This is a genomic window from Nocardia nova (assembly GCF_002933465.1).
Classification (GTDB): Bacteria; Actinomycetota; Actinomycetes; order Mycobacteriales; family Mycobacteriaceae; genus Nocardia; species Nocardia nova_B.
The window spans coordinates 1-47,087 of sequence record NZ_PSZE01000041.1 but is presented as its reverse complement, the minus strand read 5'-3'; the positions used below and the strand labels follow the sequence as shown (position 1 = coordinate 47,087).

Below are 47,087 nucleotides of genomic sequence, written 5' to 3'. Positions count from 1 at the left end.
GCGGCAGCGTCAGATGTGTATAAGAGACAGGGTGTCGAGGTAGTCGGCGGTGGCGGTGGCCACGGGCACTGCGGTGGGATCGGGCAGTGAGGCGGCGGTGTCGCGCAAGGCTTGGCGTGCGGCGAGTTCTCTTGGGCCGGTGGGCACCCAGAGCAGGACGGGGGTGATGATGCCGGTGGAGCGGGCGAGCTCTGCGTAGCCGAGGAGTTTGGCGGCGACGCGGGTGAGGCTGGTGGTGGCGAGGTCGTATTCGAGGAAGAAGTCCAGGCGGGCCTCGTGGCGGGTGTAGCGACCGTAGCTGTCGGGGCGTGCCAGGTCTCCCCAGAGGCGGCGGCAGCGCGATTCCGACCACCACGCAGCCACGGTGGCGTCGTGGTCGGCGGCGGTGATGGCGAGGGTGGTGAACCAGTCGTTGACGCCGAGAGTGTGGGTCAAATGCAGGCTGTGGGCGATGTCGAGGCGGCGGCGAGGGCGGTAGCCCAGCTCGCGGACCTCGGCGCCGGCTTCGGCGGCGAGCACGCCGGCGCCGTCGGGGGCCAGCACCCAATGCCACGGTGCGCTACCGGAGGTGGTGAACGGGCGGAACCGGTCCACGACGCGTTCGCGGTGCAGGGCCGCCAGGCGGCGGCGGGCAAGGTTGCGGGTGGGGAAGGCCAATGCGGCTAGCTGGTTGGTCGTCAGCACGCGATGCTCGTGCACCATCCGCAGGATCCAGCGATCGCGGTCGGTTAACCGAGCCACCAAGCGCAGCGAATCGGCCAGTGGCAGCCCGGTCTGGACGGTGCGCGGTGCGCGCAGATCTGCTTGCCGGTCGGGGCGCGTGATCAACATGAGAGACGGAAACCTTTCGGACACAAAGGGGGACTCATCCCGGCCGCGCGGGCGACCGCCCGTGACTTGACTGGCCGGTGAGCGACTACAGACGGGGATCGTCGAGACTGGAGGAGGACGTGGCGTCGTCACCGGTGGTCGACGATTTCGACGGATCGTCGGTGGAGTGGTGGCCGGGCCGGGTGGTGTGCCCGGCGCGTGCGGCGGCGGCGATCTGGCGGGCGCGGCCGGGCGTGGGTGGGGGCAGTGGCTCGGTGGTGAGGGTGAACGGCCGGGCTTGTTGGCCGTGGACGAGCAGGCGCGCGGCGGCGTGGAAGGCGTCGAGGTGGGTGAGGTCGTGTTCGGACAGCCAGGGTGTGGTGTGGCGGGCGAGTTCGCGGGCGTCGTCGGGGGAGACGGCGAAGATGATTTTGTTGCGGGCGTTGGCGGAGATGCCGTCGCGCAGATCGCGGGGGAGTTGGGCGAGGTTCTGGTGGGCGAGCAGCAGCGACAGGTGCAGGCCGCGGGCTTCGGCGAGCATGTCCTCCACCGGTGTGGACAGGTTGAGGAAGTTGTGGGCTTCATCGAGGACCAGGGCGGCGTCGGCGCGGTCGTTGGCTGGCTGGCGGGCGCGGGCGGTGGCGGCTTGCCAGGTCCGCGCGACCAACAAGGATCCGACCAGTCGGCTGGTCTCCTCCCCGAGCGACCCTTTGGGTAGGCGGGCGAGGCAGATGCCGCCGTGGTCGAGCACGTCGGCGAACTCGACGGTGGAGGGGCCGGCGGCGATCGCGGCCCGCACGAACGGCCGCAACAGGAACGCGCGCAGCTTGTTTAAGAGTGGCCCGATGACTTGCGCGCGTGCGGCGTCGGACAGTTGCTCGTAGCCTTCCCAGAATCCGCGCAGGACGGGGTCGCTGGTGGTGCGGGTGACGCGGGCGCGGAAGGCGGGTTCGGTGAGCAGGCGCGGCAGGTCTTCGAGGGTGGCGGTGCCGGGCTGGGCGCACAGGGTGAGCAGGCTGGCGCGCATGACATCGTCGGTGCGCGGCCCCCACCATTGGGCGAACACGCGCCGGAAAATGGTCACCAGGTTGTCCACGGCGAGATCCAATCCCGCATGGCCGGTGTGGCGGATGTCGAGAGGGTTGATGCACGGGGGCGGGGCGGGGGAGTCGGCGTCGAAGAGCACGACTCGGTCGGCGTAGCGGCGTGGGAGCCGTGACAGGACGTCGGTGACGAGATCGCCTTTGGGGTCGATGACGATCAGGCCGCGTTCGGCGTCGGCGTCGGCAAGGATCGTTCGGGCCAGCAGGGTCGATTTGCCGACCCCGGTGGGGCCGAGGATGTGCAGATGGTGGCGGGCGTCGGCGATGCGAACCGCGACGGGGCGGCGGCTGGCGGTGTCGGCGAGGCCGAGGGGTTTGGTGTGCTCGCCGCTGGTCGGAATCTCCGGCGCCGGCGCCAGAGCGCGAGCGCCGGCGCGTTGCAGACCGGGCAAGCCCTCCTCGGTGGGCAAGTGCGCGAAGGTGGCCAGCTCGGGCACCGACAGCACATCACCACGCCCGAGCCGCCGCTCACCCAATGCGAGGGCGAGGCGCCAGCAGCGCCGCCGCTGGTAGTAGTTGTGATCGGCGCATGCCCCGAACACCGTCGCCAGCGCGTCGGCGCGGCCCCGCGCCACCCGCCGCGCCTCGGCCGCACCCGCCTGTTCGTCGACGGGGACCGATGCCGCGTAGCGGATGAGGGTTTCCCAGTGCGGGCCACGCGCTTTCGTCGCGGCGGCTCGCGCCGCAGAGGCGAATTCCATCGCGGTCTGCTGGTCCGACGGTGGCTTGCTTTCGCGCGAGGAGCGAGAGTTGCCGGGGGTGAGGATGTCGAGCAACTCCCGCGCCAGCCCAATCGCCAGGCCACCGCGTGTGCGGTCGGAGCGTGTAGCGCGGGCGACGCGGCGGCCGGTGACCGGGCGAGCAAGGACCTGCACGCACGCGCCCTGACCAGGACCGAGATCATCGGCGGCGGTGATCAGATCGCGGACGAGGTCGCCAGCGTGGTCGGTGCGGATCGGAAGTGCTTCGCGACGCCCCAGCCGCAACTGCCCACCGGCCAGCACCCTTCGCGTCCCGGCAGGGCGAGGCAGGGGCGGCTCGGTGCAATCCTGGGTGTCGGTGTGCGCGCCGGGCCACGCCGAGGCGATCGCCCGCTCCACCAGACCCGGAGGGACACTGCCGGGGACCCAGAACCGGATCGCAGCCCCGTCTTCGGGTGTGATCGTGTATTCCAATCCCAGATGCGGCTGCCCGAACATGGTGCGCCGCCAGGCGGGCCGTAGTTGCCCTGTCAGGTGCAACCAGACCGCGGTCGCGGCCTTCGAGTCGACCTGCGGCGGAGTCATCACGGTGATCAGGCGAGCCCCCGCACCCAGCCGGCGCCGCCGCACACCTGCCAGCACCCGCACCACCATGAGCACCCCCGCCACTGCGGTGATCGCCGGGATAGCCAGGGGGGACACGAGTGCGTGGGCAAGATCGTGCAGCGCCTCGCCGGGGGCGAGAAGCAATCGGGTCAGCCACCCGTGTGTGGTGACCGGAGTGCTCATGCGGCGTCCCGGTACTGCTCGAAGGTTTCCTGGCCGATCACCGGCAGCGGTGATGTAGGCTCGGGGGCGCGGCGGAAACCGTTGCGGTCCATTGTGTTTCGTGCGTCGTCGCGTTTTTGCAGGACGATGACGTCTTCGTGGGCGATCAGATGCATCGGCAGTCCCGCGCGGCGTTGTTTGACGATGAAGTCGCGCTGGAAGAACGAGCTGCGGGCCACAAGCTCCCCGTCGGACAGGCGCCCCAGCAGCGCGACGCACCGCTCGACGGGGGTGAGCCCGGCCAGGGTGCCGCAGGTGATCAGATGAGCGGGCAGGTTGACCAGCTCGGCATGCTGGCGCCACGGCCGTGCGGTGATCACCACATGCCCACCGGGAGCCAGGAACTCCGCGGCCCCGGTGAGGATGCGGGTGAATCCGGACAGCAGCCGGCCCAGGCCGACGTTGGCGAGGTTGCCGCGGTCGAGGACCGACCCGTAGCGGTGGTCGGTCTTGTGGACGCCTTCCCCGGCGCGCACACGGACATGGCCGTGGGTGGAGTCGCCGTAGGGCGGGGAGGTGATCACCAGATCCACCCGGCCCCGCAACCGTTCGGGCAGCAAGGTGGGCAGTTTGCGAGCATCGCCTTGGTGGACGGCGGCGTCGAGCCCGATCCCGGCATCGCGGGCCAAGGCCAGGTTGGTGCGGGCCAGCTCGGCCCACCGCGCCTCGTACTCGACCCCTACCACGCGGCGGCCCAAGTGCAGGGATTCGACGAGGGTGGTGCCGATCCCGCACATCGGATCCAGCACCAAATCGCCGGGCCGGGTGTATGCCTGCACGGCATGGGCCACGATGGCGGGCAGCATCTTGGCCGGGTGTTTCACGCTGTCGGGGTGATACCGGCCGCGCACGCGCTGGGCGGCGGGCGCGATCTGGCCGGTCGCCCACACCGACACAGAAGATCCGTGTCCGGTCGTGGCGGCGGTTCGGGTGGTCGGGTCGAGAGTCATTCGTTTGTCCTTTGCGAGAGAGGTCAAGGCGGCGGGTACGAGCGGCAGGTCGCGCTGTCCAGAGGGCAGATCAGCGCTCGAAGGCGGGGGCGGGCTCGGGCCGCAGGAACAAGAGGAGATCGGTGTGTGCGACCGCGTGCCTGGCGGGGGCGATGTGCGCGTCAGGGCCGGTGACTGTGTCGCCGTGCAGGGGCGCGGCGATGATGTGCTGGAGGTAGAGCAGATCGGCGGCTTGGGCGGCGGCGACGATCGCGCCGGCCGGATCCGAGAGGACGCCGTCGTCGCTGTGATGGCAGCGGCTGAGCACGACCAGTAGTCCGCCCTCACTCAACTGGGCATCGGCCAACTCCACGACCCGGTCCGCAGCAGCCACCGGATCCGAATTCAGGACGAGCAAACTCGCCAACACAAGCTCGTTCGCCCCCTCTGAGCCGGAAACCCCGGACTCGATCCGCGCGGTCCGGTCGAGCCTGTCGACCGCGGTGAGCGCGGCGGCAGTGTCGGGCGCCATCACCGTCAGCGGTCCGCGCCGCGCAGGCGCGGGCCAGTCCACCAGCAGCACTCGGTCGCCAGGGGCGCAGAACTCGGTCACAGCGCGTGACACGATCGGAGCCGGCCACCGATCATCGGGATCGATCGGATCGGTGCCCGCCGCCCACAGGGTCGAGGGCACCGCCCGAGTCGCTGTGGCGCGTGGGAACCCGGTGCGAGGAAATGGCTGCGAAGATTGCGCGGTCATACGGAGCGCTCCTAACTGGGCGAAGAAATTCTGTGTCTACTTAATAAATTCCACGCAGACCCCAGTTTTTGGACATCGTCCAGCCGGAAAAGTACCGGCAAGCACTAATTGAGCCTGATTTGCGAGCGCTGTAGTAGGCACGCCGAATTCATGCGGCGACCACTGTCGAGTAATTTCTGAATAATTTTTCTACCGGTCGATCGAGGGGCGGCTCGGCGCCCTCCGAAACATCTCCAGAACACCTCCGCGCAATCACAATGCCTGGTAGATGCGTCTGTTGCTCGGTGGTGTCGACCAGATGCCACCCGGTTCGCGGCGCAGCGTGTGTGGCCGCGCGGGGATGTTCCGGAGGGTGTTTGGAGGCCGTGCGGAGGTTGTTTCGAGGTGGTTTGGAGGTGGTTTGGAGAGTCGGTTCTGCTGTCCTTTCCGGGACGACATTGTTCGTTGTTCATCGAGCAAGGGAGTTCCTGGTGACGAATTCAAAACACATCAATTTCCGGTGCCGGAAAGTAGCCACTGAAAGGACGCCGCTGGAGGTGGTGTCCTCGGCGTTCGACCGCATCGCCGGAGAGCCGGTGGCCGCGGGCCCGCCCCCGCCACGCGGAGTCGCGGTCCGAACGTGGGGCGAGGTAGGTGAGCGATTACGGGACCCCGCGATGCCGGTCGACGCTGTCTGGAGCTGGCTGATCCAACGCGCCCGCCTGGAGTGGGGACAACCGGGGGGCCGTGCGGGCCTGGCGTGCGCCGGACTGGCGGTGCCGATGCTGGCCGGAATCACCGGCCGGTTCGCCGCACCCGGCAGCATCGACCGCGACGACGCGGAAGCCGAGATCATTGCCGGGTTCCTGCGGCAGGTACGGGAGATCGACCTGGAGCCGCCGCGACTGTGGTCCCGGCTGTGGTCGGTGACCGTGCATGTCGGACGATCCTGGGCACGACAGCAGGCGGTGGCACCACAGGCCATCGACCTCGACATCGATACAGCCGACGCGCGCCCGCCCATCACCCAGACCCCCCACGGCCACCCGGAACTGGTGCTGGCCGACGCGGTCGCCGAGGGAGTGATCACGGCCGAAGCGGCGGAATTGATCGCCGCAACTCGATGGGAGCGGCGCTCGATGACCTCGGTGGCCGAGCAGCTGCGCGGATCCCAGTCGCACTGGAAGGTCCGCAAACAACGCCAGCGCGCCGAAACCAAACTCTGCCCCTGGCTGGCCACGCGGATCGAGTCCCCGGATCCGGCACCGGACAGCACGGGTCATCAGACCGGTTCCTCCGCTCAGGTTCGATCCACCAGCAGCGGGCGCGGCCGGACCCGCACCGCACTGCAAGGCGGGCAGCAGGAGGTGCGGCGATGCGCATGAACCGATTCCCCACACCGTTTTCCACCGTCGAGACAGTGTGGCGTCATGGCCGAACTCGGCGGTGGCACCGCGCGGCGGCGTGTGTGGTGCTCGTCGCGCTGACGTTGCTGACGGTCGCGGCGGCAGGCCCGGCCTCGGCGCAGCCGGTCTCCCTGCTGGCGATCGCGTCCTCGCTGGATCAGGTGATCGACAACGCCCGCAACTGGCTGGTCGGTATCTCGAGTGCGGTGGCGACGGTCTGCCTGACCATCGCCGGCGTCCGGTACGTGATCGCCTCCGGGGACCCGGCCGAGGTCGAGAAATCCAAGTCCGCCCTGCGCGCGGCCTGCCTCGGCTACGCGCTGGCCATGCTGGCCCCGGTCATCGTCGCGGTCCTCAAATCCATCGTGGGAGCCTGACCAATGTCCGCCCCCACACGCCGACCCAAGGCCGCGGCGCCTCGGTGGCGAAGGATACGAGCCGCAACCGCGACGCTGACCCTGGCCGCAGGTCTGACAGCGACCGCCGTTGCGCAGGCGCAGCCACCGGTCACTCCGCCCTCGATCGTCCCGGCGCAGCCTCCGGTCACGATGTCACCCGCGCCCCGCTGGCACACCGAACCACCCACGACGACACCACCGTCCCCGTCGGCTCCCGTCTCGCCGGATCCGCAGACTCCGGTCAACCCGCAGCCTCGGCCCGACCCACGCACTCCGGTCGACCCGCCATCTCCGGTCTATCCGGGCACCGGGACTCTGCACGATTATCCGAGCGAGGGCGACTGCGGAGTCACCAATATCTCCGGGTGCGTCGCCGAGGCGGTCGACGGGTTCTTTCGCCGCCTGGTGACCTCGGCGTTGAACCCGCTGCTGAACCTGGTGTCGCACACCCTGCTCACCACCCCGGACCTGACCGCCCTGCCGCACGTGCGCCAGATGTGGGACTCCTCGTGGCAACTGGTGCTGGCCCTCTACGTGCTTGTGGTCATGGGTGCGGGGGTGCTGTTGATGGTGCGCGAGACCCTGCAAACCCGGTGGTCCTGGCGGGAGCTGGCGCCACGGCTGGTGATCGGATTCGTCGCCGGCGCGTTGAGCATGGCGCTGGCGGCCGGAGCGATCCGGTTCGCCAACGCCCTCGCGCAAGCGCTGTCGGGCAACGGGGTCGACGCCGACTCCGCCGCCGCGGCCTTGCGTCAGTTGACCGACAGCGGGCCGACGGGCGGGATCTTCATGCTGCTTCTCGGCGTCGCGCTCGTGGTGATCCTGGTCGTGCTGATGGTGGCCTACGTGGTGCGCATCGCGATCACGGTCTTGCTGGTCATCGCGGCACCGCTGGCACTGATGTGTCACGCCCTGCCCGGTTTCGAGTCGATCGCGCGCTGGTGGTGGCGCTCGTTCGGGGCATGCCTGGCGATCCAAGTGGTGCAGTCGCTGATCCTGGTCACCTCGCTGCGAGTGTTTCTGACTCCAGGCGACTGGTGGTTCTTCGGCCCGAATTCCCAGGGCATGGTCGACCAGATCATCGCGATCGCGTTGATGGGGATCCTGGTCAAAACCCCGTTCTGGCTGCTGTCGGTACTGCGGATCGGCCAAGGCCGCACCCTGGCCGGGTCGATCGTGCGCAGCTACATCACCTACAAAACCCTCGGCGCCCTCAAAGGCACCCGCACAGCGGCGACCTCCAAGCGGGCCGCGGCTAAGTCCGCTGTCGCGCGCCGCCCACCCCGACCGGCCGACCCCTACGCCCGCGTGCGCGCCACCCGCGACGGGCAGCTGATGCTTCCCTTCGAAGGCGTCCACCGCGTCAAACGCCAACCGAATCCGGCTGCCGGACAACCCACCTCGCGCTCCACACCCGCGCCGACCCGCACACCTCGGGGCAAACAGTTGGCGTTCGACTTCGATCTGCCCGCGACTTCGGATCCGTATCGGGGGATCCGTCCCGGACGGGGCGGGCAGTATCCGCTGCCGATCCCTGTAGCGAAGGTGCGCCGACCGACCCCGCCACCGGAGCCCACCACACCGGCAGTTGCGAAACGAGCACCCGCGGGCAGCACTCGGGGCAGGCAGCTGAGCTTCGACTTCGACCCGCCCGCTGCGCCGGACCCGTACGACCGTGTCCGGCCGCTGCGTAGCGGCCAGTACCCCTTACCCATCCCAGCGACCAGAGTGCGGCCCACCGCGAGACCGCCCACGCCCGTGGCACCGCCACTGTCGACACCGGGGCCGAAGCGGTCGGCGGGGCGGCAGTTGCATCTGCCGCTGCCCGATCTTCCCGTCCGCCGCCGCGTACCACGCACTCCCGGAAGGAGGCCATCATGACCACACCTGTGCGTATCCCCGCCGATGTCGAGCGCCGTGACCGGTTGATCGGACCGTTCACCGCCCGCCAGCTCGCCATCCTCGCCGCCACCGCCCTGCTGCTCTATCTGGCGTGGATGGCCACCCGCGCCGTCCTCGCGCCGCTGGCGTTCCTCGCCGTCGCGGCCCCGGTCGCGACCGTGGTCACGGTCGCGATATCGACCACCCGTGACGGTCTGCCGGGCGACCAGCTGCTGGTTGCCGCGATCGGTCACAAGTTGCGAGCCCGCCATCTTGTGCGCGACGCCGGTCGGACAGAACCGGTGCCGCGATGGGTCGCCGACCAGGCGATGCGGGGGCCCCGGCCACCGGTCCCGGCTACGTTGTCGACCGATGCCGTACGGCTGCCGCGCGCGGTCACCGGCAGTGTCACCGGGGTAGGGGTGGTGGACCTCGGCGCCGATGGGCTCGCGGTCGTCGCTGCGGCCGGCACCCTCAACCTCGCGTTGCGCACCCCGGCCGAACAGGACAGCCTCCTCGCACAGTTCAGCGGCTGGCTGCACACGCTGCGCCAACCCGTCCAGATCCTCATCCGCTCCGCACGACTCGACATCACCGCCCACCTGTCGGCCCTCGACGCCGCCACCGCCGACATGTCACCCCAGCTGGCCACCGTCGCCCGAGACCATGCCGACCACCTCGCCGACCTCGCGGCCACCGAAAACCTTATCCAGCACCAGGTACTCCTGATCTGGCGCGAACCGATCCGCACACCCGACGCCCCAGCCCTATCACCGCTGATCTCGCGCCAGCGACGCTTCCTCGGACGAGCCTCGGCTGCCGCGCGCCGCGCCGCGGAGTCCCGGCTGGTGCGCCGCCTCAGCGAGGCCACTGATCTGCTCGCTCCGCTCGGAGTCAGCGTGACCGCCCTCGACGAGATCCAAGCCACCGCGGTCCTGGACAGCTGCTGCAACCCAGGCAGCCTCGTAGCGTCCTCGGCCGACATCGCCGGCCCCGACGAGATCATCACCGCCGCCGGCGCCCAGCCCACCCGCGTCGGCGGCATCGTCCTCGCCGCCGAGGAGGACGACGAATCCGGGGCGGAGGCTTTGAGTTTCGGGCCCGAGTCGCTGTCGATCCGGGCCCGGCACCTCGAGGTCGGCTCCGATTGGGTGGCCACTGTGGCGGTGACCGGGTTCCCGCGCGAAGTCACCTCCGGGTGGTTGACACCGCTGCTGTCGCATCCCGGCCGGCTCGACATCGCCGTGCACATCGACCCGATCGACCCGGTCACCGCAGCCGGGCGGCTGCGTCGCCAGCTCGCGCGCCTGGAATCCTCGCGCCTGCACGACACCAGCCGGGGCCGGCCCCCCGACCCGCAAGTCGACGTCGCCGTCGAAGACGCCGCCGAACTGTCGGCCCGAGTGGCCCGCGCCGAGGCCCGCCTCTACAGGGTCGGTGTCTACCTGACCGTGCACGCCGACTCCGAGACCGAGCTGGCCGACGAGGTCGCCGCGGTGCGCGCCCTGGCCGCGAGCCTGCTGGTGGACACCTGCCCGTTGAGCTTCCGTGCCGCTCAAGGCTGGGTCACCACCCTGCCGATCGGACTGGACCTGATCCGAATACACCGCACCTTCGATACCACCGCCCTGGCCGCAGCGTTTCCCTTCGATTCCCCGCAGCTCCCGGTCACCGACCCGATCGCCGCCACGCAGCCGCGTGGGGTGCTCTACGGGCGCGACGCCGCCGCTGGGCTGGTGTTCGTCGACCGGTTCGCCCCCGAGGCCCACAACCACAACATGGTCGTGCTCGGCCGCAGCGGCGCCGGCAAGTCCTACCTCGCCAAAACCGAAATCCTACGCTCGCTCTACCGGGGCATCGAGCAAGTGATCATCGACCCCGAAGACGAATACCGGCGCCTGGCCGACGCTGTCGGCGGCACCCACATCCGCCTCGGCGCACCCGGGGTACGGCTCAACCCGTTCGACCTCGACATCCGCACCCGCCCCGACGGCCACCGCACCGCCCCCTCCGACGCGCTCACCCGCCGGAAACTGTTCCTGCACACCCTCAGCCAGGTCCTGCTGGGCGAGCAAACCCCTACCCAGCGGGCAATCCTCGACACCGCCCTGACGGCCACCTACACCGCCGCCGGCATCACCGACGACCCCGCCACCTGGACCCGGCCCGCCCCCACCATGAGCATGCTGCGCGATCAGCTGGCCGGGTTCGGCACCCCCACCGCGCACGAGCTGGCCGCAGGATTGCATCCCTTCGTCGACGAGGGCGCCTACGCCGGGCTGCTCGACGGCCCTACCACGACCGACCCCGATGGTGGACTGGTGGTGTTCTCGCTGCGGGACCTGCCTGATGAGCTCAAGACGATCGGCACCCTGCTGGCCTTGGACGCCACCTGGCGGCGCGTGTCCGACCCGGCCACACGACGGCCCCGCATGGTCACCGTCGACGAAGCGTGGCTGATCATGCGCCAACCCGCCGGGGCGCAGTTCCTGTACCGAGCCGCGAAAAGCTTCCGCAAACACTGGGCCGGGCTCACCGTCGCCACCCAGGACAGCGCCGACGTGCTGTCCACCGAACTCGGGCGCGCGATCGTCTCCAACGCCGCCACCCAGATCCTGCTACGCCAAGCCCCGCAAGCCATCGATGATGTCGCCGCCGCGTTCAAACTCTCCGATGGCGAGCAACAATTCCTGCTCACCGCCGCACGGGGCGCTGGTCTCCTCGCCGTCGGCGGCACGGACCGCGCCGTATTCGCCTCCCTGGCGTCACCGACCGAAAACGCCTTGATGACAACCGATCCCAGCGAACTCACCATTCTGGACGGCGGAGACGGCGGTGACATCGATATCGATTTCAGTTCCGGCTCTGGTGAGCCGCAGCTACGAGAAGGCGCCGTGGAAGAGGAAGAACCTTGCGTCACCGACGAGGTGACCGACGTCGATGTCGAGCGGGACGTCGCAACCGACGGGCAGCCGGGAGGTTAATTCCATTCGCGTCACTACCCGGGTCTGCCCGCCTGCGTGACGCTGCGCCCAGCGTAGTGCTGCCGGTTTCGGACGAGCAATACGGATCGAAAAGTATTAGCGGGCGCAAATTGACATAAATGCGATTCAGTTGATGTAGATAAATCCTACTACGCGCGTTGGACGTGAGATATGACAAATACTGTTCTAGGGACGATCACTACGATTCCTCTGCCTCAATTCGATGATGAACACGGATCGATTTATCCCTCTATCCATATCGCTGTATCGACTTTGGATAATTGCGGCAAGGTTGCCGACCGTTCGGCGAACAAATATCTCGGCTGGCGCTGCGGGAAGCGCATAAAATTGACCATTGTCGATGGTATTGTCAAAGTAACCGAAACGCGGCGCGGTAGGAATGCTATTGCGAAAGGTGACTATTTACGGATTCCGTCGGAAACGAGAACCTGTGCGCGGATCAATAGGGGCGATCGCCTACTCCTGATCGCAATCCGTGAGCCCCGGGCCCTTCTGATCTACCCGTCGGCCCAGGTGTTTGCAGCGATTCGGCCATCTATTTCCCTCGTCTGGCAAGACCGATGACGACCGACGAAATCGAAGCAGCAAGACTGCTGCTCGCTCGGCTTGGGCTCCGCGCTGAAGATCTCCTCGGCGACGTGGGGCCTCGCGGTGATCGTCCAACTCCGACCTTCGCGGACTACACGAGAAGTCTCCAATCTGCTTGTTCTGCAGGAACATTGCGGACCTACCTGCCCTACTGGCGCCGTATCGCAGACTTTTGGGGAGACCGGCCGATCACCGAGCCGTCTCCTCTGGAGATCAGAGAAATGATCGAACAGTGCAAGCGTGAGGCCATCGTTCGTCGGAACTCGCGAGGAGGTCGTTCAGCTGCGGAGCATATGGTGGGCGCACTACGTGCGATATTCGGTCAAGCACAAGCTGATGGCTATTTCACAATGGCGAACAACCCTGCTAATCATATCGTCAAGCCTCGACGGTTGCCGAGCAATCGACACGCTCTCTCCGATGATCTGCTTGCAGATATCGTCCGAGTAACTAAGACTACGGGCAACGATCCCGACCTCGACATATTGATCCTGCGTTTGCATATCGAAACCGCTTGCCGTCGCGGCGGCGCCCTGGCGTTGCGGCCATGTGATCTCGACGCGAGGCAATGTCTCATCAAGCTGCGAGAAAAAGGAGATACTGTCCGCTGGCAACCTGTATCTCCATCATTGATGCAAGCGCTACTCCGGCACGGCAATCGAGGTTCTGACCCTGACGCGCAACTGCTGCGGTACCGAAACGGAAAACCCATTACCGGTCGTCGCTACGACTATATATGGAAGAGGGTCGGCGAACACTTGCCATCGGCGGCAACTCAACAAGTCACCGCTCATTGGCTTCGCCACACCACTTTAACGTGGGTCGAACGGCACCGTGGATACGCGGTGGCACGGGCTTTCGCGGGTCACAACGATGGCGGGTCGGGCAACACCGGCACCACGCTCACCTATGTCCGTGCATCACTCCACGAGATAGCCGAAGCGCTCACCGCAATGACCGGCGAACCACATCCTTTGGTTGATAGAAGCAGTCCAAATACGAGACCACCGCTGGCTGCATAAGTCGGTGGCTCAGTGGTGTGGAGGCTCAGTCCACTCCGCGGGGGCAATGACAAACAAGGTCGACACAAGGCTCAGGTAACGCGTTGGTACCTACCTGGCCGAAGGGGATCAGATTGGTGCTTCTGAGCGCGAACCTCGACACCGCACTGAGCGCCAATGTCGACACCATCAGTTTGGATGTGCACGAAATCCGACAGCACCACGGCCGGTCGGCCCGCCCCGAGCCCGAGCTTCTCAACCAGCAGCGGAAGGTCGGTCGGGTACCGCTGGAGCGGGATTCGGTCATCAGGTGGTGTCGAGATTCGCGCTCATACGATCCGCCAGGCGCTGTCCGGTTTCGCGCCGAAGTGGTGCCAGATTTCGCGCTCAGAGCCAGATTGGGGACGTCAGACGTCAGCGTGGAACCGTCCTCCAGATGAGCGGCCGGAGTGACCATGGGCCCGGCGGCCCCATCATCCGCGGTCGAGCCTTCTGAACGGGCTGCATCGCTCCATAGCAGGACGGACTCACAGCGGTAGTGCGCAAACAGCAGCACTGGACGAACGAAGAGCTGCCGGCGATCACCTCCGTGCTCCGACAGGTTGGACAGCTTGAGCCTGCCAGGGCGAACTTGCCCAGAACTTGGCCTGGTCGATCAGCCATACCGCTTGAGCCGTCCCGACGAATTGCGGGAGGCTGTTGTGCCTGATCAGTCGTCACGAGGCCAACGGTGTCGTACCGTCTCGCTACGATCACTCAGGTGACCAGGAGCAGCAGCCGAGTGTCCCAGCGCGGGACGGTCTTTCCGATTGTCGAGGCGTACGGATACCACCACAGCAGCACGTCGCCCGAGGCCCGTAATACATGGGCGCAGGAGTATTGCCCGTTCGCCAAGATGCCCTGTGAGAAGAAGCGGCAGTATCACTATGGATATTGCTCCGTGACGTACGCCGCGGGGTGGGATAAGGGAAAGCGACGTACATACGCCGTGTGCGATCACCGTCTCGATGGCCCACCTGTTCAATGGGCTGTGACCGACTATTTCGGACAGCGAGAAGCAACGCTCGTCCCGGAAGTGACCATCACCGATTCGCCGAAACTCAATATCGACTACATGGCCTTCGTTGACGATCCTAGTGCGGACGGCGGAACCGATATTATCGCGATCGAAACGCAGGCGATTGACCTGCGAGGCGGCGGTGTCGGCCCTGCCTGGGAAGCATGGGAAGAAGGCGACGTCCCAAATTGGCGAGCGTATTTCACGAAGGAAGCGAAAGCAAAGAATCGTCGAGATACTGTCGATTACGGCGTCAATACTGGCAATGTGTACAAGCGGCTCGGGACGCAAGTTGCCGCCAAGGGTGAGATCCTAAAGCAGGTTCATATTCCGCTCTATGTGGTGATGCAGCAGATCATCTTCGAGCAGCTGCGCGCCCGGGTTAATTTCGAGCCAGTCGACGAGGGGGAGCCGTGGGACATCACCTTTGTCGGTTTCGATTACGATGCCGAACCTGATCAGACTGGCCAGCTTCCGATGAGTCTCAAGACCGTGGTCCGAACAAGCCTGGAAAATTACGTCACAGCAATGATGTCAAGTAGTGCGGGAGATTTGCTTCGACACGACGTCATAGCTCGCGCGAAAAGGAAGGCCAAGCCACCGGAACTTCAAGGGGATCTTTTGTCGGAGCTTGGCCTCGATATCCCCACTAACCCATAAGTTCTTCGTTCATCGCCAGCTGCCCAAAGTCGTCGCCCTCGTCTTCAATAATCGAATCATCGACGGCGAAGTCGATGCTTCCGGCATTAGCGCTGGCAGAGTTGGCGAAGTGAGAAGTGATCTCAAATCCCATGGCGCGTCGGCCGTTCTTGATCGCAACCGCTAGAGAACGGCCAGTCCCGCAGAAGGGGTCGAGGACCAGCCCGTTAGGCGGGCACGAACTCAGAATACGCGGCTCGATGAGCTTCACGGGGAAGGTGGCCGAATGCCCGTCTGAACCTGACGTGACGTTGACGGTTACGACGTCGCGCGCACCTTTTTCAACAGTGGAGATATCGTAGTAATACTTCGCCCGCCCCTCTTTGGGCCGCTTGACGAAGTGATAGAAATGCTCGTGGGCGAGGCGTAGGCGATCCTTCTCTGGACGAGGTGGGACATTACGCTTTTCCCAGATCAGATCGTTGCGAAGGATCCACCGCTTGTCCTGCATCGCGATGGCGAAGCGGGCCGGGATCATCAGGAGTTGCTTTTCTTGCCGGAATCCGCCCATAGGCGTCTTGCGGCGCATCCGCGGGTTGTTGCCCAATCCTTGCCTACCATCGAGCCGGATACTCGACCATCGGGCGAAGTACGTGTCCCCGATATTTATCCACATACTACCCTCGGGCTTCAAAGCATGAGCCCCGCGCTGAAAGATCTCGACCAAATTGCTGACGTACCATTCTGGCAGCGGCTCCATGCCGAGGCATCCGCCATGAAGGCGATACCAGTCATAAGTCGGCGCCTCCTCTTTGCTACCCCCCTCGGATACCCACTCGCTAAGGATATCCTCGTTATGGTCGATCCCATACGTCCGCAATCCCCAATAAGGCGGAGAGGTAATTATAAGATCAACCGACTCAGGCGGTAGTTTACCAAGGAGATCGTATGAATCACCCTCGTACACCTCGGCGGTCCGCTCCTTCGTAGGAGGGTTGATCTCATGAGTCGTCATCTCTGCCTTTTTCGAGAGTTATTTAGGCACCGATTATGCCCGGTGGCCTGAAATTATAAGCCCATAAATGGGTGTAGGCCAGTAGGCAAACGCTGCAAAATTTGGCAATTTTGGCCATTTCGCATATTAGCAGTCAGATGGGGGCTGGCTTCTTTCTCCTCTCGTGTCTTGTCTGACCGGTCTGGACACAGTACCGATCATCGCACAGCGGAACGACACCTCTCGGATCCTCCAAAGGAGCAGGTCGTGTCCCTGCGTGCTGATTGCCGCGCAGCTGAGCGTAGGCGACGGTGGCAGCCCTCGGTTGGTCGGCACCGTGGAACGGACTGCCTAGTGAACTGGTGACACATACACTCAGATCTGACCATTGCGACGTCTTGGGGGTTTCAATGCGGCGATCTGCGCGGGGAACGGACGTGACGAATGAGGCCGTCGCCGTCTTCCTAGACTTCGAGAACCTCGTGCTTGGCGCAGGCGGAAACGGGCAGGGCGACAAAGCGATCCCGTCGTCCGCGCTCAGGTGGCTCTGCCGCGGCTTCGGCAACGCATCGGTACGACGGGCGTATGCGGACTGGCGCGATGCGCGGTTTGGGCAGTATGAGCGGGCGTTGGCAGAGAACGGCATCGACCTGGTGCAGCTTGGTCGGTTCACGCCCGGCAGCCACAAAAACGCCGCGGATATCCGGTTGGCCGTGGACGCTATGGAGACCCTGATCGCTCATGCCGACATCGGGATCTTCGTCCTGGTGACCGGAGACAGTGACTTCACGCCACTGGTACAGAAACTTCGGGAGTTCGGAAAACACGTCATAGGCATTGGCACGAACGAGGCGACCACCAGCGCCCGGCTGGTGTCGGTGTGTAGTGAATACAAGTTCTGGGAGACGGTGATGCGTCAGGCGGAACCGAGCGCATCCGCCACCGGCGGTGCGAAGCCGCAAGGATCGACGAAGAACATAGACAAAGCCAAACAGCTTCTTGCCGAGGCGATCTCGCAGACCACGACCGATACCCCCACCGCCAGCGCCATCAAGAGCAAGATGCTCGCCCTTGACCCGACCTTCGATGAAAACCTCTATGGCTACACGAACTTTCGTGATTTCCTGTCCAAAGTGGGCGGCGCGAAGATCGTTGGGCGGTCCGGCGGGGACATTACGGTGTCGGTGCCGAGCGCGTAAGAATCACTACGGCGAGACCGCACGCAGTTCTAGAAGCTCTTTCACCTCGAGGACTCAGGGTGTGGCCGAACTGGCTGGCTCGGGAGGCTGGCGATTGGCCCATCAGGTACCGGCGACGGCATTCCGCATCGACCAAGCGCAGCACACCGTGATAGCAATACCACGTTGCCTGCGGCGAAGCATTGCCCAAGGAAGGGCGCCGCACTCCAGGCTCCAGTCGCCGCCGGCGCATACCGCCGCCTTGCCATGCCGAGTGCTGCCACACGCCTGCCGAATGCGGCACCTTCACATCTAACCCGGCGCGCTGCACCTGGACTGCCGCGCCACCGAGGAACAGGCACAGAATGTTCCGGACGAGCTGACGCGGAGCTCCGGCGCACTGATGCCCGCCTTGGGTGGGCTGAGCAACCGCAAAGGGAGGCAGAGCCCGAAACGACAGACGCACATCCAATCGGTGTTCTCCGGATTGAGGGGCGACGTGGGCCGTTGAATCCCACTGGATAGGGCCGCTTTAGCATGGAAGCTAGAACCTAGCCGTGAAACTAGGCAGGCGCCGCCCGTATGAAGGTAGCGCCTACCCAACAAACCACCACCTGGAAGGCGTCTATGCTCTCGGCCGACATCAGTAGCCGTGCCCTTCGGTTCTTTGAGAAGCGAGGTCACACGGTGGTGCCCTCGGCATCGCTGATCGCTGACGACCCCACCCTGCTGCTGATCAACGCTGGCATGGCACCCTTCAAACCGTACTTCTTGGGCGAGGCACCCCCACCGTATAAGCGGGCAACCAGCTTGCAGAAGTGCGTCCGCACCGTGGACATCGAGGAAGTTGGCCAGACCAGCCGTCATGGGTCGTTCTTCCAAATGTTCGGCAACTTCTCTTTTGGCGACTACTTCAAAGAGAAGGCCATCCCCTTCGCGTGGGAGTTCTTGACGAGCCCAGTCACTGATGGAGGGCTCGGGCTGCCCGAGGACAAGCTCTGGGTCACGGTCTACCTGGATGACGACGAGGCTGAGCAGATCTGGCGTCGCGACGTAGGCGTGCCTGCCGAGCGGATCCAACGCCTTGGCATGTCGGAGAACTTCTGGTCAATGGGCGTGCCTGGCCCCTGTGGCCCTTGCTCTGAAATTTGCTTCGATCGTGGCCCTGACTTTGGTCAGGACGGTGGCCCGGTTGCCAACGACGAGCGCTACTTGGAAATCTGGAACCTGGTGTTCATGCAGAGCATCCGGGGTGAGGGTCCGGCCAAGGAGGGCTATCCGATCCTCGGCGATTTGCCCTCAAAAAACATCGACACTGGCTTCGGGCTAGAGCGGATGGCGGCACTGCTGCAGGATGTGCCGACTATCTTCGATATCGACACCACCCGCCAGATCCTCGACTTGGCCGCCGAGCTGAGCGGTGCCAAATACGGTGCCAGCGTCAGGAATGACGTCTCGCTACGCGTCATCGCCGATCACATCCTGACTAGCGTCATGCTCATCGGCGATGGCGTTACACCGTCCAACGATGGCCGGGGTTACATCTTGCGGCGCATCCTGCGCCGGGCCGTGCGCATGATGCGCCTGCTCGGGTCCGAAGATCCCGTGGTGCACGAGCTGGTCGCTAAAACGATCCAAGTGATGAGCCCCATGTATCCCGAGCTGACCGGCGAGCGGGACCGAATCGACCGAATCGCGGTGGCCGAGGAAGGTGCCTTTGTTCAGACCTTGAAGGCGGGCACTGCAATCTTCGACCTGGCTGCCGAAGAGGTCCGCAAAAGCAACAACCTCGTTTTGCCCGGTGACAAAGCCTTCCAGCTGCACGACACGTACGGCTTCCCAATCGACCTCACCTTGGAGATGGCTGCCGAGGCGGGCCTGTCAGTGGACGAAACCGGCTTCCGTGCATTGATGCAGGAACAGCGGGCCCGTGCGAAGGCCGATGCTGTTCGCCGAAAGACCGGCGGGCACGGTGAGACCGGCGTCTACCGTGATCTGCTTGCTCTTGGTCCGACCGAGTTCACCGGTTACAGCGAACTCGAATCGGAGGCAGTCATCCGCGGCCTCATCCGGGAGGGCGAGCGGATCCCGGCGGCCGGCGAAGGCGACATCGTCGAAGTCGTGCTCGACCGCACGCCCCTGTACGCCGAATCCGGAGGTCAGGAAAGTGACGCGGGCCTGATCCTGGCTGATGGCGCTCAATTGGAGGTGCTCGATGTTCAGAAGGTCGCCCGCAAGCTGTGGGTGCACCAAGTACGTGTCTTGAGCGGTGAGGTGGCCGAAGGGCGGAACGTGCTCGCCAAGGTTGATCCCGAATGGCGGATCGGAGCTCGGCAGGCGCACTCAGGCACTCACATTGTCCACGCTGCTCTGCGTCAAGTGCTTGGGCCGACTGCTCTCCAGAGTGGTTCGTATAACAAGCCTGGCTACCTGCGTCTGGACTTTTCGTGGACAGGCGGCTTGTCGCCGGAAACTCGCAGCGAGATCGAGGAGGTCTCGAACCTCGCGGTGCGTCGCGACTTGCCGGTTGCTGTTGAGTTCATGACGCTTCCGAAAGCCCGTGAGCTAGGTGCTCTGGCACTGTTCGGTGAGACCTACGATGAGGAAGTTCGCGTCGTAGAAATTGGCGGTGCCTGGTCGCGCGAGCTGTGTGGTGGCACTCACGTTGCCCACTCCTCGCAAGTTGGCTCGCTGACGCTAATCAGTGAGTCGTCGGTGGGCTCAGGGCTGCGCCGAATTGAGGCGTACGTCGGCATGGAAGCCTTGCGCTTCTTGGCCAAGGAGCGCGCACTGGCCCTCAAGGTATCCGACATCTTGCAGGTGCCGACTAGTGAGATTGGTGACCGCGTCTCCGTGATACTGAAGCAGCTGCGCGATGCGGAGAAAGAGATTGCCCGCTTCCGTGCCATTCAGCTGCACCAGCTGGCGGAGGGGTTCGTCAAGGATGCGCAAATAATTGGTGATGTCACTGTGGTCACCGAGCATCTGCCGGAACCGGCGACCACGGAGGAACTGCGGAGCGTTGCCCTCGATATTCGGGATCATCTCAAGGACCGACCGGCCTCCGTTGTCGTGACCGCGCTTGCCAACGACAAGCCGATTGTTGTGGCTGCGGTGAATGAACAGGGTCGCGAGCGCGGGCTAAAGGCGGGAGATTTGGTGCGGACCGCTGCAAAGGTCCTCAAGGGTGGTGGTGGCGGCAAGCCAGACATCGCCCAAGGTGGCGGTACGGACCCGCTCGCCACCGACGACGCACTGAAAGAAGTCCGCCGCGTGATCGGACAGACGGTTACGGCGTAACTGCTGTCCGGCTCAGTCGGCCCTCAAGATGCACAAGCATCTGGGGGCCGACCTGATCCGGCGTGTTCAGAAGGACGTCGACGCCAGCGTCGCTGAGAACTGTCGTCCCACCAAATCCCCAGCCAGCACCAACTGTCAGCGCCCCGGCTGCCCGGCCCGCCTGCACATCGGTCGGAGTATCGCCGACGAAGAGGGCTCGCTGAGCTGGAATACCTAGCTGTGCACATGCCGCCAAGACACCGTCCGGGGCTGGTTTGGGCGGGGCATCTTCGTGCGCAATGAGAACGTCAATCAGCTCTGTCACCGCGGGCGGGAGCAGGTAGCTGAGCCGACTGCGCGCCTGTGCGGTGACGATGCCGAGCCCGATCCCAGCTTCCGCTAGTGCTGCCATACCCGACACCACCGCATCGAAGATGCGCAGTTCACCAACTGCAAGCGCCAACGCACTGTCGAAATGATCGCGATACGCCTGGCGTGCATCCGGGACGCCGAGCGAGAGGAGCGCGTCGACAGGCGGAAGCATGACGCAGGCTTCGAGCGCAGCCGGATCGACCGGCGCGGCAGTGGCCGCGGCGAGCACTCGAAGCGCTTCCTTCGTTGCCGCGCGGGTGTCGATAATGACGCCGTCCAGGTCGAACAGTGCTGCGTAGTCAGGTATTCGCCGATGCCGCATCAGCTGGCGCTCCTCTCCCGCTCGATCCCGAAGAGGGTCGCGGGCGTGAGTAATGACCGCAGTTCGATGCCGCGCCGTTCCAATCTCTCACGGCCCCCAAGCTCGCGATCCAGGACGCACACTGCAGCAATAACTGTCGCGCCGGCCTCGCCCAGGATCTCAGCTGCGTGAAGGATCTGCGTTCCACTACGAACGACGTCGTCCACCACCACAACTCGGCTGCCGTTGAGGTCGTTCGCCTCTATCTGACGACAGGTGCCGTACGTTTTGGGGGCCGGCCGATAAAAGCTGGTGCGGATCTTGGCGACGGCTGACAACGCGACCGCGAGCGGCACACCACCCAGCGCTACGCCGACCACGCAGTCGATGCGTCGTGGAAGCTCCCGAGCAAGCGCACCCGCAACGTCATGCAGCAGCACGGGGTCGGCGGCAAGTTCGTATTGATCGAAGTACTCATCAAGCACCTCACCCGATGACAGCGTGAACTTGCCGCGTTGGAGTGCGGCCGTACGGATTCGGGCAATGAGGCTGGTCGGCAACATCAGCCACGCCCATTCGATGGTGCTGTCGCGACCGACGGCACCCCAGAGCGTCGATGTTCGGTCAGCTCGGACAGCGCGTGGCTGAACGCGGCAGTGTCAGGAATTTCCTTGAGGAAGCCGAGCGGCCTGGTCGGTGTCTCGAACAACCATCGTTCCGATCTGAGGAAGGCCGATAGTCGCAGCGCGGTCGCACCGGCCAACCACACTGGTACCAGTCGGATATTGCCTGCGTACCAAATCGCTGCGGTCAGCTCGTGCAGCGTACCGACGCCGCCGCCCATAGCGACCACCACGTCGGCTTCATCGAGGAACTGGTGAATTCGATCGCCCATTTTGGGCAGTCGAAACGACTGGGAGACATAGGGGTTGAAGTCGCCCCAGTTCACGTCGGCCAGAGTGACAGCGAAAATCTCCCCACCTGCACTGGCTGCGCCACGAGCGGCATCCTCCATCAGGCCGTTGTAGCCGCCGTGCTGAAGTATGAACCCAGCCTCGGCCAGGCCGCGCCCGATGTCGTAGGCCAGCGCCTGTTCTGCCTCCGACGCCGGGACAACGCCCCCGAAAAAGGTGGCCTTCAAGGAGATTTCGCGCTTCATACTCATGGCAACTCCAGGTAGTAGCGGTAGGCGTCGATCGCTTCCTTCAGGTTGTCGACTGCTTCGGGTGCCACCATGTTTGCGATGGCGAACATGCGGTCTAATCCTTCAGTGAGAGATGCAACCGTAGGAATGGCGGGCGCAGAGATCAGCGCCATCAGGTGGTTCAAGCACTCCCGCCCAATCGGTGTCGTGCCGATTTCCTCTTTTAGCTGGTACCAGCCCCAAAAGGTGGACGTCGGAGCCAGCGCGGTTTTGATCAGGTTTTTCGCCGTGGTGTTGAACAGGAAGGATTCCGAGTACGCGATGAACTCCTGTCCGCGTGTGATCCGCTTTCGGATCAGATAGCCAATCACCAGGGCCTCGATCAGGAGATCCTCACACGATCGGGGCACGCCCATCGTGTCGGCTACGAACTGCCTGGTGTCGGCGTCCGGCTCGTACACCGCTTCGTAGTCGCGCGTGAAGATCGGCTGGCAGACCGTCTGCTCCTGCACGCGGCCGATACAGCTGGCGGGAGCGAGGTACAGATCGAGTTGTTGGAGATGACCCGCCCACCCGATGAGGTAGACGTAGCCCAAGCCGCCCATGTTGCCGACGATCGTGTCCAACCACCCGGGGAGGATGCCGCCGAGGTCGGCGGTGATCAGAGGATTAAGCACTGAGACGAATTCCTCGAACTGTGAATCTCGCACGCCGACAACGAAATCAACGTCGGACAGCCGATCGGCAGTACCGCGGGCCAGGGAACCACGCACGAGCAAGTGCGTCACCGCGTCGCTCCTGGTAAAGCTCTCGGTCGCGTGTTCAAGGAGCGCGAACTGCTCAGGACGGTTCGCCTCGGCGAGTTTGCTCAGAATAGGCAGATTCACGCTGCTCCCTCCGATCGCATGAGGCCCAGCAGCACCATCTTGTTGGTGCGCCACTCGCCGGCCGCATCGACTTCGCCGAGCGTGTCGTACAGCGAAGCGATCAAGTCGTAGATCAGTCCTTCGGGCAACGACCGCTCATAGAACAATCGCAGCAGGTAGTTCTCCGCTGCTCGCCTGTAGCCGAGGCGTGCCAACGAAAGTGCCTTCCGACGGTGACCCTGCAGCTCGGCCTCCGTTGCGAGGGGCAGCACGACGAGGTCTTCGCGGTCAAGCCACTCGTTCGCACTGAGTTCGGCCAGCCGATCGTCCGCGTAGCAGTCCAGCAGCAGGTGAAACCGATCCGGTCCGAGCAGGTTGCACGCGCCGTGTACGTGAGTCGGCGTCAGCCGCCAGATCCGTCCGGGGCGGAGCCAAGCCCGGACACCGCCGGTCACGAGGGTTGCCGAACTGTTGGTAACCAGCGGTATGTGAAGGCGTTGGCGCTCAGAGGCGTTCAGCTCGTTGTAATCGCGGTGCTCCCACAGGAACGAGTTCGGACGCAGACGAGCCAGGCGCACCCACATGTACCGCAACCCCAAGGACGCCAGGAGCTTTCGCGTCACCGGCATCTGCTGCAACAACGTGGTTTCGACTGGCGAGCAGTCCCTGATCCGAACATCGCTCGGTGAGCCGGATTCGTTGAGCAGCGACACAGTAGACCAGCCACCTGACTGGTGCTGCGAGTACTCGTCGACCCATAGTTGCTCGTCCGGGACTGTCAGTGCCTCATGTCGCAACCGTTCCAAGAGTGAGGAGTCGATCGTCTGAAGACAGGCAATCTGCCTGAGTAGCACCTGATTGTCGGCAACCGCGGTCGACAGCATGCAATCCCACCTTCCATCCCCTGAGCCTCGAACGGAACGAGACGAGCCCGAAGTACAACACAGCCGTACGACAAAAACGGCCCTCCTGGCTCCGCGACGAGCGACGGTGACCGCGCGAAGTGTTCCGGCAGAGTTCACCAGAGCGTACTGGTCAGCAAGAGCCTATGCGAAGCGAATTCCGCTACACAGCAGGATGTTTCAGGCGAAGATGGAACCCATGGCCACACAGAACATTGGCGCTGCTCGGCGCACGACGATGTACGGCAGCGGCGATCTCAGCGCTAGCAATCTCTTCTCGGGTCACTTCATCAACTTCGGGTACTGGACTGACGACGTCACGCCCGGTGATCTGACCCGAGACCGGCGAACCACCAGCCAGGCCGACATGTACCGAGAAGTCTTGCGCCGAGCGGATATCGGCGGACGGCACGCAGTGCTGGAGGTCGGCTGTGGCATCGGAGTCGGTGCGGCGCTCGCGCTACAGGAGTTCGGCCCGCAGCGGCTCATTGGGCTTGATCTCTCGGACGATCAGATTGCGCGGGCCGATCGGTGCAACGCGGACGTGCTGGCGGCGCACCCTGGCCGGCTGTCGTTCCAGCAAGGCTCGGCGTCCGCGATTCCCTTCCGGGATGAAATGTTCGACAGGTGCATCTCGGTTGAGGCAGCACAGCATTTCGAGGATCTGACAGGATTCGTCGCCGAGGTGAACCGAATTCTGAAGCCTGGTGGCAAGCTGTCCTTGGCGACGTTCTTCACCACTGCTGACGACTCCGCACAACGTTTGGCACCGCTGATCGAGACGATCCGCAACGGGGTTGACGTTGTGAGCCCGATCGGCTCCTTCACCGAGACACTCCGGACGACCGGCTTCGAACCGGTCGAGGTCGAGTCCATTGGCGAACATGTATGGCGGGGATTCGATGCCTGGATGCAGCACACGGGGTACGAGAATCACTGGTGTCGAAACTGGCTCCGGGGATATCAGGAGGGCCTCCTCGACTACTACATTGTGTCGGCGGCGAAGCCGAGACTCCGATGCGGGACACGATAAATTCCTGGCTGAAATAGATGCTCGGACAACGAACGTCGCAGTTGTAACGCCACAGGCATGTGCCTGCGCGGTGGACAGCCCTGCGTACGGCGAAGACGGCTTCGCTTCGGAGCTGTGCGCAGGTGTCGGTCCCACAGTGGGAATTACGCCGCGCGTTTCATTGTCGCGCGCTGCGGCGTATCCGTGCCGTCCATGAAACGCGGCGATCGTGATCCATGAGCGCAGACCGGCCGCGAAAACCTTGTGGGCAAGAACTTCTCGCCTGTCCAACACTCGGTCGTTCGGCTGCCCCTTGAACCTTAGTGAACTGTCGCTGCTATGGATTGGATAGCAGCGGGAGCCGCGAGGGGGTGTGGTTCGGCTGTCAGAACGGAAAGCGCTGCTGCGACCTCTTGGAGGTTGGCTTTGACATAGGTAGCGGTGGTCCCCCCGGTTTTGCCAGAGTGTCCGGCGTATTCCCGTGCGACGGCGTAGCTGAAGGTGCGTTCGACCCAGGTCAGGGTGGTGTGCCGCAGCCAGTGCGTGGTGATGCCTTGGGTGGCGACCCAGGGGAGTTCTTGACCGACACGGCGCCACAGGTGGTCGTAGCGTCGATGGGTGATGGGATTGCCGTTGCGGTATCGCAGGAGTTGCTCGGATTGACGGCTGTGCCGTTCGCGGCAATGGGCGACGAGATGGTTCATCAGCGTGGGGGAGACAGGTTGCCAGCGGTCGGTTCCGTCCTTTTCTCGGAGATAGATCAGGCATTGTTCGATGTCGAGGTCGTGCGGGCGTAGTGCGAGGGCACCGCTTCGGCGGCAGGCAGTTTCAAGGTGCAGGCGCAGGAGTAGAGAGTCCAGGTCGGGATCGTTGCCAGTTGTCGCGGCGGTGTGGCAAATTTCGGTGAGTTGGTCGGAGGGGACCGCGTAGCGGTGGGACTTGCGGCGTGCAGGGAACGTGAGCTGGCGGGCGGGGTTGTCGCTGGGGCGGATCCACCCTCTGTCTTCGGCGTGCCGGTATATGCAGCGGACGGTCGAGATGAAGTGTTCGACGGCGCTGGTGCCGCCTCGCGAGGCCCTATTGGTGCGTGCGGTGGCGCGAATGGTGTGGGCCATGGCCTCGAGTTCAGGTTTGGTGACCCGGTCCAATCTGCGGTCGCCCCAGTGCGCTTCGAGTCGGTTGAGATGGGTTCCGTAGGTGCGTCGCGTGCCTGCTTCGAGGGTCGCACGAACCACCGGGATGATCTCGGCGAATGTGGGCACGGTCGTGGCGGGCGTGACGAGGTCTGCGGGGGACAGGCCCATCTGGTTGAGCAGCAGTCGTGCGGCGGCGATGGTGTCGCTCGTAGCGACTGCCGCGTTCGGAACGGCCATTTGTCACCGATCCAGAAGGGTCAATTGCGCGGACAGGACTCTGCCAACCGCAGCGGGCGGATGCACCAGGAGTTGTTTGCGACTCCGGCGTCCCATCAGTAGAACGCGCTGGCCGATGAGAAGGCCGACTCGGCGGCGCTGCCGGAACGGGATGCGGAAATAGCCGCCGGTGGTGACACGGACGGGTCCGTCGTCGGCTGGGGCGACCAATAGGACGCCGTCCAGGGGTTGTACGTGTAGGTGTGTTCCCGGCATCCAGTTGAGCGCCGTCATCACACCCCGGTCCAGGACTCTGCCGGCCTCGCCGAGAGTCGATACGCCGTACAGAATGTCGTCGTAGCGGATCGGTTGTGGCTCCACAGGTTTTGGCAGCGGGCCGCGAATCAGCTGTTCCAGCGGCGCCTGCGGGGGAATCAGCGGGGGGATCACCGTTGCCCCCGATCGTTCCAGGTGCCCGGCCGGGCAGGCGCGTCTGTCGTCGATCCTGGCGGATCTGGCAAGAATTGTCGCTGCTGGGTGCGCATTCCCCTGGTCACCTCCGTGTGTTCGAGTGCGCTCGAACACACGGCACGCAAATCAGGCAGATTTACCGGGAATCTGTGCGCGAGGGGGGACTTGAACCCCCACGTCCGAGGACACTGGAACCTAAATCCAGCGCGTCTGCCAATTCCGCCACTCGCGCGTGATGGTACGACCGTCCAAACTCTACCGGCCCGAGCGCGGATCGCGAAGCCGCGCGGGGTGTCGTGTACCCATGGGTAACACGAACTGGGATTATAACGATTTGGCAACTCTCAATATGAGGAACCCTCAACTTTCTGACTTCCGAGTAACGCTGCCACCTGGGGCTTCAAACATGAGGGTGGGTCAGGTTTAGAGAATTCTTGTACGTTCGTACCGAAATACTCGACAGTAGGGGTGCGGGGGTCGGGGAACGTGAGGCTTTCCTCATGATTTTGTGCGAACCTGAGGCTTCGTCAGGCCCTCAGGGGTGAGGGACGCCTGTGCACGCAAGAGCGGGCCCCGCGGGGGTGAGCCGCCACGAGAAGGAAGTCGATACGTCTTGACGATCAACGAACGCACCGGGGCCGGAACGAACGCGAAGGTCGCTGGGGGAGCTTCGGATACGGGTATCAAGTCGTCGCTGCTGGATCGCCTGCTCGGTGGTGAGAAGTACGCGCTGGCCTTCGGTGGCCAGGGTGCGCAGTGGCTGCGGGAGCTGGAGGAGATCGGACGCGACAGCGCGCTCGAGCCCGAGTTGACCGCGCTCGTGCACGAGGCGGAGGCGCGGCTGGAACCGGTGGCCGCGCAGCTGCTGGTGGTCCGGCCCGTCGGCTTCGATCCGATCGCGTGGATGCTCGAGGACGAGCTCGCCGACGGCGAGGAAGGGGAGGAGTCGGCGGCGCCGTCCGCGCAGGCGCTGCGCTCCGCCGCGGTCTCGATGCCGGGTGTCTTCCTCGCGCAGGTCGCCGCGCTGCGGGCGCTGCGGATGCAGGGGCTGGATCCGGCCGAGCAGGCGCCGACCGGCATCATCGGTCACTCCCAGGGCCTGCTCGCCGCCGAGGCCGCGACCGCGCAGGGTGCTCGCGACGCGGAATTGCTCGCGCTGGCCCAATTGATCGGCGCGGCAGCCACACTGATCGCGCGCCGGCGCGGTCTCGTTCCGGTCGGCGACAAATCGCCGATGGTCGCGGTGTCCAATGTCGACCCCGACGAGCTGCGCGCGGTCGTCGCCGAGATGTCGGAAGGTGTGGACCCGAACGTCGCCGCGGTGGTGTCGATTCGTAACGGCCGCCGGCGTGCGGTGCTGTCGGGCACCGTGGCCCAGTTGGAGCGGGTGCGGCAGCGCTGCGCCGAGATCCACGCCGAGCAGAGCCGCGATCGCGATGCCAAGAAGCGCGGCGGCTCGGTGTTCGCCCCGGTCTTCGAGGATGTCCAGGTCGAGGTTGCTTTCCACCACCCCGCGCTGGCCGAAACCGTCGAGCTGGTGTCGGCCTGGGCCGCGCAGTGTGAGATCGACACCGAACTCGCCGCGCAGCTGGCCCGCAGCATTCTGGTCGACCCGGTGGACTGGGTGCAGATGGTCGACGACACCGTTTCCGATGGCGCGCAATGGATTCTGGATATCGGCCCGGGTGATCTGCTGAGCCGCCTGACCCAGGGGTCGCTCAAGGGCACCGGCGTGGGCATCGTCGCGGCCGCGACCCGGCCCGGTCAGCGCAGCCTCTTCACCCCGGGTGCGGCCCCGCAGGTCGCCCCGTCCTGGGACACGTTCGCGCCCAAGCCGATTCGTCTCCCCAACGGCCGTATCGTGGTCGAAACCGCCTTCACCCGCCTGACCGGCCGGTCGCCGATTCTGCTGGCCGGTATGACCCCGACCACCGTCGACGCGAAAATCGTTGCCGCCGCGGCGAATGCGGGTCACTGGGCGGAGCTGGCCGGTGGCGGCCAGGTGACCGAGCAGATCTTCGCCGATCGCGTCGCCGAGCTGAAGACCCTGCTGCAGCCCGGCCGGGCCGTGCAGTTCAACTCGCTGTTCCTCGACCCCTACCTGTGGAAGTTGCAGCTGGGCGGCAAGCGGCTGGTGCAGCGCTCCCGCACGGCCGGCGCCCCGTTCGACGGCGTGGTCGTGACCGCGGGCATCCCCGAACTCGACGAGGCCGTGGCGCTGATCGCCGAGCTGACCGAGGCCGGTATCACCCACGTCGCGTTCAAGCCCGGTACCGTCGCGCAGATCCGCGCGGTATTGCGCATCGCCGACGAGGTGCCGGACTACCCGGTGATCATGCACATCGAGGGTGGTCGCGCGGGTGGCCACCACTCCTGGGAGGACCTCGACGACCTGCTGCTCGAGACCTACGCCGAACTGCGCAGCCGCGCGAATGTCGTGGTCTGCGTCGGCGGCGGCATCGGCACGCCGGAGCGGGCCACCGAATACCTGACCGGCGAATGGTCGGTTTCCCACGGCTATCCGACAATGCCGCTGGACGGCGTGCTGGTCGGCACCGCGGCCATGGCCACCCTGGAGGCCACCACCGCGCCCGAGGTCAAGCAGCTGCTGGTCGACACCCCCGGAACCCCCGACTGGGTCGCCGCCGGGACCGCTACCGGCGGAATGGCTTCCGGCCGTAGCCAATTGGGCGCCGACATCCACGAGATCGATAACTCCGCCTCGCGGACCGGGCGTCTGCTCGACGAGGTCGCCGGCGACGCCGAGGCCGTGGCCGCGCGCCGCGACGAGATCATCGAGGCGCTCGACCGCACCGCGAAGCCGTACTTCGGTGATGTCGCCGGTATGACCTACCTGCGCTGGCTGGAGCGCTACGTCGAGCTCGCCGCGCTGCTGCCGGAACACCAGCGCGCCGGTCGCGACGGCTTCGACTGCGGCACCGACCTCGGCGACGCCATCGCCGACGCCACCCGCTCGGTCTGGGCAGATATCACCTGGCGAGATCGGTTCGCCGAGATGGTGCGTCGCGCCGAGGGCCGCCTCAACCCCGCCGACCGCGGTCGCATCCCGACCCTGTTCGACGACGACAGCGTCTTCGAACGGCCGGTGCATGTGATCTGCACGCTGAAGGAGCACTACCCGGCCGCCGCCGAGACCGTCCTGCACCCCGCCGATGTGCCGTTCTTCGTCTCGCTGTGCAAGACCCCTGGCAAGCCGGTCAACTTCGTGCCGGTCGTCGACGCCGACGTGCGCCGCTGGTGGCGCTCGGACTCGCTGTGGCAGGCCCACGACCCGCGCTACACCGCGGACCAGGTGTGCGTGATCCCCGGCACCGTCTCGGTCGCCGGCATCACCCGCGTCGACGAGCCGGTCGGTGAACTGCTCGACCGCTTCGAACAGGACACCGCCTACACGCTGATCCGCGGCGGCGTCACCCCCGCCGCCGTCGACGGCCGCCGCCGGGCCGACATCGGTTCCGGTGCCATCGACATCGTGCTGGCCGCACCGGACGTGCAGTGGGCCGGGCGTACCACTGCCAACCCGGTGCACCGGCTCGGCGATCTGCACGAGTGGACCGTCGACCCCCAGGGCGCGGTACACCGGCCGACCGGCGCCACCCTGGTTCCCGCGACCGGCCCGGACGCCGACAACGCCTACGTGGAACTGACAGTCCCGCTCTCGCCGGCGAACGAGGTTCGGATCCGGATCACGGTTCCCGCTTCGGTCTACAACGGTGGCGCGCCGGTGGTGACCGAAGCCGATGCCGAGACCGCGATGTCGGCCCTGCTGGCCGTGGCCGCCGGGCAGGCGCTGCCGGAGGTCAAGTCCGCCAACGGTATTCATGTCGCGCATGTGAATCTGGCCTGGACGCCCGATATGGTCGCCGACCACGCCGGTGTGACCGGCTCGGGTCTGCCGGAGGGCCTCAGCACCATCGGCCGCCGGGTTCCCGACGTGCTGGTCGGCGCCTGCTGGCCGGCCGTGTTCGCCGTGCTGGGCGCGAGCCGTGCCGAGGGCGAGAACGGAAGCGTCAGCAGTGTTATCGAGGGCATGCTGGATCTGGTGCACCTGGACCACCAGGTCGACCTGGTGCGTGAGCTGCCCGGTGATCCGGCGGTGCTCAGCGTTCGCGCGGAATCCGCGTCGGTGACCGACACCGATCTGGGGCGCGTCGTCGAGGTGCGGGTCACCGTCGGCGTCATGCGCGATCACGGTCTGGAGACGCCGACCGTCGCAACGCTGGTGGAACGCTTCGCGATTCGCGGCCGCAACGGCAGCAACGAGCTCACCGATCCGCCGCGCGCGGCCGGGACCGTGTCCGAAGAGGCCACCGAAACCCCGCGCCGTCGTCGTCGCGACGTCACGCTCACCGCGCCGCGGGCTATGGCCGCCTTCGCCGAGGTCTCCGGCGACCACAACCCGATCCACACCAGCAATGCCGCCGCCAAACTCGCGGGCCTGGGCAGCCCCATCGTGCACGGCATGTGGCTGTCGGCCGCGGCCCAGCACGCGGTGTCGGCCGTGGATCCCGAATCTCCGCTGCCCGCACGCACTGTCACCGCCTGGACCACCCGATTCCTCGGTATGGTCCGGCCGGGCGCGCAGATCGATGTGCGCGTCGAGCGGATCGCCGTCGACCGCGGCTGCGAGATCGTCGAGGTGTCCTGCCGGACCGGCGGTGATCTGGTGATGACCGCGACCGCCCGGCTCGCGGCCCCCAAGACCGTCTACGCCTTCCCCGGTCAGGGCATCCAGACCAAGGGGATGGGCCTGGACGCCCGGTCGCGGTCGAAGGCGGCCAAGCAGGTGTGGGATCGCGCCGACAAGCACACCCGGGAAGCTCTGGGCTTCTCGATCCTCGCCGTGGTGCGTGACAACCCGACCTACCTCAAGGCGCGGGGCGTGGAATACCGGCACCCGCAGGGTGTTCTGCATCTGACCCAGTTCACTCAGGTCGCGATGGCCACCCTGGGCGTCGCCCAGGTCGCCGAACTGCGCGAGGCGGGCGCCTTCGTCGAGGGCGCGATGCTGGCCGGCCATTCGGTCGGTGAGTACAACGCGCTGGCTGCGGTCGCGGGCGTCCTGCCGTTGGAGGCCGTCCTGGAGGTCGTGTTCCAGCGTGGATCGGCCATGCACGAGCTGGTGCCCCGGGATACGCAGGGCCGCAGCGACTATCGGATGGCCGCCATTCGCCCGTCGCAGATCGGGTTGCCCGACGCCGAGGTGATCGACTTCGTCGCCGGTGTCGGCGAGCGCGTCGGGGAGTTCCTCGAGGTGGTGAACCTGAACCTGCGCGGTTCGCAGTACGCGATCGCCGGTACGGTCGCCGGGCTCGAGGAGCTGGAAGCCGAGATCGAGCGTCGCCGTGCGGAATTCGGCGGTAAGCGCGCCTTCGTGCTGGTGCCCGGAATCGACGTGCCGTTCCACTCGACGGTGCTGCGCAAGGGCGTGCCCGAGTTCCGGAACAGGCTCGAGGAGCTACTGCCGGAGAACCTGCATCCGGAAATCCTTGCCGGGCGCTACATTCCGAACCTGGTGCCGCGGCCGTTCTCGTTGGAGCGTGACTTCATCGCCGAGATCGCCGACTACGTGCCGTCGGAGCCGCTGCGCGCGGTGCTCGACGACTTCGAGTCGTGGGCCTCGCGTCCGCAAGAACTGTGCCGGGTGGTGCTGATCGAGCTGCTGGCCTGGCAGTTCGCCAGCCCGGTGCGCTGGATTGAGACTCAGGATCTGCTGTTCAGCGACACCGGACGCGGTGGCCTCGGCGTGGAACGGTTCGTCGAGATCGGCCTGGCGGCGACGCCGACCGTGGCGAACCTGGCGAGCAACACCCTGAAGTTGCCGCAGTACTCCGCCACCAAGGTCGAGGTGCTCAACATCGAGCGCGAGGCCGGCGTGGTGTACTCCACCGATACCGATCCGGCGCCCATCGACGAGCCGGAAGAGACTGTGGCCGCGGCGGTTCCGGCCGAGACGGCCGCCGCGGCCGCCCCGGCACCGGCTCCGGTCGCCGCCTCCGGTGGTCCCCGCCCCGACGACATCACCTTCACGGCCGCCGACGCCACCCGCGTGCTGATCGCGCTGTGGACCAAACTGCGGCTGGACCAGATCGGTCCCGTGGACACCATCGAGGCGCTGTGCGACGGTGTCTCCTCGCGGCGCAATCAGCTGCTGGTCGACCTCGGCTCCGAGCTGTCGCTGGGTGCGATCGACGGCGCCGCGGATGCCGATATGGGCGCGCTGTCGGCCACCGTCGACCGCCTGGCCCGCACCTACAAGCCGTTCGGCTCGGTGCTGTCCGACGCCATCGGCGACCACCTGCGCAAGGTGTTCGGTCCCTCGGGTAAGCGCCCGGCGGCGATCACCGATCGAGTGACGAAAGTGTGGCAGCTCGGCGACGGCTGGGCCCACCACGTCACCGCCGAGGTGTCGCTGGGCACTCGCGAGGGCGCCAGCGTGCGCGGCGGGGATCTCGGTGGCCTGGTCTCCGGCGCGTTGAGCGACGGCGCCGCGGTGGATGCCGCGATCGACGCCGCCGTGCAGGCCGTGGCCGCGCGCCGCGGAATCAGCGTCGCGCTGCCGGCCGCCGGTGGTGGCGGTGGCGCCACGGTCGACGCGGCCGCCCTCGGTGAATTCACCGAGCAGATCACCGGTCGCGACGGTGTGCTGGCGACCGCCGCCCGGGTGGTGCTCGAGCAGCTGGGTCTCACCGACCAGGTGTCGGCGCCGGAGGCGAGCGACGAATCGCTGGTGGACCTGGTCTCGGCGGAATTGGGTTCGGACTGGCCGCGTTTGGTGGCTCCGGCCTTCGACGCCCGCAAGGCCGTGCTGATCGACGACCGCTGGGCCACCGCCCGAGAGGATCTGGCCACTCTGTGGCTGGGCGGCTCGGGCGAGGACACGGTCGACAGTTTCACCGGAGCCGGTAAGGCCGTTGCCGCGCAGGCGCAGTGGTGGCGCAAACTTGCTATGGGCGAAGCACGTTCGGTGCTGGCACATACCTATGAACGGATCGCCGAGGCGGCCGTGAGCACCGACGAGGGTGTCTGGTCCGCCGACACCGCGGTGATCACGGGCGCGAGCAAGGGGTCCATCGCGGCCTCGATCGCAGGCCGGCTGCTCGCCGGGGGCGCGACCGTCATCCTCACCACGTCCAAGCTCGACGACGACCGCCTTGCCTTCTACAAGCAGCTTTACCGCGAGCACGCTCGCGCGGGAGCCGCGCTGTGGGTGGTGCCGGCGAATATGGCCTCCTACTCCGATATCGACGCGCTGATCGACTGGGTCGGCAACGAGCAGACCGACAACGCCGGTGGCGCGAAGGTTCTCGTGAAGCCCGCGATGACCCCGACGTTGCTGCTGCCGTTCGCCGCCCCGCGGGTGGCCGGCGATCTGGCCGATGCCGGCGCGCGCGCCGAAATGGAGATGCGGGTCCTGCTGTGGTCGGTGGAACGCCTGATCGGCGGTCTGTCCGCCCTCGGCGCCGACCACGACGTGGACGCGAAACTGCATGTGGTGCTTCCGGGTTCGCCGAACCGCGGCATGTTCGGCGGCGACGGCGCCTACGGCGAGTCGAAGGCCGCGCTGGATGCGGTGATCGCCAAGTGGCGGGTGGAGAAGTCGTGGGCGCAGCGCGTCACCATGGTGCACGCGATGATCGGCTGGGTGCGCGGCACCGGCCTGATGGGGCATAACGATCCGCTGGTCGCGGCCGTCGAGAAGGCTGGTGTGCACACCTGGTCGACCCAGGAGATGGCCGACGAGCTGCTCAAGTGGTGCACCTCGCGGGCCCGCGCGGTCACCGCCACCGGACCGCAGCAGATCGACCTCACCGGCGGACTGGCCGGGGCGAAGCTGGATCTGTCCGCACTGGCCGAGGATGTCGAGCGCGAGCCGGAGGCCGTCGCCGACGAGCGGGCGACAGTCCCTGCGCTGCCGGTGCCGCCCACGCTCACCTCGGCGCTGCCGACTCCCGAATGGGGCGCTGTCACCGCCGATCTCGCCGATATGGTCGTGATCGTCGGCGCCGGCGAGCTCGGGCCCTACGGTTCCGCGCGCACGCGCTTCGAGATGGAGGTCGCCGACGAGCTGTCCGCGGCCGGCGTCCTGGAACTGGCGTGGACCACCGGTCTGGTCACCTGGGAGAACGACCCGAAGCCGGGCTGGTACGACGTCGAAAGCGGCGAGTACGTCGAGGAATCGGAGCTGGCCGAGCGCTACCACGACGCGGTGGTGCAGCGCTGTGGCATCCGCCGCTACGGCGACGACGGTTCCATGATCGACAACGCGGCGCCGCTGCTCACCTCGGTCTTCCTCGACCGGGATCTGAGCTTCGTGGTCAACAGCGAGGCCGAGGCGCGCGCGTTCTACGCCGCCGATCCGGAGCACACCGTGATCAGCCCGGTCGCCGATTCGAGCGACTGGCAGGTGATTCGCCAGGCGGGCACCGAGATTCGGGTGCCGCGCAAGGCCAAGCTGTCGCGCACCGTCGGCGGCCAGATCCCCGAGGGCTGGGATCCGACCCGCTGGGGCATCTCGCCGGATATGGCGAGTTCGGTCGACCGGGTGGCGCTGTGGAACATCGTCTGCACCGTCGACGCGTTCCTGTCCAGCGGCTTCAGCCCCGCCGAGCTGATGAGCTGGGTGCACCCGGCGATGGTGACCAACACCCAGGGCACCGGTATGGGCGGTATGTCGTCGATGCGCTCGCTCTACATCGACAACCTGCTCGGTGAGCCGCGGGCCAACGACATCCTGCAGGAGGCGTTGCCGAACGTCGCACTGGCGCATGTGGTTCAGTCCTACGTCGGCAGCTACGGCGGCATGATCCACCCGGTAGCGGCGTGTGCGACCGCGGCGGTGTCGGTCGAAGAGGGCGTCGACAAGATCCGGCTCGGCAAGGCCGAGGTCGTGGTTGCCGGTGGTTACGACGATCTCGGTATCGAGGGCATCGTGGGCTTCGGTGACATGTCGGCGACCGCGGATTCGGCGGCCATGAGCGCCAAGGGCATCAGCGACCGCTACTTCTCCCGGGCCAACGACCGCCGCCGCGGCGGATTCGTCGAATCCCAGGGTGGCGGAACGGTTCTGCTGGCCCGCGGTGACATCGCCGCGGAGTTCGGGCTGCCGGTTCTCGGTGTGGTCGCGTTCGCGCAGTCCTTCGCCGACGGCGTGCACACCTCGATCCCGGCTCCCGGACTGGGCGCGCTCGGCGCGGGTCGTGGCGGTGCGGAATCGCGGCTGGCCGCCGAACTGCGCAAGCTGGGCGTGACTCCGGACGAAATCGCGGTGATCTCCAAGCACGACACCTCCACCGCCGCCAACGATCCCAACGAATCGGAGCTGCACGAGCGGCTGGCCGGCGCGCTGGGGCGGTCCGAAGGCGCACCGATGTTCGTGATTTCGCAGAAGTCGCTGACCGGTCACGCCAAGGGCGGTGCGGCCGCCTTCCAGCTGATCGGGCTGTGCCAGGTGCTGGAGCAGGGCGTGATTCCGCCGAACCGCAGCCTCGACTGTGTCGACGAGAAGATGGCCGAGTACCCGCACCTGGTGTGGCCGCGGCAGCCGCTGCGGTTCGGGGATCGGTTCGCGCTCAAGGCCGGTCTGGTGACCTCGCTCGGGTTCGGGCACGTCTCCGGCCTGCTGGCGGTCGTGCATCCGCAGGCCTTCGTCGAGGCGCTCGATCCGCAGCGTCGCGACGACTACCTGCGCCGCGCCGAGGAACGCCGGCTCGCCGGTCGGCAGCGGCTGGTCGAGGCGATGTGCGGTGGTGAACCGCTCTACGAGCGGCCCGCCGACCGCCGACTCGGTCGCGACGGCACTCCGGCCAAGCAGATTCGTCAGCTCGAGGCAGACGTGCTGCTCTCGGCGGAGGCCCGCCTGGGCGCCGAGGGGCTGTATCTGGCCCACGGCTCCTGCGGCACAGGCGAACTGGCCGGTAACCGGGAGGCCGAGAAGTAGGACGATCGGGCCCGGGAAGTAACAACTCCCGGGTAACGATCCGCCGATATCGATGATGGCTCGCCGAATCCGTATGCTGCGGATTCATGACCATCCTCGGTATCGGCCTGGATCTGGTGACCATCTCCGATTTCGCCGAACAACTCGAACGGGCCGGAACCACCATGCTCCGGGAGAGTTTCACCGCGGGTGAGCGGCGTTACTGTCAGAGCAAGGGCACCGATCCGGCCCGCAGTTTCGCGGCGCGGTGGGCGGCCAAGGAGGCCGTGCTCAAAGCATGGGCCACCTCCCGGTTCGCTCGTCGCCCGCAGATCGGTGACAATCCGTATCCGCTCATCGAAGTGGTGAACGACGCCTGGGGCCGGCCCAGCATAAAATTGCACGGCCTGGCAGCGGAATTCCTGCCGCGGGTGCGGGTGCACCTGTCGATCACGCACGACGGAGATACGGCCGCCGCGATGGTCGTCCTCGAGGATCCGGGCGAACTGGCCGATCTGATCGAAAACCCCTGAGGCAGTAGGGGCTCCGGTAGCCCGAGTCGGCCCGTCGCTCCTGCGAAGGCCGGAACCGGCGACGTCTCGCTCACACGTCCCCGGTTCCGCCCTTCGTCGGAGCGACGGGAAGCCCCGTCTGCGACCGGCGCGGGTCGCGCGATCAGGACGTCGTATCGCGTTGTCCGGTGCGCGATTCCTTCTCCGCGATCAGCAGGTACGCGACCATGAGCCGTTTGAGTTCGGCCACGGCCGCCTCGTGGCTGAGCCCGTCCTGTACCGAGAAATTCAGCATCGAATACACCACGTGCACCAGCACCTGCGCCATCATCGAGCGGCGCCCGCGCGGGGTGCGCGGCATCAGCGGCCGCAGCATCTGCTGCACCGCCTCGGCGAATTCCTTCTCGTGGATGGCGCCGGTGGCGCGAGTCGACGGGGTCGACTGCATGGCCAGCCACACCTCGCGCCGCGACGGATCGGTCATCCACAGTTCCGCGAGGTGGTCGACGAGTTTGTTCATATGCCGCAGCCAGTCCATCGACGGAATTTCGCCGTGGAAGTCGGCCAGCTCCTGGGAAACGGCCACCAGATCTTGCCGATTCAATTCGCAGACGATGACGTATTTGTTGGCGAAAAACTGATACAGCGTGCCGATCGGCACCTCGGCGCGGGCGGCGACCTCCTCGCAGGTGAACGATTCGAATCCGACCTCGACCAATAGTTCGCGCGATGATTGCAGTAGCGCATCGAATTTGCGCTTACTACGTTCCTGGGTGGGCCGCCGGCGCGGCATCAACTCTTGTGGGTCGTCCTGCAACTCCAACGCCGGATCAGGACGCCGGTTCGACCTCGGTGCCGTGCGCGCTTCCACCACATCCACCAGGCTAGCGGTAGCGACACGCGGATGACACACGGTGCCGACTTCCGTACCCGCGATTCGGTCCGGTTCATAACCCATCCAAGCCGGATGTGGTGACGAACACATACCGAGTAGATCTACATCGGCGGGGGTGTGTCGATTTTCGATCATTCTCGCTGCGGCGTTGAACCGCTGCTCGGCGCGGCTTCTCCGGCGCGGTTCCTGCACACGGAAGGCTTGATCTGTGGTGGTTCGACCTGTGGTGACTCTCGGTGCTTCGATCGCTCGCGACTGCGTGGACGCGGTGGCTCTGCGCGACGGAAGCGCGAAGCTGACCGACCGGGTGCTCGCGCACCATGCGGCCGAACTGGGCGCCGCGTCGCCGGCCGGATTGCCCGGATTGATCGAATCGCTGCTCGACGGGCTCGCCGCGCGGATCGGCGCGGAGTACGAGATCGCCGGGGCGGCCGTGACCTATCGCGATGCCGCGGGCCGGCGGGCGGTCGTCACCGGCTTGGCTTCCGGGCCGTGGTACGAGGCCTCGCTGGTCTCGGCCAAGTCGGCGCATCTGGCGCTGGCCCGCGCGATGACCTGGGCGAGCGAATTCGACCATCTGCTGATCTGCGAGCTGACCCCGGGATACCAAGGCTTTTCGCTGATTTCGCCGCATCGCGACCGCGTGGTCGCGGCCACGGCGACCGCCGCCGGTATCGTCTCGGAGGGCTCGGTGCGGATGGGCATCGCCGCCGCCTGGGATCAGCTGGATGCGGCTGGTGTGCGGCCCAGCGCCGTCGTCGCGATCGGTTCGTCCGCGGAGCAGCCGGCGCTCGCCGCGGTGTTGTCGGCGGGTTTCAACGCGCCGGTGATTCCGTGCGCGGTGGCGGAGGCCGGGTCGGCGATCGGTGCGGCACTCGTGGTGCAGCCGGAGGCGTTCGTCGCGGAAACGGGGGAACGGGCACGGGTATCACGCAATTCGGTCGCGGTCGTCGCCGCGGCGAGCGTGCTGGCCGGCGGTCTGACCATCGGCGGCGTGCACGAGCTCACCGACCATCCGCGCTCGGATGCCACCACCCGCCTCGCCGACGCCCGCAACGCGCAGCCGAGCCGGGGGCCGCGCCACGCACGTCCGGAACCCGGCCTGCCGGCGGTGGATTCGATTCCGGAATTGCCGGTCGACGGTCCCGCCGATCAGCCGTCATCGGGTCCGCGGCATGCCGCACCGGATCCGTCCGACGCCGATCCGGCCGCGGCGGGCTGGAGTCCGGACGGCTCCTGGCTGGGCGTGCGCGGTTCGGGTCCGGCGGGTGAACCGAAGCGCCTGGCCAAGGAGGATCCGCAGCCGGATTCGGCGCAACCGCAGACGAAGTCGGTGATTCCCGCTCCGACCGAACCGGTCGGAGCGCCCAACGGCTCGCTGCTGTTTCCGGGCGAGTCGGCGCCGCCGCAGCTCGGTACCGCCGAATTCAACGAGTGGTGGGACAACCACTGGCGGCTGACCCTGCGCTGGATGGTCGCGATGATGCCGCAGCGTGACTGAACGCCGCGAAGCACCCGCGAGGGGCCCGGGACGATCGTCCCGGGCCCCTCGCCTCGTCTACGGCCGGGTCCGCGCTACACCGACAGGTCGCGGCGCAGCTTCGCCACATGCCCCGTCGCGCGCACGTTGTACTGCGCCACCTGGATGACGCCCTGCTCGTCGACCAGGAAGGTGGAGCGGATGACGCCGGTGATGCGCTTTCCGTACATCGTCTTCTCACCGTAGGCGCCCCATTCCTGGAGCACTTCGCGCTCGGGATCGGAGAGCAGCGGGAAGGTCAGCTTCTCGTTGTCCCGGAACTTCGCCAGCTTCGCGGGTTTGTCGGGGGAAATGCCGATGACGTCGAGCCCGGCCTCGTTCAACTCGGCTAGGTTGTCGCGGAAGTCGCACGCCTGTTTGGTGCAACCGGGCGTACTGGCGGCCGGGTAGAAGTAGACGATCACCTTGCGGCCGCGGTAGTCCGCCAGCGACACCGGCTTACCGTCGGCGTCGGGCAGCGTGAAATCCGGCGCGGGATCGCCGGGGCCGAGTTTTTTGGTATCGGTCATGCCAGCACGGTAGCCCACCGATGTGACAACGGACGCGACATCGGTGGCGGCGGATAGACTCGACGGCCAGCGACCTACCGGAACGACAACAGGAGACAATGTGGCGAGGGATACCGAGCACATCGAGCGGGAGATCGAAGCCGCGCGCAATCGGCTCGCGGGCACACTCGACGAGCTCGCGGTGCGGGCGGACCCGCAGCGGATCGCCGACAACACCAAGAAGGCCGTGGTGGAGAAGGTGAACGAGCCGAAGGTGAAGTACAGCCTGATCGGCGCGGGCGCTCTGGTCGGCGTGTTGGTGCTGATCAAGATCTTCCGCCGCTGACGCCGCAGAAACGAGGGAACCCGGTGTGACACAGGGTCACACCGGGTTCTTTTTCGTCTGCGGCGCGTGCCGCGGGGATCAGACGGTCGGGCAGGCCATACCGGTGCCGTCGGGATCCAGATGCGGCGAATAGCCGGGCTCACCACGGAACAGCGGGGCGCGACCCGCCGCCCGGGCCTCGTCACAGTTCTTGAACGTGCCTCCCGCCGAACCCGTCTGGGTCAGCCCCGCCGAGCCGGTGGCACCGATGGCGTCGTCGATACCCGACGATCCGGTACCGGCGGAACCGGTGGGAACAAAACCGTCGGCCATGGCGGACGGGGCGGTGAGGACGATCGGGGCGGCGAGGGTGATCAAGCCCGCGCCGGTCACGATTAGCCTGCGAACGTTCATGTATTCCTCGATGTCAGCTGCGGTTGATACGGCGGACCGGCCGCACTCCCCGCAGTGGCAGGGCCGGAACCGCCGAGTCTACTGTTCTGATGGCGACCGCCGTTGTCAACCGCACGGCCGAGAGCCGCTTATTCACCCAGGCGGCGGCCCGTCATATGTTCCGCCGGAATATGTCCCATTCGTCCGGCCTCGAAATCCGTTATGGCGTCGATGATTTCCTGTTTGGAATTCATCACGAACGGACCGTATTGCGCGACCGGTTCACGAATGGGCGCGCCGCCCAGCAGGAGTACCTCGAACTGACCGGTGGGTCCATCCTGGTGGTCGTCGGCGGTCAGTGCGACGGCCTCGCCGTGGCCGAGCACCGCCAGTTGCCCCTCGGTGAGGGTGCGGCCCTCGTCGCCGACGGTGCCGCTACCGGCCAGCACGTACGCCATCGCGGTGAACTCCTGCGGCCACGGCGTTTCCAGCCGCGCGCCGGGGCTGATCGATGCGTGCGCGTAGGCGATGGGCGTATAGGTCGAGCCGGGACCCTCGTATCCGCCGATGTTTCCGGCGATGATGCGCACGAGTGCGCCGCCGTCGTGGGAGGTGACCAGTGTCAGCTCGCTCGCGCGCAGATCCTGGTAGCGCGGGTCCGCCATCTTCAGCGACCGCGGCAGGTTGACCCACAGCTGCACGCCGTGGAATACGCCGCCGGAGATCACCAGGTCCTCGGCGGGAAGTTCGTCGTGCAGGATGCCCGAGCCGGCGGTCATCCATTGGGTGTCGCCCTCGGCGATCGTTCCGCCACCGCCGTTGGAATCGTGGTGGACCATGGTGCCGTCGATCATGTAGGTGACGGTTTCGAAACCGCGGTGCGGATGCCACGGGGCGCCCTTGGCCTGGTAGGGCTCGTAGGCGACCGGGCCCATGTGATCGAGCAGGATGAACGGATCGGCGGTGCGCACATCGAGGCTCGGGAAGGGCCGGCGCACCTCGAATCCGGCGCCCTCGAGCTGTTTGTGGGCGGTGGTCACGGTCCGGACCGGCCGTTGCCGCATGGTCTGCTCCGGGCGGGGCAGTCGCGGCAGCACCAGGATGTCGTCGACGGTGATCGCGGGCATGATGTCCTCCTAGGCCGGTTGGTGTCCATGTCAACCAAATACTCGGTAGGATCATTCCCATGGTGCGGTGGCTGGACGAACAAGAACAACAGGCCTGGTCTGCGTACATCCGACTGCGTCAGCGTCTCGACGCCGCGATGGCCGCCGGACTCGCAAGCGACGGGCTGTCGGTCTCCGATTACGAAATTCTGGTGGCGCTGTCCGCCGCGCGCGAGGGAAGTGTGCGCGCCCGCGATCTCGCGGCGCAGATCTGCTGGGACAAGAGCCGGCTGTCGAAGCATCTGGCGCGGATGGACAAGCGCGGGCTGGTCGTGCGGAGTCCGGCCGCCGACGATGCGCGCGGCAGGCTGATCTGTCTCACCGACTCCGGTCGCCGGGCGCTCGAACGGGCCGCGCCCCGCCATGTCGAATTGGTGCGACGGCTGTTCGTCGACCAGTTGACCGATGTGGAGGCAATGGCGTTGCGATCGCTGGCGGACAAGGTGAGTGCGCGTGCCGAGAGCGACTCGGGTATGCCGCCGGCGAGTGATGCCGCTGCGCAACCGGGTTGAGACGCACACCGGATTGTCGTCCGAGTTTTCCCGTACCGAGGCTCCGAAGTCGCCGCGGCCGGTTCGATGCTCGCGGTTTGTTCCGTCCCGGACGCGGCATTCACCTGTCTTCGTCGCCATCCGGCCGGTCGAATTGCGTCCGCTTCCAGTCGCCGAACGGTTCGTCGCGTTCCCGCACCGCCTCCCGGAAACCCACAGTGGCCGAGCGCAATTGGAACGCATACCCTTCGCGCGTGTGGCGGGAGACGCCGTCGAAGACGGTGCTCACCATGCCCGAATTCGCGACGCCCTGGGCCAGCAGTGAGCTGTTGAGTGCCAATTTCGCCATGATCAGCTGATTGACCGGTATGCGCGAAATCCGTTGCAGCAGTTGCTCAGTACGCTCATCGAGCTCGTCCGCCGGACAGGACTCCACGGCCAGGCCCCACTCCTCGGCCTGTTTGCCGCTGAGGCAGTCGCCGGTGAACAGCAGCCGCTTGGCCCGCTGGTCGCCGAGCCGGTGCGCCCACATCCCCGCGGCCGGAATGCCCCACACCCTGGTAGGGGGATAGCCGATCTTGGTGTCGTCGGCGCAGATGATCTGGTCGCAGAACAGGGCGATGTCGGTGCCGCCCGCGACCGCGAAACCGTGTAGTTTGGCGACCGTCGGCTTGTTCGCGTGCAACAGGCTGGAGAAGCCGCGGTTGAACCGGCTCATCATCTGATAGTCGACCATAGGATCCCATGTGCCCCAGGGGTTGTGGTTGCGGGCCTGCACTACCGGGTCGAGAACGGTTCCGGTCGTGGGTTGGGCCGACACGGTGGGGGACAGGCCGTTCTCCGCGAAAATCGACAGGTCGTAGCCGCCGCAGAATCCCTTGCCGCGCCCGGAAACCACCATCACGTGCACGCGCGGATCCAGGTCGGCGCGCTCGACCGCGTGCGCGAGTTCGATCGGAGTATCGGCGGTGATGGCATTGCCGTGCTCGGGCCGGTCGAACGTGATGCGTGCGATCCGGCCGGTCACCTCGTAGGTGAGGGTGCGATAAACCGGGCCCTGCTCCGGTTCGGGTCGGCCGGCGAACGGCGAGTCCTCGCCGCTGGTCAGGTCCTCGCGCCAGGCTGCGGGCCGGGTGCCGGAGTGGTGCACGTCGTCGGTCACCCAAGAAGTGAACTCCAGTTCACTTCTTACTGTCAAGGGGTGCGGCCGATCGCCGGGCGGGAGCAGGTTGCGACGTGTGGGGCGCGGCGGGCCGGTGGGTCAGGGGGCCGGTTTTCCGCCGTCGACGAGCCAGGGCGTCACCGGCGGCTTGATCCACAGAATCTTCTCGTCCGTGTGATCGCGTTGCGTGGCAGGGTGATTCGGGTTGCGGGCAGCCCAGGCATCCTTCTCGTCGAGCAGCCGCGCGACCAATGCCCACGTTTCGTCGGTGCTGGGCGGATTGGTGTCGGCGGCCCGCGCGAGTTTGCGGCGCGTGGCTGCCGGGATCGTCGCGAGTTCGGTGCCGGAGATTCCGCGCTGCCACAGATAGGCCGCGAGCCGTCGCGCCTTCTCGGCGCGACCCTTACTGGCGTGGTCGGTATGTGCGTAGTCGGCCATATCGGTTCCCGATCGCGAACGGATGCCCATGAGCCTAGCCACATCCCCGCAGAGCGGGACTGGAGGATCCATTCCGGCCGCTAGTCGGCATGATCGGCCCTGCGCAGCGTGGCGCGCCGCAACAACCGATCCGCGCGGCCGCCACCGGTCGGCAGGTGCGCCGGCGTGACCATGAGCCGCTCGGACGGCACGGCCCCGCGCCGGCCGCCGGTTCCGTGGTCTTCCGCACTCGGTTACGGCGCGGTCCCGCCCGCCGACGGGTCGGTTCCCCGGAAGAACTCGCGGATGTCCCGGAGTGTCGGCCCCTCATCCAGGATGTCGGAGAGGTCGGGTTGGTCGTCCAGGTCGGCCGCGACCGACGCCGCGGCCGCCTCGCTCTGCCTGCGAGCACGGCGGGCGGCCTCCTGCGTCGCCTCCACGATGGTGCGGACGAGCTCCGCCGCCGGCTTGCGCAACGCGGCGGCCGACAGCGACAGATCGGTGAGAACGCCGCCGGCGTCGACGGTCGCGGCGACCGATCCGTCGGCGGAATCGGCTTGCACGCGAACGCTTTCCAGCTGCTGGTGGATCTCGGCGAGCCGGGAGTGCTGTTGCTCGTAGGAGTCGAGCAGCCGTTCGACCTGGTTACGCAGTCCGTTGTTGGCCGACCGCAGGGCCTCGCGCCGCCACCGGTCCATATCGGTGTCCTCTTCGATGTCGTGTCACTGTCGCAACGACGGCATTTTCCTCCGGCCGGCGCGGGCGGAACGCGCGGTCTTCTCTGTGGTGGGAGGAGGCGGGGAACGCACAAACCCCACCCGAACTCGGATGGGGTTTGCGGGTTGTGAGCCATCAGGGACTCGAACCCTGAACCCGCTGGTTGAGAGTTCCTGTCAACGTGCTGGTAGTACTCATTTCTTGGTGTTGGTATGTGGTTCCGGGGTTGAGTTTATGGCCATCGACGTCCCTGTGTGCCTTGCATGTTCGGTCACGGAATCGCGTACTGTTCCCCGGAAACTTTGGGGTTGTTTTGGGATGGGCCGAGTCGGTGCCACTCCCGCGTAAGAATCCAATTCGGTGCCACCATCGGGTCCGGTGCATTTGGGGCTGCGTCGCAGATTGGGCCGGTCAGCGGTGGTCGTGCACCGAGCCCATGCCGGCGGTGTGCCCAGATCCGCCCCGGACTCGACCGCGCCGTCGCCTGGCACGCGAGATCCGCGCCTCCGGTGTCGCGGTCACCCTGGTCGTGCACGAACACAAGCGCCTCGGCCGCGGCATCGAACTCGCGTGTCCAGTGCTGCGGAGGACGCCCGCATCCTCACCTACTCTTCCCACATTTGATAACGACACCCAACATCCGCCGACGGCCCCAGCCCACCGCCAAGAGCTGGGGCCGCCGCCCAAAGGCGCAGACTCGGCAAGATACTCACGGTTTGGGCCGCAAGCTACAGTTGGCACCGATAGTGGTGTCGAAAAGAAGGGGGCGCACGTGGGTGCACGTTTCCAAGTCGCGTGGACCAAGCAGATCATCACCCTCCTGCCCAAGGCCATGCAGGCCGTCGGCTACGCCCTCGCTGCGCCGCCGAAGGTAGGGCCGACCAACAATGTCGCGTGGACGAAGCTGTCATTTCACCCCGCCCAGGCTCCGATACCGGGGATGACCCGCGTGATTGACGCCTACATCGAGCGGCAACGGGACGGTGGTCTGAGCCTGTCGGGCACCGCGCGTATCGGCGGGTCAGTGGCGGTGGAGGAACTCATGCGGGATCTCCCCGGCGAGGGACTAGAATTGAAGCGCGGTGACATTGATACCGGACTCTTTGAGCTGCTCGATGATGCGAAGACGTTTCCGATCATGATTTACGCCGATGTTGTCGATGACGCGGTCGCTGATTTCATGGCGTGTGTTCGTGGCCCGGTACGGGCATGGTTCGACAAACGATCCACCTTTCCCGCCCTGCTGCAGACCGCGCGCGAGCCTACTACCGTGCCCTGGGAGACCAATCCGGATCCGACGCTGCTGCGCGGCACCCTCCTGTTGTGCATTCTCAATGACCGGGCATCGGATGCGGCGGCGTTGATGGATTGGTACCTGCATCGTGAACAGCTTCACCAGTGGGATTCCCTGGCTGATGCCACCACGTTCGATACCGCGCTGCGGGAGCGGTTTCCTGAATATGCGACGGCACGAAAAGCGAAGTAGCTGACACGTGTCCGGTTCTCGGTTCAGTGTGACTAATTTGGCAGTGATTCGAACTGGGAGCCGACAACGGGATGTGCTGTGTCTTCGCGCAACCTAGTGAACCGTCACGGGTTTGGGGCCGCTTCCAGTCTTGTGGAAGATGGTTCCCATCATGTCGAAGCGTTACCCGCCTGAGGTTCGTGAGAAGGCCGTGCGTCTGGTCTTGGAACGACTCGATGAGTTCGAGTCCCCGTATGCTGCCGCTCGTGCGATCGGCCCGCTGGTGGACGTGCATTACGAGACATTGCGGGTATGGGTGAAAAAGGCCCTCGCGCAGGGCTCCCGACCGGGCGCAAAGGTCGGAACCGAGCTGTCGTCGGCTGAGCGTGACGAGCTCGCACGACTGCGGAAAGAAGTGCGAGATCTCAAGCAGTCCAACGAGATACTGAAGTTGGCCTCAGCTTTCTTCGCGCGGGAACTCGACCCGCGACACTGGCCTGTCCCCGATGGATGAGACCGCTTGGTATTAGAGTCCTGTTGGCCCTGCAAGGGGCTGGAAGGGACGATGAGAGATATGGCTGGTCGGAAGCGGCATTCCGCGGAGGACATCGTGCGCAAGC

The 47,087-nt window shown here is 66.1% G+C and carries 35 protein-coding genes and 1 tRNA gene; 17 read left to right on the top strand and 19 right to left on the bottom strand.

Annotated elements, in window-relative coordinates; translation table 11 throughout:
• Nucleotides 1-916: 916 nt before the first annotated feature.
• From C5E41_RS35815 to C5E41_RS30735, 3 genes are all read right to left on the bottom strand, one after another.
• Nucleotides 917-3,403, bottom strand: coding sequence for a helicase HerA domain-containing protein (locus C5E41_RS35815; protein WP_146097748.1), 2,487 nt, complete (start codon nt 3,401-3,403; stop codon nt 917-919).
• A complete protein-coding gene (locus tag C5E41_RS30740) occupies nt 3,400-4,392 on the bottom strand; it encodes a TRM11 family SAM-dependent methyltransferase (protein ID WP_104379202.1) in 993 nt (330 codons plus the stop codon). The genes C5E41_RS35815 and C5E41_RS30740 overlap by 4 nt, the downstream gene beginning before the upstream one ends.
• Nucleotides 4,393-4,462: 70 nt before the next feature.
• A complete protein-coding gene (locus tag C5E41_RS30735) occupies nt 4,463-5,131 on the bottom strand; it encodes a hypothetical protein (protein WP_146097747.1) in 669 nt (222 codons plus the stop codon).
• Nucleotides 5,132-5,601: 470 nt separating this feature from the next.
• Between C5E41_RS30735 and C5E41_RS30730 the strand changes: the two genes are divergently transcribed.
• From C5E41_RS30730 to C5E41_RS30705, 7 genes are all read left to right on the top strand, one after another.
• Complete coding sequence (locus C5E41_RS30730) at nt 5,602-6,495, top strand: sigma-70 family RNA polymerase sigma factor (RefSeq protein ID WP_146097746.1); 894 nt, start codon at nt 5,602-5,604, stop codon at nt 6,493-6,495.
• Nucleotides 6,486-6,893: a pilin gene (locus tag C5E41_RS30725; RefSeq protein ID WP_258081369.1), complete on the top strand. Its 408-nt coding sequence runs from the start codon at nt 6,486-6,488 to the stop codon at nt 6,891-6,893. Before C5E41_RS30730 ends, C5E41_RS30725 begins: the two co-directional genes overlap by 10 nt.
• Before the next feature lie 3 nt (nt 6,894-6,896).
• The gene (locus C5E41_RS30720) at nt 6,897-8,795 is read left to right on the top strand and encodes a hypothetical protein (protein WP_146097745.1); all 1,899 of its coding nucleotides are present in this window, start codon (nt 6,897-6,899) and stop codon (nt 8,793-8,795) included.
• Nucleotides 8,792-11,779: a TraG/VirB4 family ATPase gene (locus C5E41_RS30715; protein ID WP_104379198.1), complete on the top strand. Its 2,988-nt coding sequence runs from the start codon at nt 8,792-8,794 to the stop codon at nt 11,777-11,779. Before C5E41_RS30720 ends, C5E41_RS30715 begins: the two co-directional genes overlap by 4 nt.
• Before the next feature lie 171 nt (nt 11,780-11,950).
• Entirely contained in the window at nt 11,951-12,364 is a 414-nt protein-coding gene (locus C5E41_RS33535) for a hypothetical protein (RefSeq protein ID WP_146097744.1), read from the top strand.
• Nucleotides 12,361-13,410: a tyrosine-type recombinase/integrase gene (locus C5E41_RS30710; protein WP_104379197.1), complete on the top strand. Its 1,050-nt coding sequence runs from the start codon at nt 12,361-12,363 to the stop codon at nt 13,408-13,410. Before C5E41_RS33535 ends, C5E41_RS30710 begins: the two co-directional genes overlap by 4 nt.
• A gap of 1,009 nt (nt 13,411-14,419) precedes the next feature.
• Nucleotides 14,420-15,106: a hypothetical protein gene (locus C5E41_RS30705; protein ID WP_368854152.1), complete on the top strand. Its 687-nt coding sequence runs from the start codon at nt 14,420-14,422 to the stop codon at nt 15,104-15,106.
• Here C5E41_RS30705 and C5E41_RS30700 read toward each other — a convergent pair.
• On the bottom strand, nt 15,096-16,100 hold the full coding sequence (locus C5E41_RS30700) for a DNA-methyltransferase (RefSeq protein WP_104379195.1): 1,005 nt from the start codon (nt 16,098-16,100) through the stop codon (nt 15,096-15,098). The genes C5E41_RS30705 and C5E41_RS30700 overlap by 11 nt on opposite strands.
• 416 nt (nt 16,101-16,516) lie before the next feature.
• On the opposite strand from C5E41_RS30700, the gene C5E41_RS30695 reads away from it, so the two are divergent.
• Together C5E41_RS30695 and alaS are read left to right on the top strand one after the other, a co-directional pair.
• The gene (locus C5E41_RS30695) at nt 16,517-17,278 is read left to right on the top strand and encodes an NYN domain-containing protein (RefSeq protein ID WP_181063502.1); all 762 of its coding nucleotides are present in this window, start codon (nt 16,517-16,519) and stop codon (nt 17,276-17,278) included.
• A 606-nt stretch (nt 17,279-17,884) separates the two neighbouring features.
• Nucleotides 17,885-20,557, top strand: coding sequence for an alanine--tRNA ligase (gene alaS / locus C5E41_RS30690; RefSeq protein ID WP_104379206.1), 2,673 nt, complete (start codon nt 17,885-17,887; stop codon nt 20,555-20,557).
• On the opposite strand, the gene C5E41_RS30685 is transcribed toward alaS, so the two are convergent.
• From C5E41_RS30685 to C5E41_RS30665, 5 genes are read right to left on the bottom strand one after another with little or no spacing between them, the layout of a single operon-like run.
• Nucleotides 20,547-21,230, bottom strand: a complete 684-nt coding sequence (locus tag C5E41_RS30685) for an HAD family hydrolase (protein ID WP_104379193.1) — start codon at nt 21,228-21,230, stop codon at nt 20,547-20,549. The two genes, alaS and C5E41_RS30685, sit on opposite strands and share 11 nt — an antisense overlap.
• A complete protein-coding gene (gene pyrE, locus C5E41_RS30680) occupies nt 21,230-21,772 on the bottom strand; it encodes an orotate phosphoribosyltransferase (RefSeq protein ID WP_104379192.1) in 543 nt (180 codons plus the stop codon). Before pyrE ends, C5E41_RS30685 begins: the two co-directional genes overlap by 1 nt.
• A complete protein-coding gene (locus C5E41_RS30675; RefSeq protein WP_219823291.1) occupies nt 21,772-22,374 on the bottom strand; it encodes an LOG family protein in 603 nt (200 codons plus the stop codon). Before C5E41_RS30675 ends, pyrE begins: the two co-directional genes overlap by 1 nt.
• Nucleotides 22,371-23,240, bottom strand: coding sequence for a nucleotidyltransferase domain-containing protein (locus C5E41_RS30670; protein ID WP_104379190.1), 870 nt, complete (start codon nt 23,238-23,240; stop codon nt 22,371-22,373). The genes C5E41_RS30675 and C5E41_RS30670 overlap by 4 nt, the downstream gene beginning before the upstream one ends.
• Nucleotides 23,237-24,103, bottom strand: a complete 867-nt coding sequence (locus C5E41_RS30665; RefSeq protein ID WP_104379189.1) for an aspartyl/asparaginyl beta-hydroxylase domain-containing protein — start codon at nt 24,101-24,103, stop codon at nt 23,237-23,239. Before C5E41_RS30665 ends, C5E41_RS30670 begins: the two co-directional genes overlap by 4 nt.
• A 217-nt stretch (nt 24,104-24,320) precedes the next feature.
• On the opposite strand from C5E41_RS30665, the gene C5E41_RS30660 reads away from it, so the two are divergent.
• Nucleotides 24,321-25,154 (top strand): class I SAM-dependent methyltransferase, encoded by an 834-nt coding sequence (locus tag C5E41_RS30660; protein WP_104379205.1) that lies wholly within the window; start codon nt 24,321-24,323, stop codon nt 25,152-25,154.
• A gap of 299 nt (nt 25,155-25,453) precedes the next feature.
• On the opposite strand, the gene C5E41_RS30655 is transcribed toward C5E41_RS30660, so the two are convergent.
• From C5E41_RS30655 to C5E41_RS30645, 3 genes are all read right to left on the bottom strand, one after another.
• Nucleotides 25,454-26,506 (bottom strand): tyrosine-type recombinase/integrase, encoded by a 1,053-nt coding sequence (locus C5E41_RS30655; RefSeq protein ID WP_104379188.1) that lies wholly within the window; start codon nt 26,504-26,506, stop codon nt 25,454-25,456.
• 3 nt (nt 26,507-26,509) lie between these two features.
• Nucleotides 26,510-26,935 carry a hypothetical protein gene (locus C5E41_RS30650; protein WP_104379187.1) on the bottom strand — a complete coding sequence of 142 codons (426 nt, stop codon included), beginning with the start codon at nt 26,933-26,935 and terminating at the stop codon, nt 26,510-26,512.
• Between the two features lie 171 nt (nt 26,936-27,106).
• A tRNA-Leu gene (locus C5E41_RS30645) sits at nt 27,107-27,188 on the bottom strand.
• A gap of 381 nt (nt 27,189-27,569) precedes the next feature.
• Between C5E41_RS30645 and C5E41_RS30640 the strand changes: the two genes are divergently transcribed.
• Nucleotides 27,570-36,917, top strand: coding sequence for a type I polyketide synthase (locus C5E41_RS30640; RefSeq protein WP_104379186.1), 9,348 nt, complete (start codon nt 27,570-27,572; stop codon nt 36,915-36,917).
• An 86-nt stretch (nt 36,918-37,003) separates the two neighbouring features.
• The gene (gene acpS / locus C5E41_RS30635; RefSeq protein ID WP_030517926.1) at nt 37,004-37,429 is read left to right on the top strand and encodes a holo-ACP synthase AcpS; all 426 of its coding nucleotides are present in this window, start codon (nt 37,004-37,006) and stop codon (nt 37,427-37,429) included.
• Between the two features lie 142 nt (nt 37,430-37,571).
• Here the strand turns inward: acpS and C5E41_RS30630 are convergent, their stop codons facing one another.
• The gene (locus C5E41_RS30630) at nt 37,572-38,201 is read right to left on the bottom strand and encodes a TetR family transcriptional regulator (RefSeq protein WP_439956412.1); all 630 of its coding nucleotides are present in this window, start codon (nt 38,199-38,201) and stop codon (nt 37,572-37,574) included.
• A 325-nt stretch (nt 38,202-38,526) separates the two neighbouring features.
• Here C5E41_RS30630 and C5E41_RS30625 point away from each other — a divergent pair, with 325 nt between their 5' ends.
• Nucleotides 38,527-39,804, top strand: coding sequence for a hypothetical protein (locus tag C5E41_RS30625; protein WP_104379185.1), 1,278 nt, complete (start codon nt 38,527-38,529; stop codon nt 39,802-39,804).
• A 74-nt stretch (nt 39,805-39,878) separates the two neighbouring features.
• Here the strand turns inward: C5E41_RS30625 and bcp are convergent, their stop codons facing one another.
• Nucleotides 39,879-40,352, bottom strand: a complete 474-nt coding sequence (bcp, locus tag C5E41_RS30620) for a thioredoxin-dependent thiol peroxidase (protein ID WP_104379184.1) — start codon at nt 40,350-40,352, stop codon at nt 39,879-39,881.
• A gap of 100 nt (nt 40,353-40,452) precedes the next feature.
• Between bcp and C5E41_RS30615 the strand changes: the two genes are divergently transcribed.
• Nucleotides 40,453-40,677 carry a DUF3618 domain-containing protein gene (locus C5E41_RS30615; protein ID WP_104379183.1) on the top strand — a complete coding sequence of 75 codons (225 nt, stop codon included), beginning with the start codon at nt 40,453-40,455 and terminating at the stop codon, nt 40,675-40,677.
• Between the two features lie 78 nt (nt 40,678-40,755).
• Here the strand turns inward: C5E41_RS30615 and C5E41_RS30610 are convergent, their stop codons facing one another.
• Both C5E41_RS30610 and C5E41_RS30605 read right to left on the bottom strand, forming a co-directional pair.
• A complete protein-coding gene (locus tag C5E41_RS30610) occupies nt 40,756-41,070 on the bottom strand; it encodes an excalibur calcium-binding domain-containing protein (protein ID WP_063015339.1) in 315 nt (104 codons plus the stop codon).
• Nucleotides 41,071-41,198: 128 nt separating this feature from the next.
• The gene (locus C5E41_RS30605; protein ID WP_104379182.1) at nt 41,199-42,176 is read right to left on the bottom strand and encodes a pirin family protein; all 978 of its coding nucleotides are present in this window, start codon (nt 42,174-42,176) and stop codon (nt 41,199-41,201) included.
• Nucleotides 42,177-42,235: 59 nt separating this feature from the next.
• Here C5E41_RS30605 and C5E41_RS30600 point away from each other — a divergent pair, with 59 nt between their 5' ends.
• Complete coding sequence (locus C5E41_RS30600; protein ID WP_104379181.1) at nt 42,236-42,727, top strand: MarR family winged helix-turn-helix transcriptional regulator; 492 nt, start codon at nt 42,236-42,238, stop codon at nt 42,725-42,727.
• 100 nt (nt 42,728-42,827) lie between these two features.
• On the opposite strand, the gene C5E41_RS30595 is transcribed toward C5E41_RS30600, so the two are convergent.
• From C5E41_RS30595 to C5E41_RS30585, 3 genes are all read right to left on the bottom strand, one after another.
• Nucleotides 42,828-43,868 carry a crotonase/enoyl-CoA hydratase family protein gene (locus tag C5E41_RS30595; RefSeq protein ID WP_104379180.1) on the bottom strand — a complete coding sequence of 347 codons (1,041 nt, stop codon included), beginning with the start codon at nt 43,866-43,868 and terminating at the stop codon, nt 42,828-42,830.
• Nucleotides 43,869-43,967: 99 nt separating this feature from the next.
• Entirely contained in the window at nt 43,968-44,306 is a 339-nt protein-coding gene (locus tag C5E41_RS30590) for a hypothetical protein (protein WP_104379179.1), read from the bottom strand.
• A 233-nt stretch (nt 44,307-44,539) separates the two neighbouring features.
• Nucleotides 44,540-44,983, bottom strand: coding sequence for a YbaB/EbfC family nucleoid-associated protein (locus C5E41_RS30585; protein WP_104379178.1), 444 nt, complete (start codon nt 44,981-44,983; stop codon nt 44,540-44,542).
• Nucleotides 44,984-45,774: 791 nt separating this feature from the next.
• On the opposite strand from C5E41_RS30585, the gene C5E41_RS34250 reads away from it, so the two are divergent.
• Complete coding sequence (locus tag C5E41_RS34250) at nt 45,775-46,488, top strand: hypothetical protein (RefSeq protein WP_181063501.1); 714 nt, start codon at nt 45,775-45,777, stop codon at nt 46,486-46,488.
• Nucleotides 46,489-46,639: 151 nt separating this feature from the next.
• Nucleotides 46,640-46,981, top strand: coding sequence for a transposase (locus tag C5E41_RS30575; RefSeq protein ID WP_181063500.1), 342 nt, complete (start codon nt 46,640-46,642; stop codon nt 46,979-46,981).
• Nucleotides 46,982-47,087: the final 106 nt, after the last annotated feature.

Excerpts from the sequence above, each read along its gene's own strand:
- C5E41_RS35815 (WP_146097748.1), bottom strand. The coding sequence starts at position 3,403 with ATGAGCACTCCGGTCACCACACACGGGTGGCTGACCCGATTGCTTCTC.
- C5E41_RS30740 (WP_104379202.1), bottom strand. The coding sequence starts at position 4,392 with ATGACTCTCGACCCGACCACCCGAACCGCCGCCACGACCGGACACGGA.
- C5E41_RS30735 (WP_146097747.1), bottom strand. The coding sequence starts at position 5,131 with ATGACCGCGCAATCTTCGCAGCCATTTCCTCGCACCGGGTTCCCACGC.
- C5E41_RS30725 (WP_258081369.1), top strand. The coding sequence starts at position 6,486 with ATGCGCATGAACCGATTCCCCACACCGTTTTCCACCGTCGAGACAGTG.
- C5E41_RS30720 (WP_146097745.1), top strand. The coding sequence starts at position 6,897 with ATGTCCGCCCCCACACGCCGACCCAAGGCCGCGGCGCCTCGGTGGCGA.
- C5E41_RS30715 (WP_104379198.1), top strand. The coding sequence starts at position 8,792 with ATGACCACACCTGTGCGTATCCCCGCCGATGTCGAGCGCCGTGACCGG.
- C5E41_RS33535 (WP_146097744.1), top strand. The coding sequence starts at position 11,951 with ATGACAAATACTGTTCTAGGGACGATCACTACGATTCCTCTGCCTCAA.
- C5E41_RS30710 (WP_104379197.1), top strand. The coding sequence starts at position 12,361 with ATGACGACCGACGAAATCGAAGCAGCAAGACTGCTGCTCGCTCGGCTT.
- C5E41_RS30700 (WP_104379195.1), bottom strand. The coding sequence starts at position 16,100 with ATGACGACTCATGAGATCAACCCTCCTACGAAGGAGCGGACCGCCGAG.
- alaS (WP_104379206.1), top strand. The coding sequence starts at position 17,885 with ATGCTCTCGGCCGACATCAGTAGCCGTGCCCTTCGGTTCTTTGAGAAG.
- C5E41_RS30685 (WP_104379193.1), bottom strand. The coding sequence starts at position 21,230 with ATGCGGCATCGGCGAATACCTGACTACGCAGCACTGTTCGACCTGGAC.
- pyrE (WP_104379192.1), bottom strand. The coding sequence starts at position 21,772 with ATGTTGCCGACCAGCCTCATTGCCCGAATCCGTACGGCCGCACTCCAA.
- C5E41_RS30675 (WP_219823291.1), bottom strand. The coding sequence starts at position 22,374 with ATGAGTATGAAGCGCGAAATCTCCTTGAAGGCCACCTTTTTCGGGGGC.
- C5E41_RS30665 (WP_104379189.1), bottom strand. The coding sequence starts at position 24,103 with ATGCTGTCGACCGCGGTTGCCGACAATCAGGTGCTACTCAGGCAGATT.
- C5E41_RS30660 (WP_104379205.1), top strand. The coding sequence starts at position 24,321 with ATGGCCACACAGAACATTGGCGCTGCTCGGCGCACGACGATGTACGGC.
- C5E41_RS30655 (WP_104379188.1), bottom strand. The coding sequence starts at position 26,506 with ATGGCCGTTCCGAACGCGGCAGTCGCTACGAGCGACACCATCGCCGCC.
- acpS (WP_030517926.1), top strand. The coding sequence starts at position 37,004 with ATGACCATCCTCGGTATCGGCCTGGATCTGGTGACCATCTCCGATTTC.
- C5E41_RS30630 (WP_439956412.1), bottom strand. The coding sequence starts at position 38,201 with ATGCCGCGCCGGCGGCCCACCCAGGAACGTAGTAAGCGCAAATTCGAT.
- bcp (WP_104379184.1), bottom strand. The coding sequence starts at position 40,352 with ATGACCGATACCAAAAAACTCGGCCCCGGCGATCCCGCGCCGGATTTC.
- C5E41_RS30610 (WP_063015339.1), bottom strand. The coding sequence starts at position 41,070 with ATGAACGTTCGCAGGCTAATCGTGACCGGCGCGGGCTTGATCACCCTC.
- C5E41_RS30605 (WP_104379182.1), bottom strand. The coding sequence starts at position 42,176 with ATGCCCGCGATCACCGTCGACGACATCCTGGTGCTGCCGCGACTGCCC.
- C5E41_RS30600 (WP_104379181.1), top strand. The coding sequence starts at position 42,236 with ATGGTGCGGTGGCTGGACGAACAAGAACAACAGGCCTGGTCTGCGTAC.
- C5E41_RS30590 (WP_104379179.1), bottom strand. The coding sequence starts at position 44,306 with ATGGCCGACTACGCACATACCGACCACGCCAGTAAGGGTCGCGCCGAG.
- C5E41_RS30585 (WP_104379178.1), bottom strand. The coding sequence starts at position 44,983 with ATGGACCGGTGGCGGCGCGAGGCCCTGCGGTCGGCCAACAACGGACTG.
- C5E41_RS30575 (WP_181063500.1), top strand. The coding sequence starts at position 46,640 with ATGTCGAAGCGTTACCCGCCTGAGGTTCGTGAGAAGGCCGTGCGTCTG.